The organism is Rhizobium sp. SG570 (genome assembly GCF_012275345.1).
Lineage (GTDB): Bacteria > Pseudomonadota > Alphaproteobacteria > Rhizobiales > Rhizobiaceae > Rhizobium > Rhizobium lusitanum.
Map to the genome: position 1 here is coordinate 170,078 of NZ_JAAZQI010000003.1, position 57,474 is coordinate 227,551.

At 58.8% G+C, this 57,474-nt stretch carries 52 protein-coding genes and 5 pseudogenes (2 of these 57 only partly in view); 37 read left to right on the top strand and 20 right to left on the bottom strand.

The genetic code is table 11. The features are described from left to right. From FHT28_RS08105 to copC, 4 genes are all read right to left on the bottom strand, one after another. A protein-coding gene (locus tag FHT28_RS08105; RefSeq protein ID WP_246704811.1) for a YncE family protein crosses the window boundary here: on the bottom strand, positions 1-1,282 show its 5' portion. The gene continues 188 nt to the left of window position 1, outside the view; the window shows 1,282 of its 1,470 coding nt (coding positions 1-1,282); its start codon is at positions 1,280-1,282; its stop codon lies off the left edge, out of view. After that, complete coding sequence (locus FHT28_RS08110; RefSeq protein ID WP_246704827.1) at positions 1,282-1,668, bottom strand: DUF305 domain-containing protein; 387 nt, start codon at positions 1,666-1,668, stop codon at positions 1,282-1,284. The genes FHT28_RS08105 and FHT28_RS08110 overlap by 1 nt, the downstream gene beginning before the upstream one ends. Positions 1,669-1,817: 149 nt before the next feature. Then, positions 1,818-2,672: a copper homeostasis membrane protein CopD gene (gene copD / locus FHT28_RS08115; protein ID WP_168595952.1), complete on the bottom strand. Its 855-nt coding sequence runs from the start codon at positions 2,670-2,672 to the stop codon at positions 1,818-1,820. 14 nt (positions 2,673-2,686) lie between these two features. Then, on the bottom strand, positions 2,687-3,082 hold the full coding sequence (gene copC, locus FHT28_RS08120) for a copper homeostasis periplasmic binding protein CopC (RefSeq protein ID WP_168595953.1): 396 nt from the start codon (positions 3,080-3,082) through the stop codon (positions 2,687-2,689). A 451-nt stretch (positions 3,083-3,533) separates the two neighbouring features. On the opposite strand from copC, the pseudogene FHT28_RS08125 reads away from it, so the two are divergent. The 3 genes and pseudogenes from FHT28_RS08125 to FHT28_RS08135 all read left to right on the top strand — a co-directional run. Next, positions 3,534-3,815 (top strand): annotated as a pseudogene (locus tag FHT28_RS08125) (transposase); the annotation flags it as partial. A gap of 383 nt (positions 3,816-4,198) precedes the next feature. After that, positions 4,199-6,013, top strand: coding sequence for a methyl-accepting chemotaxis protein (locus FHT28_RS08130; protein WP_168595954.1), 1,815 nt, complete (start codon positions 4,199-4,201; stop codon positions 6,011-6,013). A gap of 237 nt (positions 6,014-6,250) precedes the next feature. Then, positions 6,251-6,985: a LuxR family transcriptional regulator gene (locus FHT28_RS08135; RefSeq protein ID WP_037191306.1), complete on the top strand. Its 735-nt coding sequence runs from the start codon at positions 6,251-6,253 to the stop codon at positions 6,983-6,985. A gap of 196 nt (positions 6,986-7,181) precedes the next feature. Here FHT28_RS08135 and FHT28_RS08140 read toward each other — a convergent pair whose 3' ends face one another. Beyond that, positions 7,182-8,672 (bottom strand): tetratricopeptide repeat protein, encoded by a 1,491-nt coding sequence (locus tag FHT28_RS08140; protein ID WP_168595955.1) that lies wholly within the window; start codon positions 8,670-8,672, stop codon positions 7,182-7,184. A 996-nt stretch (positions 8,673-9,668) separates the two neighbouring features. After that, complete coding sequence (locus tag FHT28_RS08145) at positions 9,669-9,947, bottom strand: Asd/ArgC dimerization domain-containing protein (RefSeq protein WP_348644973.1); 279 nt, start codon at positions 9,945-9,947, stop codon at positions 9,669-9,671. Positions 9,948-10,388: 441 nt separating this feature from the next. On the opposite strand from FHT28_RS08145, the gene FHT28_RS08150 reads away from it, so the two are divergent. Next, on the top strand, positions 10,389-10,883 hold the full coding sequence (locus tag FHT28_RS08150; RefSeq protein WP_037191304.1) for a hypothetical protein: 495 nt from the start codon (positions 10,389-10,391) through the stop codon (positions 10,881-10,883). Positions 10,884-11,275: 392 nt separating this feature from the next. Here FHT28_RS08150 and FHT28_RS08155 read toward each other — a convergent pair whose 3' ends face one another. After that, the gene (locus tag FHT28_RS08155) at positions 11,276-11,728 is read right to left on the bottom strand and encodes a GNAT family N-acetyltransferase (RefSeq protein WP_168595957.1); all 453 of its coding nucleotides are present in this window, start codon (positions 11,726-11,728) and stop codon (positions 11,276-11,278) included. Between the two features lie 139 nt (positions 11,729-11,867). On the opposite strand from FHT28_RS08155, the gene FHT28_RS08160 reads away from it, so the two are divergent. The 3 genes from FHT28_RS08160 to FHT28_RS08170 all read left to right on the top strand — a co-directional run bounded on the left by FHT28_RS08160 (position 11,868) and on the right by FHT28_RS08170 (position 13,673). After that, positions 11,868-12,308, top strand: coding sequence for a SyrB-like regulator (locus tag FHT28_RS08160; protein WP_168595958.1), 441 nt, complete (start codon positions 11,868-11,870; stop codon positions 12,306-12,308). Positions 12,309-12,450: 142 nt separating this feature from the next. Continuing rightward, entirely contained in the window at positions 12,451-13,056 is a 606-nt protein-coding gene (locus FHT28_RS08165; RefSeq protein ID WP_168595959.1) for a hypothetical protein, read from the top strand. 32 nt (positions 13,057-13,088) lie between these two features. After that, positions 13,089-13,673 carry a hypothetical protein gene (locus tag FHT28_RS08170; protein WP_168595960.1) on the top strand — a complete coding sequence of 195 codons (585 nt, stop codon included), beginning with the start codon at positions 13,089-13,091 and terminating at the stop codon, positions 13,671-13,673. Positions 13,674-13,965: 292 nt separating this feature from the next. Here the strand turns inward: FHT28_RS08170 and FHT28_RS08175 are convergent, their stop codons facing one another. Next, a complete protein-coding gene (locus FHT28_RS08175; protein ID WP_168595961.1) occupies positions 13,966-14,700 on the bottom strand; it encodes a YoaK family protein in 735 nt (244 codons plus the stop codon). 378 nt (positions 14,701-15,078) lie between these two features. Between FHT28_RS08175 and FHT28_RS08180 the strand changes: the two genes are divergently transcribed. From FHT28_RS08180 to FHT28_RS08210, 7 genes are read left to right on the top strand one after another with little or no spacing between them, the layout of a single operon-like run. After that, on the top strand, positions 15,079-15,393 hold the full coding sequence (locus tag FHT28_RS08180; protein WP_245297670.1) for a helix-turn-helix transcriptional regulator: 315 nt from the start codon (positions 15,079-15,081) through the stop codon (positions 15,391-15,393). Next, on the top strand, positions 15,390-17,411 hold the full coding sequence (gene hyfB / locus FHT28_RS08185) for a hydrogenase 4 subunit B (RefSeq protein ID WP_168595962.1): 2,022 nt from the start codon (positions 15,390-15,392) through the stop codon (positions 17,409-17,411). Before FHT28_RS08180 ends, hyfB begins: the two co-directional genes overlap by 4 nt. Next, positions 17,402-18,358, top strand: coding sequence for an NADH-quinone oxidoreductase subunit H (locus FHT28_RS08190; protein ID WP_168595963.1), 957 nt, complete (start codon positions 17,402-17,404; stop codon positions 18,356-18,358). Before hyfB ends, FHT28_RS08190 begins: the two co-directional genes overlap by 10 nt. Further along, complete coding sequence (locus tag FHT28_RS08195; RefSeq protein ID WP_047555566.1) at positions 18,358-19,023, top strand: hydrogenase-4 component E; 666 nt, start codon at positions 18,358-18,360, stop codon at positions 19,021-19,023. The genes FHT28_RS08190 and FHT28_RS08195 overlap by 1 nt, the downstream gene beginning before the upstream one ends. Continuing rightward, positions 19,020-20,483 (top strand): hydrogenase 4 subunit F, encoded by a 1,464-nt coding sequence (locus FHT28_RS08200; RefSeq protein WP_168595964.1) that lies wholly within the window; start codon positions 19,020-19,022, stop codon positions 20,481-20,483. The genes FHT28_RS08195 and FHT28_RS08200 overlap by 4 nt, the downstream gene beginning before the upstream one ends. A gap of 12 nt (positions 20,484-20,495) precedes the next feature. Then, positions 20,496-22,013 carry a hydrogenase expression protein HypE gene (locus tag FHT28_RS08205; protein WP_168595965.1) on the top strand — a complete coding sequence of 506 codons (1,518 nt, stop codon included), beginning with the start codon at positions 20,496-20,498 and terminating at the stop codon, positions 22,011-22,013. Between the two features lie 12 nt (positions 22,014-22,025). After that, complete coding sequence (locus FHT28_RS08210; protein ID WP_037191276.1) at positions 22,026-22,559, top strand: NADH-quinone oxidoreductase subunit B family protein; 534 nt, start codon at positions 22,026-22,028, stop codon at positions 22,557-22,559. 191 nt (positions 22,560-22,750) lie between these two features. On the opposite strand, the gene FHT28_RS08215 is transcribed toward FHT28_RS08210, so the two are convergent. Continuing rightward, complete coding sequence (locus FHT28_RS08215; RefSeq protein WP_168595966.1) at positions 22,751-23,077, bottom strand: hypothetical protein; 327 nt, start codon at positions 23,075-23,077, stop codon at positions 22,751-22,753. Between the two features lie 320 nt (positions 23,078-23,397). Between FHT28_RS08215 and FHT28_RS08220 the strand changes: the two genes are divergently transcribed. Beyond that, a complete protein-coding gene (locus FHT28_RS08220; RefSeq protein ID WP_168595967.1) occupies positions 23,398-23,544 on the top strand; it encodes a hypothetical protein in 147 nt (48 codons plus the stop codon). Here the strand turns inward: FHT28_RS08220 and FHT28_RS08225 are convergent. Then, positions 23,541-23,732, bottom strand: coding sequence for a hypothetical protein (locus tag FHT28_RS08225; RefSeq protein ID WP_037191273.1), 192 nt, complete (start codon positions 23,730-23,732; stop codon positions 23,541-23,543). The two genes, FHT28_RS08220 and FHT28_RS08225, sit on opposite strands and share 4 nt — an antisense overlap. Before the next feature lie 340 nt (positions 23,733-24,072). On the opposite strand from FHT28_RS08225, the pseudogene FHT28_RS08230 reads away from it, so the two are divergent. Beyond that, positions 24,073-24,237 (top strand): annotated as a pseudogene (locus tag FHT28_RS08230) (ornithine cyclodeaminase); the annotation flags it as partial. A gap of 23 nt (positions 24,238-24,260) precedes the next feature. On the opposite strand, the gene FHT28_RS08235 reads toward FHT28_RS08230, so the two are convergent. Both FHT28_RS08235 and FHT28_RS08240 read right to left on the bottom strand, forming a co-directional pair. Further along, complete coding sequence (locus FHT28_RS08235; protein ID WP_168595968.1) at positions 24,261-25,244, bottom strand: NAD(P)H-quinone oxidoreductase; 984 nt, start codon at positions 25,242-25,244, stop codon at positions 24,261-24,263. An 11-nt stretch (positions 25,245-25,255) separates the two neighbouring features. Beyond that, positions 25,256-25,792: a hypothetical protein gene (locus FHT28_RS08240; protein ID WP_092577700.1), complete on the bottom strand. Its 537-nt coding sequence runs from the start codon at positions 25,790-25,792 to the stop codon at positions 25,256-25,258. 116 nt (positions 25,793-25,908) lie between these two features. Here FHT28_RS08240 and FHT28_RS08245 point away from each other — a divergent pair, with 116 nt between their 5' ends. Continuing rightward, on the top strand, positions 25,909-26,823 hold the full coding sequence (locus FHT28_RS08245; RefSeq protein ID WP_112441912.1) for a LysR family transcriptional regulator: 915 nt from the start codon (positions 25,909-25,911) through the stop codon (positions 26,821-26,823). A 110-nt stretch (positions 26,824-26,933) separates the two neighbouring features. Here the strand turns inward: FHT28_RS08245 and FHT28_RS35865 are convergent, their stop codons facing one another. Then, positions 26,934-27,188 (bottom strand): hypothetical protein, encoded by a 255-nt coding sequence (locus tag FHT28_RS35865; protein ID WP_173411620.1) that lies wholly within the window; start codon positions 27,186-27,188, stop codon positions 26,934-26,936. A 369-nt stretch (positions 27,189-27,557) separates the two neighbouring features. Here FHT28_RS35865 and FHT28_RS08255 point away from each other — a divergent pair, with 369 nt between their 5' ends. The 9 genes from FHT28_RS08255 to FHT28_RS08295 all read left to right on the top strand — a co-directional run bounded on the left by FHT28_RS08255 (position 27,558) and on the right by FHT28_RS08295 (position 38,393). Beyond that, positions 27,558-28,709: an NAD(P) transhydrogenase subunit alpha gene (locus FHT28_RS08255; RefSeq protein WP_168595969.1), complete on the top strand. Its 1,152-nt coding sequence runs from the start codon at positions 27,558-27,560 to the stop codon at positions 28,707-28,709. Beyond that, a complete protein-coding gene (locus FHT28_RS08260) occupies positions 28,709-29,017 on the top strand; it encodes an NAD(P) transhydrogenase subunit alpha (RefSeq protein WP_047555866.1) in 309 nt (102 codons plus the stop codon). The genes FHT28_RS08255 and FHT28_RS08260 overlap by 1 nt, the downstream gene beginning before the upstream one ends. A 1-nt stretch (position 29,018) precedes the next feature. Continuing rightward, complete coding sequence (locus FHT28_RS08265) at positions 29,019-30,440, top strand: NAD(P)(+) transhydrogenase (Re/Si-specific) subunit beta (protein WP_168595970.1); 1,422 nt, start codon at positions 29,019-29,021, stop codon at positions 30,438-30,440. 39 nt (positions 30,441-30,479) lie between these two features. Beyond that, positions 30,480-31,871: an NAD-dependent succinate-semialdehyde dehydrogenase gene (locus FHT28_RS08270; RefSeq protein WP_113109139.1), complete on the top strand. Its 1,392-nt coding sequence runs from the start codon at positions 30,480-30,482 to the stop codon at positions 31,869-31,871. A 64-nt stretch (positions 31,872-31,935) separates the two neighbouring features. Next, positions 31,936-32,964 (top strand): alcohol dehydrogenase AdhP, encoded by a 1,029-nt coding sequence (gene adhP / locus FHT28_RS08275; protein WP_168595971.1) that lies wholly within the window; start codon positions 31,936-31,938, stop codon positions 32,962-32,964. A gap of 27 nt (positions 32,965-32,991) precedes the next feature. Further along, a complete protein-coding gene (locus tag FHT28_RS08280; RefSeq protein ID WP_168595972.1) occupies positions 32,992-33,180 on the top strand; it encodes a hypothetical protein in 189 nt (62 codons plus the stop codon). Positions 33,181-33,422: 242 nt separating this feature from the next. Next, positions 33,423-34,493, top strand: a complete 1,071-nt coding sequence (locus FHT28_RS08285) for an HlyD family efflux transporter periplasmic adaptor subunit (protein ID WP_168595973.1) — start codon at positions 33,423-33,425, stop codon at positions 34,491-34,493. A gap of 11 nt (positions 34,494-34,504) precedes the next feature. Then, positions 34,505-37,279, top strand: coding sequence for a ribosome-associated ATPase/putative transporter RbbA (gene rbbA / locus FHT28_RS08290; protein WP_168595974.1), 2,775 nt, complete (start codon positions 34,505-34,507; stop codon positions 37,277-37,279). A gap of 1 nt (position 37,280) precedes the next feature. Next, complete coding sequence (locus tag FHT28_RS08295; RefSeq protein WP_113109142.1) at positions 37,281-38,393, top strand: ABC transporter permease; 1,113 nt, start codon at positions 37,281-37,283, stop codon at positions 38,391-38,393. 184 nt (positions 38,394-38,577) lie between these two features. On the opposite strand, the pseudogene FHT28_RS08300 reads toward FHT28_RS08295, so the two are convergent. The 6 genes and pseudogenes from FHT28_RS08300 to FHT28_RS08320 form a co-directional block, all read right to left on the bottom strand. Continuing rightward, a pseudogene (locus tag FHT28_RS08300) lies at positions 38,578-38,706 on the bottom strand (IS5/IS1182 family transposase); the annotation flags it as partial. 11 nt (positions 38,707-38,717) lie between these two features. Beyond that, entirely contained in the window at positions 38,718-39,791 is a 1,074-nt protein-coding gene (locus FHT28_RS08305; RefSeq protein ID WP_348644974.1) for an acyltransferase, read from the bottom strand. 409 nt (positions 39,792-40,200) lie between these two features. Further along, a complete protein-coding gene (locus tag FHT28_RS08310; protein WP_168595975.1) occupies positions 40,201-40,386 on the bottom strand; it encodes a hypothetical protein in 186 nt (61 codons plus the stop codon). Further along, positions 40,383-40,525: pseudogene (locus FHT28_RS36060) on the bottom strand (IS5/IS1182 family transposase); the annotation flags it as partial. The pseudogene FHT28_RS36060 and the gene FHT28_RS08310, both read right to left, overlap by 4 nt. 814 nt (positions 40,526-41,339) lie before the next feature. Continuing rightward, entirely contained in the window at positions 41,340-41,876 is a 537-nt protein-coding gene (locus tag FHT28_RS36065; RefSeq protein ID WP_246704813.1) for a hypothetical protein, read from the bottom strand. 378 nt (positions 41,877-42,254) lie between these two features. Next, on the bottom strand, positions 42,255-43,286 hold the full coding sequence (locus FHT28_RS08320; protein ID WP_037191244.1) for an IS110 family transposase: 1,032 nt from the start codon (positions 43,284-43,286) through the stop codon (positions 42,255-42,257). Positions 43,287-43,823: 537 nt separating this feature from the next. Between FHT28_RS08320 and FHT28_RS08325 the strand changes: the two genes are divergently transcribed. The 9 genes from FHT28_RS08325 to FHT28_RS08365 all read left to right on the top strand — a co-directional run bounded on the left by FHT28_RS08325 (position 43,824) and on the right by FHT28_RS08365 (position 51,921). Further along, entirely contained in the window at positions 43,824-43,988 is a 165-nt protein-coding gene (locus FHT28_RS08325) for a hypothetical protein (RefSeq protein WP_167669632.1), read from the top strand. Between the two features lie 21 nt (positions 43,989-44,009). Beyond that, positions 44,010-44,387 (top strand): hypothetical protein, encoded by a 378-nt coding sequence (locus tag FHT28_RS08330; protein ID WP_168595976.1) that lies wholly within the window; start codon positions 44,010-44,012, stop codon positions 44,385-44,387. 108 nt (positions 44,388-44,495) lie between these two features. After that, a complete protein-coding gene (locus FHT28_RS08335; RefSeq protein ID WP_168595977.1) occupies positions 44,496-45,974 on the top strand; it encodes a multicopper oxidase family protein in 1,479 nt (492 codons plus the stop codon). 56 nt (positions 45,975-46,030) lie between these two features. Further along, a complete protein-coding gene (locus FHT28_RS08340; RefSeq protein ID WP_168595978.1) occupies positions 46,031-46,288 on the top strand; it encodes a DUF2933 domain-containing protein in 258 nt (85 codons plus the stop codon). Beyond that, entirely contained in the window at positions 46,281-46,958 is a 678-nt protein-coding gene (locus FHT28_RS08345; protein ID WP_168595979.1) for an isoprenylcysteine carboxylmethyltransferase family protein, read from the top strand. The genes FHT28_RS08340 and FHT28_RS08345 overlap by 8 nt, the downstream gene beginning before the upstream one ends. Next, positions 46,951-49,167 (top strand): copper-translocating P-type ATPase, encoded by a 2,217-nt coding sequence (locus tag FHT28_RS08350; RefSeq protein WP_168595980.1) that lies wholly within the window; start codon positions 46,951-46,953, stop codon positions 49,165-49,167. The genes FHT28_RS08345 and FHT28_RS08350 overlap by 8 nt, the downstream gene beginning before the upstream one ends. Before the next feature lie 98 nt (positions 49,168-49,265). After that, the gene (locus tag FHT28_RS08355) at positions 49,266-49,682 is read left to right on the top strand and encodes an EF-hand domain-containing protein (protein WP_168595981.1); all 417 of its coding nucleotides are present in this window, start codon (positions 49,266-49,268) and stop codon (positions 49,680-49,682) included. A 10-nt stretch (positions 49,683-49,692) separates the two neighbouring features. Then, positions 49,693-50,082, top strand: a complete 390-nt coding sequence (locus FHT28_RS08360) for an MFS transporter (RefSeq protein WP_168595982.1) — start codon at positions 49,693-49,695, stop codon at positions 50,080-50,082. An 84-nt stretch (positions 50,083-50,166) separates the two neighbouring features. Next, entirely contained in the window at positions 50,167-51,921 is a 1,755-nt protein-coding gene (locus FHT28_RS08365) for an ABC transporter ATP-binding protein/permease (RefSeq protein WP_168595983.1), read from the top strand. Positions 51,922-51,925: 4 nt separating this feature from the next. On the opposite strand, the pseudogene FHT28_RS36070 reads toward FHT28_RS08365, so the two are convergent. Continuing rightward, positions 51,926-52,129: pseudogene (locus FHT28_RS36070) on the bottom strand (nucleotidyltransferase domain-containing protein); the annotation flags it as partial. 1,032 nt (positions 52,130-53,161) lie between these two features. Between FHT28_RS36070 and FHT28_RS08370 the strand changes: the two are divergent. Continuing rightward, positions 53,162-57,301, top strand: coding sequence for a Pls/PosA family non-ribosomal peptide synthetase (locus FHT28_RS08370; RefSeq protein WP_168595984.1), 4,140 nt, complete (start codon positions 53,162-53,164; stop codon positions 57,299-57,301). Between the two features lie 129 nt (positions 57,302-57,430). Next, a protein-coding gene (locus FHT28_RS08375; protein WP_037191226.1) for a GNAT family N-acetyltransferase crosses the window boundary here: on the top strand, positions 57,431-57,474 show its 5' end (the start). Its footprint extends 394 nt past the window's final position; the window shows 44 of its 438 coding nt (coding positions 1-44); it begins with the start codon at positions 57,431-57,433; its stop codon lies off the right edge, out of view.

Sequence of the window (57,474 nt, forward strand, 5' to 3'; positions counted from 1 at the left end):
TGGCATTGTCAGACAGGGCGAGTACATACGGTTTTTTGGGATCCAGGCCAGTGACGGACGCCTGCAGAACCTGTGTCAGCCCCTGATTGAACAGCGTAACGCTCGTCGACTGCTTCTTGTCCTTGTCTCCCTTGGTTGCAAGCTTCAGATGGGCAGCATCACCCGCAGTACCGAGCGGCACGAGATTCTGCATGCCATCGCCTTGAGGTACCGCGTTCGGGACGTAGGCGACAGCCTGCGGCGCCTGGCCAATCGGGATGTTGGCGATAACCTTGTTAGTCAGGGTATCGATGACAGCGAACTGGTCGGCATTTTCAAGGCCGACATAGACACGGGTGCCATCGCCTGACGGCCAGACGCCATGTGGCAGATTGCCGACCGGGATCGTCGCAACCTGCTCGAAATTGTCGGTGCGGAAAACCTTCACCTCATTAAGACCGCCAACGGTAATATAGGCGAAGCTGCCATTCTTGTTGGTGACGAGGTTGACGTGATTGGTAATCGGGCCGGTATCGATCGTCTTGATCAGATCGAAAGGCGGCTGGGCGTTGAAGACCTGAGTCTTGCCGACATCCTTCAGGGTGAACCAAACCTGCTTGCCATCGGCGGAAGCGGCAATGTTCGGGCAGAAGGGGCTTGCCTGCTTCACATGGCCGACAATCTGATGGTCTGCGACGGTGACGACGGCGACATCCGGGTTGAAGGATGAGCAGATATAGCCGTACTTGCCATCCGGCGAGAAGATCTGCATGCCGGGGCCAGGAGCAACCTTGATGCGGGTCTTTTCTTCGAAAGTGCTCGCATCGATGACGGAGATATAGTCTTCGCCCCGCACCGTCACCCAGACTTCCTTGCCGTCGGGCGTAAAGAAGGCCTCATGCGGGGAGCGGCCGACATAGGTCGTGTGCTTCACGGCATTGGTTGCTGTATCGATAAAGGTCACCGAATTAGAGCCGATCGAGACGACGGCGAGCGTCTTGTGATCCGGGGAAAACCCCATGCCGTGGACGAGGACCTGGCCCTTATAAAGGGGGCTCAGGTTGCCGGGCTGCGGATCGCCGAGCTTGATGACGCCAAGCAGTTTGTTGTCAACCGGATCGGAGACCGACACCGTATTGGAGAACTGCTCGGCCGCATAGACGCGGTCCTTGTGGCTGATCGGAATGTCCGGTGTGGATGCGGCGAATGGTGCCTGGCCCGCGAGGGCGGCAAGCGGAGATAGCATGCTGCCGGCAAGCAGGATGGCGGCAAATGATGTGCGTAGCATTGGAAGACCTTTCATTACATTTTCATGCCCGGAGCCATGCCTTGCATAGTCCCGGAGGGCGCAGTCTGGGTGGGTGCGGAAGTCGGAGGCGGCAGGGGATCGCCGATCGCGAGCTTCATCGCGATGATTTCCTGCTGCTGTTCGACGATGATTTCCTGGGCGATCCTGCGGAGCTGCTCGTTTTTGCCGTATTTCAAAGCCGCGACCGCCATGTCGATTGCGCCTTGGTGGTGGGGCGTCATCATGGCTACGAAGTCGCGGTCGACGTCGCCGCTGGGCTTGACGGACATACCGTCCATCATTTTTGTCATAGCGGCGTCGTTTTCAGTGAGATAGGCGGCTTCAGCCGCATTTTGTGCTGACGCTACGACGGCGATGTTGCTGCCGTTGTCCTGCGCCATCGCCTTGTAAGCTGAGAATGCCGCAGCAGAAGCAAGGCATAGGGTCATCAGGTATCGGGAAGAACCGTGCATGTTCATCTTCTTCTCTGTTGTTACGTTGGGGTAGACAGCGTGGCGCGGGGTTTATTCCATCAGGCACGAAATTAATGTCAGGCGGGATCCTGCAGGCCAAATGAAGCGACCAAACCGAGGGCTGCGGCCCCAAGCACGAGCTCGGCCGCGCAGCCGCACGCGAGCAGCAATCGGGCAAACGATCCGTCTCCCCGGATCATCGGCACGAAGGCATAACGGTTCACGATCGCAATCGCCGTCATAAGGCCGACGGCCAGAATTTTCAGACAAAGCTTTTGATCGTAGGGGGAAGAGAAATGAATCGGAAGTCGTCCAACCGTGAACCAGAGGTTGACGATCCCGCTGGTCAGGACGAGAGCGACCGCCACATGTCCGGCCGTTGAAAAGCGCCGCATGGCCTTGATCGAAACCGATCGGAGCTCCGATATAGCTGCCATGCGCAAGATCAACATGAATGGGATGAGACCTCCCAACCAAGCGCAGCCCGACAGGACATGGACAGCGTCAACTGCCTGATGAGCAACACCGCCAAGGCCGCTGTCTTCGGCAGCATGTCCACTCAGGGCAAGTTCGCACAGCATCAATCCTGCGATCAAGACGGATGTTCGATACGCGCGCAGAAGATTTGCCAAAAGCAGCATGATGGCAGTCGCAACCTGAAGTGCCAACGCCTCGCCCACGGCTGTTTCTGCAACGAGATGCAACGTGCTGACATCGTACCCCGAGGCCCAATGTCCGGTGATGTCGGCAGTTTGCACAGGGAGTGCAGACACGCTCGTTGCGACCACAACACCGACAGCGACGCTAACCGCAGTCTCCAGAAGCCGCACGAGCGGCGTCACCAAAGTCCGACCGGCGAGGAAACAGGCAAAACCCAGACCGCCCCACAGCAGACAAAGGGCACCGTCGTGTAAGAAACGAAGGCACGTCACAGCGCTTTCCGGCGTCATGGTGCGACAGAAAAGTCATATTTTCCCTCGGTCTTATGACCATCTTTCGAAAGCGCGTGCCATGCAACACTATAGCGGCCCGGCATGAGGGGTTTAATGAACGCGGCGGAGAGCTCGGTATCGTCTGGAGCGCCAAGCACTGGATCACTGAGCGAAACCGGTGCGCCCCTGTTGTCGGTGATGGAGACACCGGAAAATGCAAGCTCCAATCCCTCGGTGAAATCCATCGATATCCTGGTGGGAGATGCCTGGACTGTCGAGCCGGTCGTCGGCATCGACGTTTTCAGATGGGCATGGGCCCAGGCGGGCGCGGCAAGACCGACGATGCAGGTGCCGGCCACGAGAATGCGTGCGAAGTAGGTTTTCATTTCGGAGCTGATTGCAATATTCATCGGAGCACCCTTCGAGTGGCTTTGATCTCGTTACGAATGGGTAGACATCCCGAAAGCCGACTTATTCCGTCGTGCCGCGAAATTCCTGAAACCTGCGGGAAACACCGGAAAAGGTCGGGTTTTCACCGATAACGGCAGCTCCAGTCGTAAGAATGGAATCGCGGTTTCACCGGACCTTGCGAAGCGGCAACCTACGAAGAATCGGAGGGAGCCGACGCGTTACATCCGTCACGAAGAGGGCGATTTTGACACCGCCGCAAAACCAAACCGGTCTCTAATGACGATGGCGCCGGTCGTTGGGCGGACGACGACAGTCTGTCCGCCTGACAGTGCCAATGCCGCAAAGGACCTCATTATGACCAATACAGCCATTTCGACCACGTCCTCCACAGGCAAATGGATGGAGGCGCGCCAAGGAGAACACTCGTTTATCCGAGTTCCGGCAGGCGACATGGCGATCGTGCAACGACCGACAGATATCATCCTTGGTTCAAGTGCCGGCGATGCCCGAGCGACTGTTGTCACCGGCCTTTCGTTGCGTGCTGCCGTAGGACCAGTTGCAACTCAAGTGGGACTTCGAGCGCATTTGATGAGTGACGAAGCAAAGGCATTCGTTGCCGCAGGCGAAAGCTTTGTGGCACACGAGACACTCAACCACTCCAGCCGCGAATATGTCCGAGATGCCGTCCAAGTCAATTCAGCCGAGGGGTTCAATGCACGGGTCCGGCGGTCGGAATTATACCTAAGTATCCATAAATATTAGTCTTCAGTAAAAATTAAGCTTTATGCCCTATTAATAGGGTGTCCGGACATTAAGTCGAGACCGACATGAGGTCGGTACTTCCAGGAACTTCGACGTTGCTTTAGCGAGAGGTTTCTGGCATCGGGGCATCTGTTCAACTCTCCAAACTTTTTACAGCCCCTTGCCGGATTACATCCTGCCACGGAAGTCTGGAGAAATCGCCATGCTTGCAGATAGCGCGAGCAGAAGTGATTGCAGTTGCTGCTATCAGCTGGCTATCCCGCTCAATCGGTCCGGCTTGAATTAGACTACAAATACGATGAGGGGCAGTGCGCTTGCCTCTTTTACAGGGTCGCCAGAGGAGAGATCTGAAGATGTTCGGCAGTTCCAAAGTGTATCGCATGCAGAAAAAGTCGTTGGATTCTATTACTGCCAACATCATGATCGCCGACGCCGATCTGAACATTCGATATATGAACCAGGCCGTCGCCGGGCTGCTCAAGGAAGCCGAAACGGAACTGAAGAAGGAACTCCCGCGGTTCGATTTCGACAGACTTGTCGGAAGCAACATCGACATCTTCCACAAAAACCCGTCGCATCAGCGAAACATGCTCGCGGCGCTAAAGACCCAGCACCGGGCCACGATCTGGGTCGGACATCGCGCCTTTGACTTGATTGTTACCCCGCTGCTCGAAGGAAACAAGACGACGGGCTTTGTCGTGGAGTGGGCAAACGCGAAAGAACGACTGCAAAATGTCGACTTCCAGGGCCAGATGGTGGCGATCAGCCGTGTTCAGGGGATCATCGAGTTCACGACCGAAGGCGAGATCGTCACGGCAAACGACAACTTCCTGAAGGCGATCGGTTATCGCCTGGACGAGATCAAGGGTCGCAGCCACAGTATGCTTGTCGATCCGGAATACGCCAAGACACCGGCTTACAAGGAATTTTGGGAGGCGCTGCGCCGGGGCGAGTTTCAAGCGGCTGAGTTTACCCGCTATGGCAAGAACGGCAAAGTCGTTGTCATTAATGCATCCTATAACCCAATCTTGGATTCCAAGGGCAAAGTCACCAAGGTCGTGAAATTTGCAACCGACGTGACCGAGCGAGTTCATGCGGTTACGACCATCGGTGCGGCGCTGACCAAGCTTGCAAAGGGAGATCTCTCCTTCAGTCTCGACGAGCCCTTCGCACCGGATTTCGAAGGACTGCGAAACACAATGAACGAGGCGCTGAGCCAGATGCGCAACGCGCTCGGTGATGTCGCGCATTCAACCGATCGGATTGATACGGGCACGCGCGAGATCAGTCAAAGTGCCGAAGATTTGTCCAGGCGCACCGAACAGCAGGCAGCGTCACTCGAAGAGACCGCCGCAGCCCTTGATCAGATCACGGTCAACGTCAACAACGCAGCAAAGCGCGCCGAAGAGGCCCGTCATGCCGCAGCCACGGCAAGTGAAAATGCCGAGCGCTCCGGCAAGGTGGTCGCCGATGCGGTTGGAGCGATGTCGCGGATCGAGAGTTCGTCCAACCAGATCTCCAATATCATTGGCGTCATCGATGAGATCGCCTTCCAGACCAATCTCTTGGCTCTCAATGCCGGAGTTGAAGCAGCGCGCGCCGGCGAAGCAGGTAAGGGTTTTGCGGTGGTGGCCCAAGAAGTGCGAGAACTTGCGCAACGCTCCGCGCAAGCTGCCAAAGAAATCAAAGAACTGATACGCAATTCGTCCGAGGAAGTCAGCACCGGCGTGAAACTGGTCAGCGAAACCGGAGAGGCCCTGCGGACCATCCAGCACAACATTGTGGCAGTCAATGACCACATGGAGGCGATCACCAATTCGGCAAAAGAGCAGGCGACCGGTCTATCGGAAGTCAATACTGCTGTTAACCAAATGGATCAGGTCACGCAGCAAAACGCCGCCATGGTTGAAGAAACCAATGCCGCTAGCGCCACGCTCGCCCAGGAGACGACGCGACTGCGTGAACTGATAGGAGAGTTCCAACTGGGTGGGCTAGGGCGGCCGAATTCAGCGGGCATCAGACAATCGGCAGATCATACATCAAACCGAAGGCTCGAGCTTGCGAAGCCAGGCCACCGACCGGTGCCCTCGCCGGCCAGGCACATGCTCACCAAAATAGCCGGTAAAGTCGATGGTGGAGCTGCTGCCGAAAGTTGGGAAGAGTTCTAAGACCGGCCTGATAGGCAGTTTGTTGTTCACCCTCAAAGCTGAAAGCACGCCTCATCACAAACGTTTTGTCTTTTCCAGTCGAATTAAGCAGCAAGGTCGCTCTGGCCGGCAGTCTCCACAAAACGATCATCGCTTTTGCTTGCTGAGGTCAATTGTTAATTCACAGGTCAATTGTTAATTCACGGTTAACCATTCGGCTACACAAATGGGGTACCTAATTCAACAATCGAGTCGAAGATGCCCGTTAGCGCTTTTTCCGTGCTCGCACCTGATGCGCTGGATCCTTACGTAGACCTTCGCTCGGTACCAAAATATCGGTATTTCGGTAAAAACAATCTCATTGATAGATTTCGCGAAGGTGTACCGTTCGACCACATCTCTATATCCGGGCTAGACGTCGATCACTATCGTTTTGGGGACGGGTTTTCGATCGACACAGACCTTCCTCCAGGATTTGTGGAGGCGTACATGGAAGACAAGCTTTTCAAGGTCGATCCGTTTATAGCAGCCACCAAGGCGTCGAAAACCGTAATGGTCGAAAGTGAAGTCTACCAGGACGTAGAAGTCCCGCAGCGGTTGCTGTATTTGCAGCGCATATTCGGGGTTCACAACAGAACCATGGTCCCGATCTTGCGTGAAAATACGGTTTACGGCGCGGTCGGCTTCACCCGCATGTCAGCGTTCACGGAAAGCGAGCTTACCTTTCTCACGCTCATCGCAGAACCCATCCATACCGCTGTAACCAAACCACTGATGGACCGCTTCGCCGTGCAACACCTACGTTTGTCAAAAGGCGAGATGGCGTGTCTTTCTCAGGCGAGCCTTGGGCTGACGAGTGAAGGGATTGGCAAAGCGATTGGTTACCAGGTTGACACCGTCAACAGCTACATCAAGTCTGCAGTGAAGAAGCTTGGGGCGTCGAACAGAACGCAAGCGATCGCAGAGGCGATACGCCGCCGACTGATTTCGTGACGGGGCGTTTTCATCCAAGTCATCAAATTGGGAACCTCAGGGACGATCGTTGATTACGGTCAAGCTCGCAATGTCGGATGCTAACGGCGCTTTTTGCCTCTTGCAAAGAACTGACCAGAGCGTCTTGTTTCTTTACGCATTCCAGATGGAAAACCGCTTCGCACTTTTCCTGGAAATGCTCTAATGATCAGCATCTTCAGCGCGAGAGCTTCGCGACGAGTTCTTCCTTCTTCTTGAAAGCATCGGGTATGCTGGCGTTGGCGAGCGATGCGTTGCAATCGTCCAGCGCCTTCTGATAGTCGCCAAGTTCCATGTAGGCGTAGCAGCGATTGTTGTAGGCGACCGCGACATCGTCCTTGCTGGTCAGCTTGCCGTCGTAGAGGTAGGCATATTTGTTGAGGACGCCGAGAGCAGCCTGGTTGTCCTTCCTGCCAAAATAAATCATCGTGAGACTGATCGCCGCGCTGGCACGAAAGCCGTTTTGGGACGAGGCTACCTCAACCAGATCCTTGATCGCGTTTTCGTCGTCATGCATTTCCTGATAGGAGAGCCCTCGCCAGTAATAGGCGTTCAGGCCGCTGTCCGGGTCAGAAACAATCTTAGAACATTCCCTGACGGCTTCGGTGTATTGGTTCATCTGATAGTGGCCGTAGCAAAGATTGAGGCGGTTCGAAGCCTTTCCATCGAGTGCCAAGGCTGCATTCGCAGCCTCGGCCATTTCCGCCGGATGATGGTCCTTGGAATATATCTGCGCCAAGGTTTCATAGATGGCCGCGCGCGCCAGATCCTTCTGTTCGGGCGATGGGAAGCGGGTTGGTTCTAGATGGTTTAGGGATTCTTTATATTTGGCGATCGCGTTGTCGTAGAAGCCTTTATGAAGCCATGATCGCCCGACGAGTTCATCGATCATGAAATTATTTGCCACCCCTTTGTCCTCTATAAGGCGTGGGTCGCTGTGGTAGCTGTTTGCTGTCGCCTGAAGAATTTGGCCGGAATAGGCTTCTGCGCCCGATTGCTCAATCATCGCATTGACAAGGGATGAAACCGCTTCGTTCGTCTCGTATGCATCTGTCTGTCCGAACTGATCCAGGGCGCCGGCGATATTCGCTTCGAGCCCTGGCCTGACGGACTGCTTCATGGTGGTTTGGAAGCAAGTCGCATAGGCATCCCCATGCTTATCGGTGCATGCGGTATCGGCCGATTCAAGCAGATACTTGTAAAGCTGGAGCGAAAGCAGTTTCAAAGGAGAACCGTCCGGGGCGCCGGCGCCATAGTGATCGACGAAGGCGTACATCTGATTGGTGCTGCCACCCCATTTGGGCTGAAGAGAAGACAATGCAACGCCATAAGAAGGCATGAAGTCCGGATAGACGGCGACCGCGTCTTGGAGAGCCTTGTCAAGTTCTTCCGTTGCTCCGTAACCACGGAGGATCATGAGGCGAAGGTAAAGACCGTAGGCTGATTGCGGGTCGAGTACTAGGGCAAATTGGATATCGTCGACGCCCTTACGCAAGATGGCTGAAAACGCGGCCTGGGCCGCTTTATCCGTTTCACGCGTAAACCGGTGGCCCCGTCTGTGCCAGGCGAGATCGAGATAGTATTGCGCGCGAATGAGACGAGGAAGCGGGTTCAGCGGCGCGTGATCGACCCAGCTGGAGAGGCTGCGTTCGAAGCCCGGATCGGTCAAATCGGAAACCTTCTCGATGAAGTCCTTAAAGGGATAGAGCGTCCAGATCTTGGGGCGGCTTTCGGCCAGGGTGTCGGCCGAAATCATCATCGCAATGTTGAAGTCATGATGCTTGATGGCATCCTGAACGCGCTTAGCACGCACGAGAGGTAGCTTATCTCGCTGGCCGCTTGGAGCTGCCGGGCTTGGCATGGCGTTTCTGTCAGGCACGACATCGCCCCTCAGCGGCCAGTTCGCCGCCTGAAGAGCATCGCGTGCTCCGGGAGACAGGTATCGCGCACCGACAAACATGCCGCCCAAGGCGAGGACTACGCCGGTCAACACCAAAAGTGCAGGGCTGATCGGGCCGCGTTTCACCTGGATAGTCGTCATTTCGCACCGTTCCAAAGCTTAGGGTGCCAGATCGCGCTTGCGCGGCAGGCCGTCGCCAACGGTGCTGCAAGCTGAGATTGTAGGCAAGATATTTGCGATGCAGAGACGGACTATTCTTCAAGTTGGGGCAAATATTTGGTTTACGCGCGTGTATACGAACATATTTTCGCACGTCGGATAGCACCGGGCTTCCCCGGCTTAGGTCCGATAGCCCTCCGATCAGCCGATAGCCCATAATTGGGGGAGTGTTCGAGGCCGCCGGCATGCGACGAAGAAGGCAGACACCACAGTACCGGTCCATGCCGACCCAGGAACCGGTCCAATCGAAGTTGGACATCTACAGCTTCGGCCCGGCTCAAATAAATCCACTTTTCGGCATGACCGAGACCGAGGCTCGAGGATGTAAGCGCCAACGCCTTGCGACCTTCAGACATATTCTCGATGTGGAGATGGCGAATTTGCAGCGAAATATCGAGCGTCAGACCGGCGGTGGTAGGCAGTCTACCGCACCCGCCGGGATGAAGTCTAGAGCGTTGGCGACAACCGCGAGCCGCTGGCCGCCACGCATTGGTGCGGAGAGTTTGTCGGCATGGTTGCCCAGCCGGTATGAGGAGAGGCAGAGCCTCATGGCTTCCGTCCAACATCATCAGGCAACCGCATGGCGATCTGCACCGCGTTGAGCGCAGCACCCTTCCGCAATTGATCCCCGGCAACGAAGATCGCCAGCGTCCTGACGGACGGGTCTCCAATATCGGTGCAGATGCAGCCAACCAGAACGTCATCCTCGCCGGACGCCTCCGACGGCATCGGAAAATGATTGTTCGTGCGATCGTCGGCCGGCCGCAGGCCGGGCGCGGCTGAGAGCGAGCCGCGGGCCTCTTTGGGCGATATCGGCTCTGTCACGAGGAAGCCTTGCTTTGAAAACGAAACGGCCACGCCGTCGCAGGAAGGCGAGCCACCGGAAGGACAAGGTTTTGCCAACCGGCGCCAATCAAACTTGGGCACTCGACTTCATCCACGACCAACGGATGAATAAGCCGAAGGAGCTATTCCGCTCTTGAAATAAAGCGACTTTGGACTCGCGGCCAATTACACAATAATCCTGAGGCTACCGAATAAACCCGCGGGAACTATTCCTGATGTCCGTTGCTATCGCGCTGTTCGGATGGAGTGACGCCTATGCTGGCTCGGGTAATCTCGAGGTCTCGTCCCGTGCGAACTTCCGTTCTTGGCGCATTTTTGTCGCGCTAGAGCTTCGGATCTAAGGGCATGATTTTAAGATATTACCTTTAGAAGTTTGGCCGTCATGCCGCTGCATTGCTCCCAACCTTTTAGGATTCTGTCATGAAGAAAATTATCGCTTTGGCCTTGCTTGTCTTAGCATCTCCCCTGGCCGCACACGCTGCGACCCTGAAGTTCCCCAGCGAAAAGCCCGTCGCAAGTATTACTATTCCGGATAGCTGGAAGCCGGAGGAAACAGAGAGCGGCGTCCAAGGAACATCGGCGGATTCGGCCATCTATCTTTCCGCCGACGTTGCCAGCAGCAAGTCAATGGACAAGGTCGTTACCGACGCAGTCGATTTTCTCGCGAAGAACAAAATCACGGTTGATCCCTCGACCCGGAAGGAGACACCCGTCACCGACGTCAACGGCATGCAGATGACGACCCTCGAGTGGGACGGCAACGATGAAGACGGCCCGGTCAGCGTTGGTCTGCTCTTCGTGCAGACATCCGGTGACAACGCTCTCGTCGTAACCTACTGGGGAACCAAGGGAGAGGAAGACAAGCACGGCGCCGAAGTTCAGGCAATCATCGCGTCGATCAAGCCGATTGAGTGATCGGTGAGGATGCTGTCGGTCCGGTCGCCACCGCCGCTGGCTGGAGGCCCGGATCGGCCGCGGGCTTGTCTCCAAGTTAGTTACTGTCGGAGCACGAAGTCGCAGGCCTCGGGAAACTGGCTCGGCATCGCATCGGGGCTCGGGATAAGTTCCGGACCTGCACATCGACACACTAAAGGTGAAATCCAGGAATTTTCATTGATCCGACTGCAATGTTCGCAACGATTCAACCTGGCAAAATAGCGTATCGATAGGCGGATCCGCACAGCAATGCCGGCTAAGTCAAATCGTTGGATACAGTTCTCATAGTTAACTGCAAGGCGACGATGCCTCTAAAAGGTCCGTGTCGAAAGTGATGATGCTGTCTTCGTCTCGGTCACGACTCTATGTTCCTATTCGCAAATCATCTTTTCCAACTGGACCGCTCCTTGAGCAAGACCCACTAATTCTGTTGGGTCCCAAGGCTTCTCAGACCACTCAGCCTTCAGATAAAAGCCTACCGCGTCAGGGGCAGCATTAACGCGGAGAATGCGGACCCCGCGTCTTTTGGCCTCTGCCTCAATGAAATTGTTTAGCCTGAGACCGTATCCCTTTCGCTGTTTGTGCTGAACGATAGCAACAAGTCTCACTATGCCAGTTTCGCCCCGTTCATCCAGCCGCGCCACCCCGAGCGGCTCTTCGTTCTCAAACAGAAGGAAGGGTGTATTTCCATCGGCGCGATCATCCGGATGGTTCTCATTGTAAGAGATCGAATGCCGACCCGACGCAAACAGCACCTTTTGCCGAATGTCGTGCATCGCGCGCCAGTCGTCCGGTGTCATAACGGCTCTCAATTCATACGACATCGATCGTGCATCTCCTTCTTATATTTCTCAGAATATGGTGGTGCTTTGTTTCAAAAGGGCGCGCTATCTATGGCGTTCATGTTGACTCCCTATTGCGCTCAGCCCAAAAGAATTTTTTTGGCTACAGAAGGAGATAGTGATGGCTGACGAGAATAGCATGGCGCCCGTTACGGAGGCTGCGGATACGGTTGCGATAGCGGAAGTGCCGGCTGAGAAGAAGCAGCGCGCACCACGACGTCAAAAGGCAGCCGTCGAGGCGACGGTAGCAGCATCGACTGCGGAGGCTGTTAAGTCGGCGAAGGGTCGCAAGAAGCGTGACGAACAAGCCGGTGAACCGAAGCTGACGCCCGTCGAAACGCCAGTCGCCAAGCAGCGCAAGACAAGGGGCCCCAACAAGGCGGCCACAAAAAGCGGGACGGCAAAGCAAACCCGGCAAGCGGCTGGCACGTCTGCTCCGGCAATCGATGAGATCGCGGATCTCATTCAGCTCGAAGAAGAGAATAAGAGGCTTCGCAAGACCTTGGCAGATAAGCTGCGCGCGGAAAATGCCGACCTGCGCAAGCGGCTCGGGCTCGCTTGATCACCCGGAACAGTAGAGCGGTTGCGGGATCGACCGTGGCCGCTACTGTCTCATTGGAAAAGAAATTCCGGGGCTCGCGTCGTTGTTCCGGATCTAAAGCTGCGGCAACGTCGTGGTGCGGTTTGCTCGAGGTTGAAGCGCTATGAAATCACCATGGAAATTTCTTGTTCAATTGACGTCGCGGGCACGACCGGCGGAAACGCCAGCGGCTTCGATTGAGCATGATGCTAAAGCCGCGGCAATCGAAAGCGAAGCGCAACGGACGTCGGCGCTTCCGTCAAGCTCGACGGAAGCACCCGATGGGCCTCACCACCATAAGGCCCCAGCTATTGGTCCCGTGGCGACAACGACATCAATCGAAACTGGACACGATCTCGATGCCACGCCGGCAGCCTCGCCGCCAGTCGATATTGACGAGGGCCAGGCAGAGACGCCAGCTAAGGCCAGCAAGTCGGGTGCTGAAGCGCCTGCATTGGTGCGGCAAAACGCGACAAGCAAAAAATCTCCACGAGCACCGCAGGCGAAGCGGGCGGCACGCGGCGGGAGAACCCGCATCGATAGTGATGCCGAGCGCACTGATCCTGCGAATGAGGATCAAACTGCACAATCCCCGTCGCCGCCAACCTTCCTTGATGAAGTGGGGAGCTTGGACGACGAAGTCAGGCAGCTGAGACGCCAATTGGCACACAAGCTGCATTTGCAGAATATTCAGCTCAAGAAGATGCTTGAGCGCTTCGACATCTCGTGAGCGAGCCTCACCTTCTCAAGGATTGGACACATATGAAGCCACAGCAACGAACCTTCGTTGTCGAATTCAAATCGGCGCGCCGACGGTCATCGATGCGGCAAGACTCCATTTGGAGCGGCACCGATCTCAAGACCCTTGCGCGTGAGGCAGAAGCTGAAGCGCCGCATCTGTTCGACCCCAACACGGTGGCAACGACTCCGAGCCAAGATGGCGTGATGCCAGCGGAGTCAGAACCGGCAGTTCATCTCGACAACAAGATCGAGACCGTCGACGACAAACAGATTTCGGCGTCATTGACCGAGGCGGAGCAAAGCTCTCCATCGCAGCAAGACAATGCTCCAACGTTCAGCGCGGTTCCAGACGTGAAAGAAGTCCGTGCCGGACGAGCATCTCCAAGAGTGTCGCGGCGCCGACGCCAAGCGAGTGTGGTTCATCATGCCCAGAATGCGAAAGGTGCGGTCACCGAGCGACTAACCACTGCTCAAGGTGAAATGCCTTCCGATGAGTTGGTCGTGCTTGATGAGGAGAATCGACGGCTGAAGGGATTGCTGGCAAACCATCTTCGTCAACAGAACAAGCAACTGCGAGAGATGCTTGCGCGACTTGTCGGCATCTGAGGCTTCTTGTGGATCGATCGCCCGGTTTGCAATGCTCCGCCACCACGGGATTTCGGGTAAAGGCCTGTAGATTGGCGTGAAAAGAGTTGGCTACTTCCGCGGACTGCTTCAAGGCGTCGTGCGATCAGCTCGGATGCGTTGTGCGCAAACGGTCGCGCCATGGCAGCTGTTCGTTTTAACCGGAAAGATCCCACGCCATTCGCCGATCGCACCGACTGGACGAATAGCCGCAAAAAGCGAACCCCGCAACAGAGCGCCCATTCCGCTTAGGCCTTTCCGTCGGCATTCTTGCCTACGCCTTTGTTCGAGCAGTCAGCATCGCTCGCGCGCGCCAAATTGCCTCCAACGCAATCACCATCAACACCACCGCCGCGAGAATGAGAAGGTAGCCGCCGACGGCGCGATAAACGATGACGCCCAGGACGCCGCCGATCAAGAAAGCGGCGATCGTGTAAAAATGCAAACGGAGCTTGATCAGATTGTGGCGCGCTTCCGCCAGCGACTCGCGGCCGCACAAAATATCGAAGGCAATGCCGAGTTCGATTCCAAGGTCGGTGGCCATACCGGACACATGCGTGGTGCGCACTCGAGCATCGGAGATGCGGGTAACAACGGCATTCTGTAGGCCCATCAGGAAAGCCAGGCCGAGAATGAGAACTGGCACACGCCACTCCGTCAGCAACCAAAGATCGGCGCAGCCGAGAATGGCAAGCAACAACGCTTCAGTCAGAATGCTATAGGCGTAAATGGCATGGACGTTGCGCCGCCGCCCTTCGTTGACAATCAGCGTCGACACTGCCGCGCCAAACACGAACGCCACCACGATCCCTCCATAGAACAGGGCAGACAGCCATTGGCCCACGGCGAGATGATCGGAGAGCGTGGAGACGTTGCCTGTCATGTTGGCAGAGAAGAAGCCTACAGCATAGAAGGCTGATGCGTTCAATGCGCCGGCGATCGCGGCAAGCGAAGCCGCCAAGCCACGGTCGATCTTTTCATTGCGGTGAGAACCCTGTCTTACGAGCATGTGCTGTGAGCTATTGGTGAGATGACATTAGGATTGGTGGGAAGGCTGGGCTGCAGGTGCTTTAGGGCTTCTTCTTATCTTGGGGGAATATCTCATTGTTCGACTAGGCGCCTTCGGTTCTCCTGCCGGGGTTCTTGGCCATGCCAGCTCGCCATCCAGAGCGGTAACCGCTGACTATACATATCGGCGCTCGCCTGCCATGGCCGGCTCCTTTTGGTACCTGAAACAAGATCAACTTACTCCGAGGCATCGTGTCGTAACAAGCAGCTGTTCATGTCAAAAAGATGCTGACGCATCAGAATATTGATTCCAGACATCAATAGGCATATTGTAGACATCAATTATCAGAGCCTGCGCAAGTTAACCCGATGGTGAATCGTGATTACTGCCGCTCAGATGCGGGCCGCCCGGGCCCTTCTCGGTATCGACCAGCGTGCGCTGGCCGAACTGGCGGGAATTTCGGTTCCGACAATCCAGCGAATGGAGGCGAGTGCCGATGTGGTGCGCGGCAATGTCGACACCCTGATGCGTCTTTTGGCCGCGCTAGATGCTGCAGGCATCGAGGTGATCAACCAGGGGGCCGCTAGCACGGATGGCGGGCGCGGCGTCAGGCTCAAGTCGAATGTCCAGCCTTCAGAGAGTGGGACGGCGGAACCATCCGCGACCTTACCTTCAGCGAGGACGCCGCCATGACCCCGCTTGCCGGCTTGGTCGCATGCGTGGCCGCATTGCTTGGGACAGCGATTTTGGCGGTACTGACAGCCCGTTCGGGCCGATCCACGCCGGTCGTCTACGGCGCAAGCCTGGTTTTTTCCGGCATTGCCTTGATAACCGCGCTTGCATCTCTTGCCGCTGGTCTTCCTTCCACAGGCGCGTCGGCGCTTGTCCTTCCTGTTGGCCTGCCGTGGCTGGGAAGCCATTTCCGGCTCGACCCGCTCGCCGCCTTTTTCCTGACGGTTATCAATCTTGGCGGCGTCCTTTCGTCTCTCTATGCGCTTGGTTACGGCCGTCACGAACGCGCACCACATCGGGTTCTGCCGTTCTTTCCGGCATTCCTCGGCGGTATGAACCTGGTGATCCTGGCGGACGATGCCTTCACCTTCCTGATTTCCTGGGAGTTCATGTCGCTTGCTTCCTGGGCACTGGTGATGGCCCACCATCACGACGCCAGCAACCGAAAGGCCGGCTATATCTATATCGTCATGGCAAGTTTTGGCACGTTGGCTTTGTTTGTCGCATTCGGCCTGCTTGCCGGTCCTGCTGGCGATTACGGCTTTGCGGCTATCCGGATATCAGAACATCCACCGCTGACAGCCGGTCTTGTGCTTGTCTTGCTCCTGCTCGGCGCTGGGTCCAAGGCTGGTCTCGCACCGCTGCATGTCTGGTTGCCGTTGGCGCATCCGGCTGCCCCAAGTCACGTCTCCGCCTTGATGAGCGGTGTCATGACCAAGGTCGCGGTTTACGCTTTCATCCGCGTGGTCTTCGACTTGCTCGGCATGCAGGTATGGTGGTCTGGCATCATCATCCTGATCATCGGAAGCGGCACCGCGGTTCTCGGCATATTGCAGGCGCTGATGGAGAGCGATCTCAAACGGCTCCTCGCCTACAGTACTATCGAAAATATCGGCCTTATCTTCGTCAGCCTCGGACTGGCACTTGCCTTCAAGGCGAACGGCATGGGGCTGGCGGCGGCGCTGGCAATGACGGCCGCGCTGTTTCATGTCCTCAACCATTCCTTCTTCAAGAGCCTGCTCTTCTTCGGCGCCGGCGCGGTGCTGACGGCGACAGGCGAGCGGGACATGGACAAGCTCGGCGGCCTCATCCATCGCATGCCTGTCACCAGCATCGTCTTCCTTGTCGGCAGCGTCGCGATCTCGGCCCTACCGCCGTTTAACGGCTTCGTGTCCGAGTGGCTGGCATTCCAGGCTATCCTGCAAAGCCCTGATTTGCCGCAATGGGGCTTGAAGATACTGGTGCCGGCCGTGGGCGGTTTACTCGCCTTGTCGGCGGCACTGGCGGCCGCCTGTTTCGTCAAGGCATTCGGCGTGACCTTCCTCGGTCGTCCTCGTACCATCGCAGCCGGACAAGCGCTGGAAGTCGACCGCCTCTCCCTCGCGGCAATGTCTATACTCGCGGCGCTGTGCCTTCTCGCCGGCATCCTGCCGGGAATCGTCATCGACGGGCTTGCGCCCGTAACGCTGTCGGTGATCGGGGACCGGATGCCGGTGCAGACGGATATTGCATGGCTGTCCATCGTGCCGATTGCCGAAAGCCGCAGTTCTTACAATGGCCTTCTGGTCTTCCTGTTCACCCTGTTCTCAGCGTCGCTGACGGCCTATCTCATCCGCCGCTTTGCGTCACGGGCGCTGCGCCGGGCACCCGCCTGGGATTGCGGCTTTCCGGAGATGAGCCCGGCGACGCAATATACGGCGGGCAGTTTCGCCCAGCCCATCCGGCGCGTTTTTGGAACGCTGGTTTTCCGCGTCCGAGAGAGCGTCGACATGCCCGCGCCCGGTGATCTCAGGCCCGCGCGTTTTGCCGTCGAGGCACATGATTTGATCTGGGAATGGCTTTATCTTCCGATCGCCGGCGCCGTCGGCTTTGCCGCCGAAAAGCTCAATTACCTGCAGTTTCTCACGATCCGGCGCTATCTGAGCCTGGTTTTCCTGGCGCTCGTCTTCCTGCTGTTGGTGCTGGCGCTATGGTCGTAATCTCGGCTCTGTTTGTTCAGTCCTTGCAGATGGCAGTCGTCGTGCTGCTCGCGCCGCTGCTGACCGGCTTCATTCGTCTGATCAAGGCGCGATTGCTGCGCCGGCGAGGGCCTTCCATGATCCAGCCCTACCGGGACATCTTGCGGCTTTTGCGCAAGGAAGTGGTGCTGGCTGAAAGTGCATCATGGCTGTTCAGGGTGACGCCCTATCTGATCTTCGCCATAACCTGGGTCGCGGCGGCGATCATTCCGACCTTCGCCACTGGCCTGATCTTCAGCTGGACGGCGGATCTGATTGCCATTACCGCGCTGCTTGGCAGTACGCGCTTCTTTCTGGCGCTTGCCGGTATGGACGTTGGTACCAGTTTCGGTGGTATCGGGTCGAGTAGAGAGGCGATGATCGCAACGCTCGCGGAACCGTCGATGCTGCTGGTCATCTTCACGCTTGCCCTGATCGCGGGCTCGACCCAGCTTTCGACCATCGCCGCCTTCATGACCTCTCCGCAGGTAGGACTGCGCGTTTCGCTGGCAATCGCCTTGATCGCCCTTATCATGGTCGCGGTCGCGGAAAATGGCCGTATCCCCATTGACAACCCCGCAACTCATCTGGAGTTGACGATGGTGCATGAAGCGATGGTGCTCGAATATTCCGGGCGGCATCTCGCGATGATTGAACTTGCGGCATCCCTCAAGCTCCTGCTCTACATTTCCCTGATCGCCTGCATCTTCGTTCCGTGGAAACTCGCCGCACTGGGGGAAGGGCCGTCGGCCTATCTGGTGGGTATGCTCGCCTATCTCATCAAGCTCGCGGCGGGCGGCGCCCTCCTTGCCCTGTTCGAGACCGCGACCGCCAAGATGCGGGTCTTCCGGGTGCCCGAATTCCTGGGCGCGGCCCTTATGCTCGGTCTGCTCGCCACTCTACTACGGTTCGTCTCGAGGAGCTTGTGATGAGCGGGCCGGTCTTGGATATAGCCCATATGCTCGCCGGCGGCCTCGTGCTGGTCAGCATGATGATGCTCTATCAAGACCGCCTCTATGCACTGCTCAACGTGTTCGCGCTGCACTCGCTGATATTGACCCTGTCGGTGGCCTGGCAAGCGTTCGTCCAGGACGCCCCACATCTCTATGTCACGGCGGCGATCGCACTGCTCTTCAAGGCCATCGTCATTCCCGTGGTGCTGCATCGCATGATCCGCCAGCTCGGCATCCATCGCGAGATCGAGACCGTCGTCGGTATTGGCCTCACAATGCTCGCTGGCATCGGTCTCGTCGCTCTCGCGACTGCGGTGATGTTGCGGGTGACGCCACAGGCGGATCCTCTGGCGCGGGAGGATCTCGCCTTCGCATTGTCGGTCCTGCTGCTCGGCCTGTTGATCATGGTCACGCGCCGTAACGCCGTCAGCCAGGTTGTCGGATTCATGTCGCTCGAGAACGGACTGGTGCTTGCCGCGACCGGCGCCAAGGGTATGCCGTTGGTCGTTGAGATCAGCGTCGCCTTCTCGATCCTGATCGCCTTCATCGTTATCGGTGTTTTTCTGTTTCGTATCCGCGAGAGGTTCGACACGGTCGACGTTCGGGCGCTCGATGATTTCAAAGGGAGGAGACGGAAATGAGCGTGTTCTCCTCTGTATTGACCTCGGATGCGGTGACAGCCGTTCTCGTGATACCGATCGTGGCCGCCGCCCTCCTAGCGCTTTTGCCTGGCTATCGAATGACGGCACGGCTGAACGTGTTCGCAAGCCTGCTGACCTTGCTCGCCGCTCTGTCCCTGTTCGTCACCGGGCAGCCGGCACCCGGGCAATATCTGCTCGTCGACGATCTCAATATCGCCTTCATAGTCCTCAATGCCTTCGTGGGCTTTACCACCAGCATATTCAGCGCCAGCTACATCGCCCATGAATTGGAGATCGGCCGGCTGACCCCTGCAAACCTCCGTTTCTACCACGCCATGTATCAGATCATGATGTTCGGCATGAATCTCGCATTTGTGTCCAACAACATTGGTCTGATGTGGGTCGCAGTCGAGCTCGCCACGCTCACCACCGTGCTGATGGTCGGCCTCTACCGCACCCACGAGGCGCTCGAAGCCGCCTGGAAATACTTCATTCTGGGAAGCGTCGGCATAGCCTTTGCGCTCTTTGGCACCATCCTCGTCTATCTGGCGGCGCAGCCGGTCGTCGGCGAAGGTTACGATGCCATGGTTTGGACCATCCTGATCGAGCACGCCGCCGCCTTCGATCCGGCGCTTCTGAACGTCGCTTTCGTCTTCCTGTTGCTTGGCTATGGCACCAAGGTCGGACTTGCGCCACTGCATGCCTGGCTACCGGACGCGCATGCCGAGGGACCGACGCCGATCTCGGCAGTTCTGTCCGGGCTGCTCCTGAATGTTGCACTCTATGCGGTCTTGCGTTTCAAGATGCTGCTGTCGGCCAATCCCGACGCACTTGCTCCTGGACCGCTGATGATGACAATGGGGCTAGTCTCGCTGATTTTCGCAGCTTTCATGCTCTATCGCCGCCGCGACATCAAGCGCCTGTTCGCCTATTCCTCGATCGAGCACATGGGCATCATCGTCTTTGCCTTCGGCCTGGGCGGCCCCATCGCCAATTTCGCCGGACTATTGCATATGGTCATGCACTCGCTGACCAAATCGGCGATTTTCTTCGCGGTCGGCCACATCGCCCGGATAAAAGGAACGCAAAGACTTTCTGCCATTCGCGGCTTGACCGAAACACATCCGGGGCTTGGCTGGGGCTTGGTCACCGGTGTCGTCGCCATCGCCGGCCTGCCACCGGCAGGAATCTTCATGAGCGAGTTCCTGATCGTCAGCTCGGCTTTTGCGAAGCAGCCGCTGCTCGCCATTCCGCTCGTCTTTGGATTGCTGATCGCTTTCGGCGCGCTGCTGCTACGACTGACAGGGGCCGCCTTCGGACAGCCGCGCGGCAGCGTGATGCCAGCAGACGCTTCCTATATACCGATGTATGCCCATCTCGCGCTGGTGCTCATCGCTGGCGTCTATCTACCGTCGCCGCTGGTCGCCTGGTTCCAGCATATTGCCAACCTTCTTCGATGATGGGGAGGGAAGATGTCGACGCTCAACGATATGATCGAGAAGGGGCGCCTCGTACCTCATCACGCACCCCGGCCGCGCGCGATCGTTGATCCGATTGTATGGACATCGGCGGCTCAAGCGTTGTCCGAGGGGCATCTGATCCTGCTTGGTCTGTGGGGCGAGGGGAATGCGGTTCACATGGCTCTGCTCGATGAACTGGCCGGCATGATCGGCGTTCTCAGTCTGGAAGGGCTGGAGGGCGGAGGGTATCCTTCCGTCGCGCGATTGCATCCACCGGCGCTCCGGCCGGAGCGGGCGCTTCGTGATTTGACCGGGCTCGAACCGTGGGATCTGCCGGACAACCGGTCGTGGCTCGATCACAACCGCTGGGATTTGCGCTATCCTCTCGGAAAGCGGGGCGTTTCATTTGAGGGGACCACGCCCTATACCTTTCTGCGTACCGAGGGCGAAAGCCTGCATCAGATCCCCGTTGGCCCGGTGCATGCCGGCATCATCGAGCCGGGGCATTTCCGCTTCACGGCTAACGGCGAAACGGTGGTGCGGCTCGAAGAGCGGCTGGGCTATACCCATAAAGGCATCGAGGCGTTGATGGCCGGCGCGGACTTGATCCGCGGAGCGCAACTGGCCGGGCGAACGTCCGGTGACAGCACCGTTGCTTATTCCTATGCTTTTTCGCAGGCCGTGGAAGCCGCACTAAGGCTCGTCGTTCCGCCCCGGGCGGTTTGGCTGCGCGCGCTGATGGCCGAACTGGAACGGCTCGCCAACCACCTCGGCGATATCGGCGCCATCTGCAACGACGCCGCCTTTTCGTTGATGCTGGCCCATTGCGGCGTGTTGCGTGAGCACGTGTTGCGCGCCGCCAATACCGCTTTCGGTCATCGCCTGATGCGCGACCGTATCATACCCGGCGGCGTCACCACCGATCTGAATAGTGACGGGGCAGCCGGCGTGCGAAGCCTGCTTGCCGAAATCCGCCGCCGATTTCCAGCCCTGGTGGAACTCTACGACAACACCGCCTCGCTGCAGGACCGCACGGTCGGCACGGGTAAGCTGCGCATCGATCTGGCGCGCGAATATGGAGCTGGCGGTTATATCGGGCGGGCGTCTGGGCGCGGTTTCGACGCCCGGAAGGTCTTGCGCTATCCGCCCTATGACAGCCTGGTCTTCGACGTTCCGGTGCTCAACGACGGTGATGTCAACGCCCGCGTCTGGATCCGCATTCGCGAGGTCGAACAGAGCCTACTACTCATCGAAGGTATCCTTGACGGCCTTCCGGAGGGTCCGGTCCTCGATGTGATTTCTCCGGTCAACGAAAGTCGGGAAGGTCTGGCGCTCGTTGAGGGCTTTCGCGGTGACGTGTTGGTCTGGCTGCGTCTCACACCGGAGGGCATGATCGAGCGCTGCCATCTGCGCGACCCGTCCTGGTTTCAGTGGCCGCTGCTGGAAGCGGCAATCGAAGGCAATATCGTCGCCGACTTTCCGCTCTGCAACAAGTCGTTCAACTGTTCCTATTCTGGCCACGATCTCTGAAGGCAAGGATCCATGCGAAAGCTGCTCTTCGAAAACCTGATCCACCTGCCGCTGACGGAACCGGCGCCAAGTCCCTCCGATGCGGCGATGGAGGAGCTCGCCACGTCTGTTGACGAAGCCGCTCGCCAGCGCCTCGGGCGCAGTTTGTCGATCCGCGCCGTCGATGCGGGATCCTGTAACGGTTGCGAGTTGGAGATGCATGCGCTGAGCAACCCTTTCTACGATATTGAGCGTTTCGGCATTCGTTTTGTCGCCTCGCCGCGCCATGCCGACGTGCTGCTCGTAACCGGCCCGGTAACCAAGAACATGCGCGAGGCTCTGGAGCGGACATACAACGCCATGCCGGCCCCGAAATGGGTGATCGCGCTCGGCGACTGCGCCCGCGACGGCGGGTGTTTTGCCGGCAGCTATGCCATTATCGGCGGGGTTTCGAAGGTCGTACCTGTCGATCTCCATATTCCGGGCTGCCCGCCGTCGCCGACGGACATTCTCCGCGGTCTTCTTGCTTTACTGGAACATGTGAGCACGGGAGGCCGCGCTTCTTGACGGCGAGCTTCAATGGAACCAAGATCGCTTCTCGCTCTGTGGCGAGGTCGCAGCGAAGTCTTCGCTCGAAAACTTCGGCGACAGCCATGCCATCAGCGGAACCGCTGGCCTCCAGGTCAAATGGTAGAGTCGGCTAGGGCACGAGCGATCCTTACGCAGCACTGCCCAGGCCAGCCGCCGCGGGGTAGGAATCAGGCGACCAGCATGGGATCTTGCAGGCTCTGGGCGCCAGCAAATTCGGCGCTCTCCAGGGTCGCATCCATCAGTTCCTTCACGTAGGCGAGAGCAGATTTTGAGTCGTCTGCGCTGAGATGAACGTCGTTGCATTTGGCACGCATCGCTTTGCGGATCGATGAGAGCGCATGTTTGGCGGCAATCTTGTCACCCTCCTTTAACAACAGTCGGAGAGATGTCGCAGCAAGGACTTCAAGAACCGTTATTCGGCCTTCTATAGCTCCCATGGATGGAATGGCATGTGAGGCTCCCCCACTTTCACTATCACGCTTCGCATTGTACATTCCGCATTCCTTTTCAAAGGCTCTGGTAGCGCCTGTCCGGTCAAGCTCGCACGCGACGATCACGGATCCGAAAGGTTCGAAGCGAAACGATGGCACGCAGCAAATTTCGGGTATCCCGGGTGTCCATCGAAAGGACCGTTGCAACAACTCCGGATCAGTCGATAAGTTCCATAGTAAGGCGTGGTGCCGGATGAGGATCGCGGGGTTCGCGGTTCAATACTCTCGAGACCATCAATATAGCCGATTTTTTGTTCGGGACAGCGGCTATCCAGTCTCTTTGCAATTGGACCTACCTCGGCTCAGAGGCCGGCAAGCCCGATATGAGCACGGTTCGCGTCCAGCAGGACACACTCTCCGGCGCGACCGTCGATGACCTAGTGCGGCGGGCTACGCCTGTCGTTTCCATCATCGAGAGGCTGCTCTGGCTCTTCCTTCGGCCATGCCTGCCCGGGATATTAGTCGTTTAATGAATGCGAGCAGGCTTAGCCGCGAGCTCGATCACGTATTCCTCCGCCGCATCCGCGAGTGCTAGCGCAACCGCCGCCTGGCTGAATCCTTTGGAGTGAAGTTGCTCAATCAGGTTGCGCATGGCTGCCTCGACGAGCTTACGGCAGTCGGCCTTTCGAGCCTCACGGCGGAGTTCTAATTCGCTCATAGTTTATGTGCCCCTCGGTAGAGAAGGTAGCATGACACCGCTGCCAAATTAGAAAATACGGCAAATGACTAGGGTCCTGTAGGAAAACGGCGATGGCAAACGCTCTCTACACGCGATTGCACGCCACGGCGAAGCGCCAGATTGAGATTTCTGGCCAAAGCGGCACGTAAAAAGCATCGAGGAACAACCCCGTCGAGAGGCGCTTAAGCTTTGAAATAGAATTATTTTTACAAACTAACGGGGGATGACCGACGCCGGTCATCCCCCCGCGGATGATCTGATCTTGCTATTAATTTCAAATCCTTGTCGAGCCTTTCAGCGGGGTGAGCGTTCCAAGCCAGTTTACAGCGTCGGATCTGCTACCGAGGATTTTTCCGCTCTCCGTTATCTCCGGCAAAAGCTCAGCGGGCTACCGCTTTACGAGAAGCTTGATCTGGTTGCTGATCCCGATGAGCCACGCGACCTCTTCGGAATGCTGCTCCGAGCAGGGTTGCAGGCCGCCTAAACCGGCTTCCGAGCCGACCACCATTACTGGAAATCACATAGAACGATCTTCCCAAACAGCCCGCCGGCTTCCATTCGGCGGTGGGCCTCGGCGGCTTCCTTGAGGGGGTAGACGGCGCCAATGACCGGCTTGAGCTCACGTCCCATCATCGGCAGCACCTGCTCCGTGAAGCGCCGGACCATTGCTCTCTTTTCCGTCCTCGACCTTGACTTCATGACCGTTCCGATTAACCGCAGATGGTTTTGAAGCACGAGATCAAGCGGAATGATGGCGTTGTCGTCGCGTCCCAGAAGGCCAACCTGGACGAGCCGTCCGCCGGGCGCCAGGCTGCGAATGTTGCGCGCGAGATAGGATCCGCCGACGAAGTCGATGATCAGATCGACCCCATGCGACGCCGTAGCATCGACGACCTCCGCCTCGAAGTCCGAACGCCGATAATCAAAGACGGCTTCGGCACCCAGCGAGAGCACATTCTCGATGTTCCCTGCCGAAGCGGTCGCCAGCACATGTGCTCCGGCCGCTTTTCCGAGCTGAACCGCAGCCGATCCGATGCCTCCGGCGGCAGCATGGACAAGGGCGGTTTCTCCTTTAGCAACCTGTCCGAGATGGGCGAGCGCTTCCCAGCCGGTGACGAAACTCTCCATGACCGCCGCCGCCTCGATGAAAGACATGCCATCCGGAATGATCGCTGCCATTTCGCTATCGAGACGGGCGTACTGAGCATAAGCACCACCGCCAACGATGCCCATGACACGGTCCCCAATCGCAAAACCGATGACCGCGGAGCCGGTCGCCACGACTTCGCCGGCGATTTCGAGGCCGAGGATCGGGCTGTCCCCGTAAGTTTGCGTGCCATAGACGCCTTCGCGCTGAAGAAGATCAGCGCGATTGACGCCTGCCGCCATGACCTTGACGAGAATATCGTCGGGGCGGATCTCAGGAAGCGGAGCTTCAGCGAGGTGCAGGACATCCGCGCTGCCGAAATCGGCGAACTTGATCGCTTTCATCAGAGCTATCCTCACTTGGAGAGTGCGCGGCGAGCGATGCTTGCCGCAAAGAGCGGTGTCTCGCGGCTGTTGTGATCGCCACCTGCGGCCTGCCGGGCAGCGGCGGCATCCTCGAACCTGGTGCCATGCTCTTCGAGAAATGCCATGAAGACATCAGTTGGATGCGCAGTGACCCGGTTCGTGTAGCGGGTCCTGTTTTCGTCGATCTTTTCGGCGATCAGTTCCCAGACGACATTGACCTTGGTGCGACCGCTGGACGTGAACACGTCGGAGATTGAGTTCATGCGGCAATAGGCGGCCTCTGCAACTTCGGCAACATAGTGTTGGACAACGAGACCGGAGCCGATCTGCTCGACATTGATTGACATCCGACGACCGTCGTCGGTCCACGTGACGCCGGCAGCGATGTGATCCGGTGGGCAGCAGCGCAGGTATTCGGCTTCAGGCAGGTTGAAGAGCCAGTCGGCGATATCGATCTTTTCAAACGGGACGTCTACCTCCGCCGAATATGCTGACTGCGAGAGAATTGTATCGAGGACCTTGACCATCATAGTATTCCTTCTGTTTGTTGGGCGACTGCCCGTTGACGAGAAGGAATGTGCGCCTGATGCCTGCTGATGATAACGAACTAATTGATCGAAACGGTTTTGCGTCGTAGGCAAAGATGAAGGATCCACGGTTTGCCGAACATCTCGCGGTCTATGTCGATGTCGTCCGCGCGGGAAGCTTCTCCGCGGCGTCACGGCGTCGTGCCGTAACCCCATCCGCCGTCGTCCGACAGATCGATGCGCTCGAACAGGACCTTGGCGTTCCGCTTCTGGTCCGCTCGACGCGTGCCCTGTCGCTGACGGACGCGGGTCGCCATCTCTTCGATAGGGCCCAGCGACTGCTGGATGACCTGGCCGACACCCATGCGGAAGTCGCGGCCTTCGACAGTGCGGTCAGCGGCACCCTTCGCATCGCTTGCTTCCCGACCTTCGGAAAACGCTATGTCATTCCTGTTCTTGCATCTCTTGCGCAGCAGCACCCGAGCTTGCATGTCGAATTGGATCTCACCGAACGGCTGGCCGACCCCGTCGCCGAACGGCTCGACCTCGTGGTCAGAATGGGTGACCTGGCGGACAGCTCCTTGATCGCCACGAAGCTCGCCCCGCTTGACCGCGTTCTCGTGGCAAGCTGTGCCTATGTCGAGCAGTACGGCGAGCCGAAAGACGAAGAGGCGCTCCGCCATCATCGCCTTCTCGACAAGCTTCATGGCAACGATCTGCTCGGCTGGTCCGATATTCTCGGATGCCCGGCCGGTGAGGCATGCAAACAGGTCTCTTTCCGCTCCGATGATTTTGAAGCGTTGAACAGCGCCGCGATCTCAGGCATGGGCGTGGCCTTCCTGCCAAGTTGGGTTTCGGGCGCCTCCATCCAAGCGGGCGATCTGCTGCGCCTAAAGCTTGACGGGGAGCGATGGAACGAGCGATCGTCCGGCATTTACCTACTGCGCGCCCTGCAGGTGCCACCCGCCAAGGTCAGGGCGTTTACAGAAGCGCTCAGGGCACATATCGGCACGCCGCCGCGCTGGAGTTGAGGCGCGGTATCAACGACAGTGATTATATCAACGGCTTAAGCCACCTGCTGTTCAACAAATGCCAAGTTCTCCGTAAGATCCCATCAAGAGCAGAGATCTCCGTTTCGCGGTCAGAACGCATGGATTCCCATCACCGCTAGGCCTCCGCAAAACTCTTGTCCCATGGTGTGGGCGAGGGAAAGACCTCGCCGAGGAACGATACCAGCGCCTTGACGTTCCGATTGCCGCCGACTTTCCGGCCAGTATGCGGGTATGTTGCTGCGGTCGACGGAGAATGCCTTCAAGACGGGCACCAGCGCGCGGCGATGCAGATAGGGAGCTGCGATATAGACCGTGCAGGCAGTAATCGCCTCGATCGAATTCACCTAAAAATCCTTCTCTGCGAGCCCAAACAGATCACCAGGCCAGTAAAACGCGACGACCTGCCGATCACCATGGTTCAGCATATGGCTCGCCACCAGAACCCGCCGGACAAGAGATACAGAAACCTCGCTGGCTCTCCTTGGGTGACGACATGTGATCCCTTCGTTTCAAAGGTAATGACGTCCGCAAGGCACGCGAGCTCGGATTGATCGGATGACGATAGAACAATGTGGTCGGGCTCTACTCCATGTTCACCTGGCCAGGGATTTGCTGCAAGCGATGTTTGATCAGGATCAATGCATCTCCAAAGCTGGCACCTCTATTAGGGGGCAGATTTCACGGAATTGATTGCTTTCGGAGTGTTTGAATCGATGGTTATTCACGTTGCTGTTTTGAAAGAGAAAGCTTTAGGCGAAAAGCGTGTAGCAATCGTGCCAGCCCTTACTACCCGTCTCGAGCGGCTGGGTGCAGCCCTGACTCTGGAGGCGAATGCTGGACTGGCGGCCACGTTTGCCGATACCGCCTATGGAGACGCCAGGATCGAAAACGACCCGAAAACCGTCGTGTCCGATGCTGATATCGTGCTCGCAGTTCAGCCGCCGCCAGCAGATCTAGTCAAGGCAATGAAGCCAGGAAGCGTGCTGATCTCACTCCTTTACGGCAACAGCAATCTCGACACTGTGGTAGCCCTCAAGGACCGAAAGGTGACAGCCTTTGCGATGGAGCAGATCCCGCGCATCAGCAGGGCCCAGTCGATGGATGTCCTATCCAGCCAGGCGGCTCTTGCTGGCTATTATGCGCCTCTGCTCGGTGCGGTTCACATGCCGCGCATCCTGCCGATGATGACAACTGCGGTAGGTTCGCTACGGGCCGCGAAGGTTCTGGTGATGGGACTTGGCGTCGCCGGGCTTTCGGCCCTCGCCACCGCCCACCGGCTGGGCGCAATCACGGAAGGCTATGATGTCCGTCCCGAGACACGCGAGCAGGCCGAGTCGCTGGGTGCCAAATTCGTCGATACCGGTGTCGACGCACGCGGCGAAGGCGGTTATGCGCGCGAACTGACGGCCGACGAAAAAGCCAAGGTCGAGCAGACACTCACCCGGCATATCGCCGAAGCGGACATGATCATTACGACTGCCTCCGTACCTGGCCGCCCAGCCCCGAAGCTGATCTCTTCAGCCCAAGTCGCGGCCATGAAACCCGGCGCCGTGATTGTGGATCTCGGGGCCGAAAGCGGCGGCAATTGTGAGATGACCAAGCCCGGTGACACGGTGAATGTCGGAGCGGTTACCATCCTTGGCCCGCTCAATGTACCTTCGGCACTCGCCCAGCACGCCAGCGACCTCTATGCAAAAAACATCCTCAATCTTCTTGACCTCCTCATCAAGGATGGCGCGATCCATCTCGATTTCGAGGACGAAGTCGTCGCCGGTACGGTGGCTACGCACGACGGAAAGATCCGAAACGAAGCGCTTCGCCAGATCATCGAGACCGCATTTCACTCAAACCATGAGGTCGCATGATGACGCTCGACACATCCATGACGTGGCTTATCGCCCTGTATATTTTCATGCTGGCAGCCTTTACCGGCTATGAGGTCATCAGTCGGGTGCCCTCGATCCTGCACACGCCACTGATGTCAGGCTCGAACTTCATCCACGGCATCGTGGTCGTCGGCGCTCTCCACACGCTGCTGAACGCCACCACACTGTTCGCCCAGATCGTCGGCTTCGTCGCCGTGGCACTCGGGGCCGCAAACGCCTCCGGGGGCTACGTGGTGACCGACCGGATGCTCGCAATGTTCAAGTCGAGCGGCGGTAAGGAGAAGTAGGATGATCGCACAGCATTTCGTCGGCCTGAGCGGTCTTTTCGCCGCCGCGCTCTTCATCTTCGGGTTGAAGCGGATGGCCTCGCCGGTTACGGCTCTGTCGGGCATCATGACTGCCGGTGCCGGTATGATCGTTGCCGTCATCGCGAGCTTCCTGGTGCTCTTCGAGCTTGATGGAACTGTCCGGTCTCACCTGACGACCAATCTCGGTCTTGCGATCGTCGCGCTGCTTGCCGGTGGCGGATGGGCTTGGTGGCGCGGCGCGAGGGTCGAGATGACTGCCATGCCGCAGATGGTCGCATTGTATAACGGTATGGGTGGCGGGGCTGCAGCCGCGATCGCTGCTGTCGAACTTTCTGGTGGAAGAGGCTCAGGCACGTTGCTGCTTGCCGTCACTATCATCGGTGCGCTGATCGGTTCGATTTCCCTGACGGGCTCCTTCATCGCGTGGGCGAAGCTCGACAGCAGGATCAAAAAACCGTGGCGTTTTTCCGGTCAGCGGCTCGTAAACGGTCTGATCTTTCTCGCAACGCTTTTCGTCGGATTGGGCGTCATTCTTCTCTATGGCTCTCCAGCGGACACCGTGCTGGCGGTTCTGTTCTTTGTCGGAGCTCTGGCCTTTGGCGTGTTGATGACGCTCCCGATCGGCGGGGCCGACATGCCCGTCGTCATCTCGCTCTACAATGCCTTCACCGGTCTTGCCGTCGGCTTGGAAGGGTTCGCGCTGCAAAACCCCGCCCTGATGATCGCGGGCATGGTCGTCGGCTCGGCGGGCACGCTTTTGACGTTGCTTATGGCGAAGGCGATGAACCGATCGCTGGCAAACGTGTTGTTTTCCAACTTTGGGGACACAACTGCTTCTGGCGGGGTCGAAGTCCACGGACAGATGAAATCCGCCGACGCGGCCGACGCGGCGATCAACATGCGCTACGCCTCAAGCGTCATCATTATCCCTGGCTACGGTCTCGCCGTCGCTCAAGCGCAACAGAAGCTCTACGAGTTCGTCAAAATCCTGCTGGCCGCCGGCGTCGAGGTCAAATTCGCCATCCATCCGGTGGCGGGCCGCATGCCAGGTCACATGAACGTGCTGCTCGCAGAAGCAGGCGTTCCCTACGACATCATCTTCGATATGGATGACATCAACGCAGACTTCCCAAACATCGATGTCGCCCTGGTAATCGGCGCCAATGACGTGGTGAACCCGGCGGCGCGCACCGATAAATCCTCGCCGATCTATGGCATGCCGATCCTGGACGCCGACAAAGCCCATCAAGTTTATGTGGTCAAGCGCGGACAGGGCAAAGGCTATTCCGGCGTCGAGAACCTGCTCTTCTTCGAAGACAACTGCTCGATGGTCTACGGCGACGCCCAAGCCGTGCTCAGCCAAATGGTTCAATCCGTGAAAGATCTGGCCGCCGCAGCCTGAGGTGGCCCAAGGCAATCTACATTCAAAGGAGAATGACAAATGGCTTACCAGACGATCAATCCCTATAGCAGCGAGACGCTCGCCAATTTTCCAGACGCGACTGACGCCGAAGTTCGTACGGCCATCGTCGGCGCACATGAGGCGTTTCTCGGGTGGCGCAACACTTCTTTCGCCGAACGTGGACGCGTCCTTCAGAAGGCGGCGGACATCCTGCGCCGTGATAGCGATGCCTATGCTAAGCTGCTGACGCTTGAAATGGGCAAGCTGTTCTCCGAGGCTAAGGCGGAAGTCGAGCTGTCGGCAAAAATCTTCGAATATTATGTCCGCCATGCCGAGGCGTTGCTCAAGCCCGAAAAGCTGCCGGTTCTGGATCCTGCCGAGGGCGACGCCGTGCTCGTTCACGAACCGCTCGGTGTCCTGCTGGCCATCGAACCTTGGAACTTCCCATACTACCAGATCGCACGTATCTTGGCGCCGCAGCTCGCTGCAGGCAATACGCTCCTCCTCAAACACGCATCGAACGTGCCGCAATGCGCTGCTGCGTTCGAGAAATTGATGGCCGAATCCGGCCTCCCCAAAGGGGCGTTCAAGAACCTCTACGCAACGCGTTCGCAAATCGAGCTGATCCTCAACGACGACCGGGTCCATGGTGTCGCCCTGACTGGCTCGGAAAGCGCTGGCGCGGTTGTTGCGGCTCAGGCTGGCAAAGCGCTTAAAAAGTCCACAATGGAGCTCGGCGGTGCGGATGCCTTCGTTGTGCTGGCTGATGCAGACCTTGAAAAGACCACCAAATGGGCCGTGTTCGGGCGCCATTGGAACGGCGGTCAGGTCTGCGTTTCGTCAAAGCGGATGATCATCGTCGACCCTGTCTATGACGCATTTCTTGATGGCTATCGCAAGGGCGTGGCTGGTCTAGTCGCGGGCGATCCCTTTGATCCGAAGACCACGCTGGCGCCATTGTCTTCGAAGGGTGCGGCCGACGAGGTGAAGGACAAGATTCGCGAGGCGGTCAAGCTTGGAGCCAAAGCCGAGGAAGTCGGGCCGCCGGTGCCCAATCGAGGCGCCTTCGTCCAGCCGACGATCCTGACTGACGTCGGAGAAGACAATCCGGCGCGCTATTGGGAATTCTTCGGTCCGGTTTCGATGCTCTTTAGAGCAAAGGACGAGGAAGATGCTGTGCGCATCGCTAATGATTCCCCGTTCGGCCTGGGAGGCTCTGTCTTCACGTCGAATCCGACGCATGGCGCGGAAGTCGCGAAGCGCATCTCCACTGGGATGGTCTTTGTCAATCATCCGACCAAAGTCGAGGCAGACTTGCCGTTCGGCGGCATCCGCCGTTCAGGCTACGGTCGCGAGCTTCTTGGTCTCGGTCTCAAGGAATTCGTCAATCACAAACTCATCGATGTCGTCGACATCGATGCGCATTTCTGAACGCACAAGGGGACGCTTTGTCGAGCGTCCCTCATGAACGAACATCAAGCCAAGGAGTCTCACAATGGCCAAGACTATGAAAGCCGCAGTCGTCCGCGAATTCGGAAAGCCGCTAATTATCGAGGAGGCCGCCGTCCCGACACCTGGCGCCGGTCAGATCCTCGTCAAGATCGCCGCGACCGGCGTCTGCCACACCGATCTCCACGCCGCAGAAGGCGATTGGCCCGTGAAGCCCAAGCCGCCCTTCATTCCGGGCCATGAAGGCGTTGGCCACGTCGTGGCTGTCGGCTCTGGCGTGAAACATGTCAAGGAAGGCGATCGCGTCGGAGTGCCATGGCTTTATACCGCCTGCGGACATTGCAAGCATTGCTTGGGTGGGTGGGAAACACTGTGCGAGGAGCAGCAGAATACCGGCTATTCGGTCAACGGCAGCTTTGCGGAATATGTCGTTGCCGATCCGAACTATGTCGGTCATTTGCCCGATAACGTGTCGTTTATCGATATTGCTCCTATCCTATGCGCGGGTGTCACCGTCTATAAGGGTTTGAAAGTCACCGACACGAAGCCCGACGACTGGGTGGTAATTTCCGGTATTGGCGGTTTGGGGCATTTGGCAGTCCAATATGCCAAGGCGATGGGGCTCAACGTTATCGCCGTCGATATCGATGATGAAAAACTCGATCTTGCGAAATCTCTCGGTGCTTCGCTTGCCGTGAATGCCCGTAAGGACGACCCGATCGCCTTTGTGAAGAAGGAGGTTGGCGGCGCCCAGGGCGTGCTGGTTACGGCTGTCTCACCCAAAGCCTTTGAACAGGCCCTCGGCATGGTCGGCCGCGGCGGCACAGTATCCCTCAATGGGCTACCTCCAGGTGATTTCCCCCTGTCGATCTTCGACACAGTCCTGAACGGGGTTACCGTGCGCGGCTCGATCGTCGGCACGCGCCTCGACCTTCAGGAGGCGCTGAACTTCGCTGGCGAAGGCAAGGTCAAGGCGACGATTGCGACCGACAGGCTCGAAAATATCAACGATATCTTTGCTCGCATGCACAAGGGAGATATCCAGGGCCGGATCGTCATCGACTTTGCAAAATAAAACCAAATCAATACCGTGATGCACGCGATGGTGCTTCACCAAATCGGCGAACCGCTTGTCTGGACCGAGCCGCCGCATCGAGAGCCAGATCCAGGCGAGCCGCGTCTGGGTTCCCGCCTTCTGCATCTGCCGGATGGATTTGCATCCGGTGGAGAGGGTGCCGACGCCGCGGCGACGCTACCTGACGCAGTCGCGGTCGCCAAAACGGTCGTCTAGGTTGAATGCGATTCGTCCCGGATGGATGCGTTTGCTGCAAGCGCATTCTGTCTGCCTGTTCCGCTTGCGCTCGTGGGTGATGTCTTCGTGTTCAAGACAAGTCTGACGATGAGCGGCTTGACGTGATATCCTTTTCGAAATAGCGACCAGTTAGCTGGTCGTCTGATTAGGTGATTGAAAGTTCTAAGTAATTTTCGTACGCGGCCCGATAGTACGCGGGTCGCCGGCTATGGAGAGACCGATTGGTTGTTTCACGAAAGACTTTGCTTGCGGGCGCAATCATTCTCGTTGTTGCAGCGGCTGGCTACTACGCATGGATCAAGATCCATGCTCCTAGCCTTCCCGACGGCTTTGCTGCAAGCAATGGTCGCATCGAGGCCGTTGAAATCGACATTTCGACCAAGACTGCCGGGCGACTACAGGACTTGCTGGTCCGTGAAGGCGATTTCGTCACCGCCGGCCAGACGCTCGCCCAAATGGATACGGTTCAGCTCGCGGCCCGCAAGCGACAGGCGGAAGCGCAGCTGCGTCGCGCCCAGATCTCGATCGACACGGCGCATAGCCTTGTTGCCCAACGCCAGGCCGAAAAGACCTCGGCGATGGCTGTGATCGAACAGCGCAAGGCCCAGCTCGATTCCGCAAGCAAGACCAATGCTCGCAACAGGCAGCTGCTGAGCAGCAACACGGTCTCACAGCAAATCGTCGATGACAGCGAAGCGAACGAGCAGGCAGCCAAGGCAACGCTTGCCTCGGCGCAGGCAGCTCTTGCAGCGTCGGATGCCGCCATCAATGCTGCCAAGGCGCAAGTGGTGGATGCGGAAGCGGCGGTCGATGCAGCAAAGGCCGAGATTGAGAGCATAGAAGCGGATATATCCGACAGCACGCTCAAGGCTCCGAGGGATGGCCGGATCCAGTATCGCATTGCCCAGCCTGGCGAAGTGTTGGCAGCCGGCGGCCGGGTGTTGAATCTCGTCGACCTCGGCGATGTCTACATGACCTTTTTCCTTCCGACGGAACAGGCGGGCCGGACCTCGATGGGGTCGGACGTCCGTCTCGTGCTCGATGCGGCGCCGCAATACACCATCCCCGCCAAGGTCTCGTTCGTTGCAGACGTTGCGCAATTCACGCCGAAAACAGTCGAAACCGAGGAAGAGCGGCAGAAGCTCACCTTCCGCGTTCGCGCCCAGATCCCTCAGGAGCTTCTGAAGAAATACATCCAATATGTCAAAACGGGCCTGCCAGGCATGGCCTATGTCCGCCTCGACCCGCAGGCGCAATGGCCTGACAATCTCGAACGCAACCTCGTCAAGTAGCGGTTGACGACATGGCGGAAACCATCGAGGGCACACCGAAAGACGACGAGAGCGGCGCCGCAGTTGCCAGGCTGAATGATGTCCGGCTCGTCTACAAGAATGCGATCGGGCTGGACAAGGTCACGCTTGAAATTCCATCGGGGCGAATGACCGGCTTGATCGGCCCCGACGGTGTCGGCAAGTCAAGCCTTCTATCGCTGATTTCCGGTGCCCACGCGGTGCAGACGGGACGCGTGGAGGTGTTCGGCGGAGACATGCGTGATGCCCGGCATCGCGAGCGAACCTGCCCAAGGATTGCCTATATGCCGCAGGGGCTCGGCAAGAACCTTTATCCAACCCTGTCCGTCTTCGAGAATGTCGACTTCTTCGGGCGCCTCTTTGGGCAGGACAAACATGAACGGACGGCCAGGATCGCCGAATTGCTCGACAGCACCGGCCTGGGTTCTTTTGCAGATCGCCCCGCGGCGAAACTGTCGGGTGGCATGAAGCAGAAACTCGGATTGTGCTGCGCTCTCATTCATGATCCCGACCTGCTCATTCTCGACGAGCCGACCACAGGCGTCGATCCGCTGTCGCGCCGGCAATTCTGGGAACTGATTGGCAGCATTCGGGCAAGCCGGCCCGGTATGAGCGTCATCGTCGCGACCGCTTACATGGAAGAGGCGGCCGGATTCGACTGGCTGATCGCGATGAATGCCGGCAAAGTCCTTGATACCGGCACTCCCAAGCAACTTCTCGAGCGCACGCAGACCAGCGATCTCGACGCTGCCTTCATCGCTCTGCTTCCCGAAGCCGATCGGCGCGATCATCACGAGATCATCATTCCGCCACGTCCGCAGACGGCTGATGGTGTCTACGCCATCGAGGCCAGTCATCTCAGCATGCGCTTCGGCGATTTCACCGCGGTCGACAATGTCAGCTTTCAGATCCCCAAGGGCGAGATATTTGGCTTTCTCGGTTCGAATGGATGCGGCAAGACCACGACGATGAAGATGCTGACGGGCCTGCTTGCCGCCAGCGAAGGCGAAGCCAAGCTTTTCGGCCGCAAGGTCGACGCCAGCGACATGGCGGTCAGGCGCCGCGTCGGCTACATGAGCCAGGCCTTCTCGCTCTATGGCGAGCTGACGGTCCGGCAAAACCTTGATCTCCATGCCCGTCTTTTCAAGCTGAAGGAAGACCGGATTCCCGCGCGCATCGCCGAAATGACCGATCGCTTCGGCCTGGGCGATGTGATGGATGCACTGCCGGACACACTGCCGCTCGGTATCCGCCAGCGGCTATCGCTTGCGGTTGCGATGATCCACGCGCCGGACATTCTCATTCTCGACGAGCCGACCTCGGGTGTCGATCCCGTTGCTCGCGATGCTTTCTGGCAGATCCTTGCCGACCTGTCGCGCAAAGACGATGTGACGATTTTCGTCTCGACCCATTTCATGAACGAGGCAGAGCGCTGCGATCGCATTTCGCTGATGCACGCAGGCAAGGTGTTGATAAGCGACACCCCTGCCGCCATTGCCAAAAGTCGCAATACGGAAACACTCGAGGACGCTTTTATCGCTTATCTCGAGGAGGCGTCCGGCATTGTGCGTGGCCAGGAGGCAAAGCCTGTCGTCATGGCAAACGCCCTTGAGGCAGCCGCATCGCCGACACGCCGCCGCTTCTTCGATTTTCGCCGCATGTTCAGCTACACGCGCCGCGAAGCCTTGGAGCTGCAACGCGATCCCGTTCGCGGCACGCTTGCCGTTCTTGGGAGCGTTATCCTGATGTTCGTGATCGGTTATGGCATCAACCTCGATGTCGAGGATCTGACCTTTGCCGTGCTCGACCGCGATAGCTCGACCATCAGCCGCGATTACGCACTCGATATTGCCGGATCGAGGTACTTTATCGAGAAGGCGCCAATCAAGGATTATGCCGATATGGATCGGCGCATGCGGGACGGCGAACTTAGCCTCGCCATCGAGATACCGCCTGGCTTCGGCCGAAACGTGCTGCGCGGCGATGTCGTCGAAATCGGCGCATGGATCGACGGGGCGATGCCGCAACGGGCCGAAACGGTCAGGAGTTACGTTCAGGGCATGCATGCCAATTGGCTGGCACGCAAGGCAAAGGAACTCTATGGGGCGGCGGCCACGCAAGGCTCGTTCACCATTGAAACGCGCTTTCGCTATAATCCCGACGTCAAAAGCCTGGTGGCGATGGTCCCTGCCGTCATCCCGCTGCTGCTGATGCTCATCCCGGCAATGCTCGCAGCCTTAAGTGTCGTGCGCGAGAAAGAGCTCGGCTCGATCATCAACCTTTACGTCACGCCGGTCAGCAAGCTGGAGTTCCTGATCGGCAAACAATTGCCCTATGTCGCGCTCGGGCTATTGAACTTTGTTCTGCTGACGGCCTTTGCCACGCTGGTCTTCCGCGTGCCGTTCACCGGCAGCTATCTGACCTATCTGACGGCGGCGCTGCTCTATGTGATCATCGCGACCTCGATCGGTATCGTCATCTCGTCCTTCATGAAAAGCCAGATCGCGGCCATCTTCGGCACCGCGCTCCTGACCTTGATACCGGCGACGCAATATTCCGGCATGATCGACCCGGTCTCATCGCTACGGGGCGCCGGCGCTCTCATCGGCGAGCTCTATCCGGCCACCTATTTCATGACGATTTCTCGCGGCACCTTCTCCAAGGCGCTCGACTTCGCAGGCCTCTACGGCTCCTTTATTCCGCTATTGATCGCGATCCCGATCCTTTCGATCCTGGGGACGCTGCTAATCAAGAAGCAGGAGGGATGACATGGCATTGTCCAATATCCTGCAGCTGGGGATCAAGGAGTTGCGTGGGCTTGCCCGCGATCCGATGCTCGTCCTGCTCGTCGTCTATGCGTTCACGCTGCAGATCTATACTGGCTCCAGTGCCTTGCCGGAAACCTTGAACAACGCGGCTGTCGCCATCGTCGACGAGGATCAGTCGCCGCTGTCGGGGCGGATCAGCACTGCCTTCTATCCCCCTTACTTCGTGCCACCCAAGCAGATTTCCATCGCCGAGATGGATCAGCGGATGGATGCGGGCCTCGACACATTTGCGCTCAACATCCCCCCGGACTTTCAACGCAAGGTCATGGCGGGGCAACATCCGGCGATTCAGCTCAATGTCGACGCCACGCGGATGAGCCAGGCCTTCTCCGGGAGCGGCTATATCCAGACCATCGTCACAAGCGAGGTCGATGAATTCATGAAGCGCTATCGCGCTGAAAGCAACGTGCCGGTAGATCTGACCTTGCGGGCCAGATTCAATCCGCAGCTTAACAAATCCTGGTTCGGCTCGATCAATAACATCATCACCTCGATCACCATGCTTTCGATCGTGCTGACGGGTGCCGCCCTGATCCGCGAAAAGGAGCACGGCACGATCGAGCATTTGCTCGTCATGCCCGTGACCCCACTGGAGATCATGCTGAGCAAGATCTGGTCGATGGGACTCGTGGTCCTGGTCGCCACGGCCGTCTCTGTCTTCATGGTGGTCAAAGGTCTGCTTGGCATACCGATCGAAGGCTCGATGGCGCTGTTTCTGCTTGGAACTGCGCTCCAGCTTTTTGCAACGACGGCGATGGGAATATTTTTGGCCACCGTCGCAGGCTCGATGCCGCAATTCGGCTTGCTCCTCATTCTTGTGCTTTTGCCGCTGCAGGTCCTGTCCGGCGCCATGACGCCACGCGAAAGCATGCCCGAAATCATTCAGAACATCATGCTTCTTGCGCCCAACACCCACTTCGTCATTCTGGCGCAAGCCGTGCTCTTTCGAGGCGCCGGCATAGATGTCGTCTGGCCGCAGCTTTTATCCTTGCTTGCTATCGGAATGGTCCTATTTTTCTTTGCTCTCGGGCGGTTTCGGAGGTTCTTGAGATGACGGCGCCCGATTATCGCGCCGGTTACGCGCCACTCCCCACCATCGAAGAAAGGAAATCAGCGAAGGAAGGACTTTCGCCTGGTTCGTCACGGCACAACTTCGCAGCTGCGCCATGCATCCTTTAATTGTAAATTGGGGTATGGGTAGATACGTTAATGGGCAACGAAGCAGCCGGAAACCGATCCTCATGGGCGCGAACGATCCTGCTGTCGATCATCAGATACTGGTTGTTGCGGTCTGCCGTCAGGGCCTCGAACACCCGCTCCCAGACGCCGGCATGGCACCAGCGGCTGAAACGCTTATACACCGTCTCGCTTACCTGCTTTACACATCGCGCGGTCGAACACCGGAAAGCCGCTTCTCCGTTTTTTGTTTGCGGCCGGATCCCAGCTCTCGCACATAGATCGTGAGGGGTCTTTCGACAACCCTGAAGAGCGCTAGCGCGAATATGATGGAACCGATGGTCGCATAGATGACGAACAGGCCAAGAGAGAGGTGGTCACCGATAGCCTTCGCCCAAATGGCCCGCATAGGCCGCACGATGAAGGGATGGGCGAGATAGAGGCTATAGGAAGCGTCTCCAACGGCGACGCCCCACAGCACGATCCGTTTGAGAGGAAGGGCAGGACCGATTGCGGCGGCTAGGACAAACACGGCAGCGGGCACACCTCTGCGCAGGAATTGCGGAAGAGCTGCATCGTCCCAGGGAGTGGAGAAACGAGCGAATCCGATGAGCCCGATCGCCATCAGAGCAAGTGCGACCCCAGGACCGATCCGCAGGCCGCTGCGGAAAATCAACGCTACATATACACCCAACAGAAATTCCAGGATGATGGGGTTCGTCCAGAAAGCAATCTGGACATTCCGGGGTTCAATCGTGGTGCCAACGAGGGCCAGCGCAGCCATCAGTGCCGACAGCCCAATAATGCCCGGCCGGATCGGCATCATTAGCGCCAGCGCGAAGAGCACATAGAACAGCATCTCATAGTTCAAGGTCCAGCCAAGGGCGAGCACCGGCCGGATCTCATTCGCGCCACGCATGTCAGGGATGAAGAGATAGGATGCGACGACATGAGAAATATCGCCAACTGGAACGTTGAGCAGTGAAGGCGCCACGGCCGCGCCGAGCAGCATGACGCTCGTTAGCAACCAGTAGAGCGGAACGACGCGTGCGCAGCGTCGCAAGAAGAAGCGCAAGGGAGCACCGCTTTTGCCGAACTCCGCCGCGGCGGTATGCATCATGATGAAGCCCGACAGGACGAAGAAGATATCGACACCGTAGCCGAGGTACCATGCCTTGGCGTCGACGGCTTGGCGTGCTGTCACGACAGCCAGATTTTCAGTTTCATGGATGGTATGTGCCACCACCACAGACAAGGCCGCGAGCGCTCGAAGCACTTGAAGATTTATGAGTTTGGCAGCGACATCCGCTTTAGTGGATTGCGGAATTCCAATCGATTGCCTCTGTTCTGCTCCGATCCGGTTCCAAGTCATGTCAGATTGTGCCTCAGTGGGCCTTGTTCATGCCGACGCCGAGGGAGGCAACGGTCGCCTGGGTTGAGTTGCCATAATCCGTGTTAGCCCCGCCGCCTGGGGCATAACGCTGGTGGCTGTTCCGTTAATCCGATCTTCAAGTACTTTCTGATAAAAAGTCACCAGAAGCTCCAATCCGAAATTCGATTAAGTTCTAACTGCAGCATTGGTCGATACAACAACGTATCACTGCGTAAGTTAATGAATTAATTCGCTGAACAGTTGATCCGCCGATACTTCCACTCAAGGGCGCCGCAGCCCCAGACGATGCCGATCAACATGTAAAGATGGCGCCAGTCGCGAGCGGCCGCTCCATGGACATCATGAAGCCGATGCCATGGCGTTCGAAACGGCCGAGCTTGTCGTCGCTGTCGATTTCGCCCCGGCAAACATTGTCCTCCCATCGGAAAGCGCCGCGTTCATGGCAGGCCATGCGGATGCCGAACACAGCATATTTCACGCGACGCGTTGGATCTCTGGACGACCGAGTTCAGTCATGCGGTTGAGAATATGGACGCCGATCTTGGCCTCTGCTTTCTGGTTGTCAAAGTTCCTCGCTTTGAGATTCGGTCCATCTGAGTCTCCACCAGGCTGCGCTGAACAGCCGGAAGCCGTGTTGTCGTGTCAAGCTGCCGACTGGCCGCGGCGACGAGTTCGCCCATGGTGCGCCCGGCAGTCCGGATTCGAGAGAGCGAGTGGCGATGGAGATCCGTGAGATCGATGTGCCTGATTTGCACATCGATACGCTCAAGGTGAGGAGCCGGAATTTTCACTGAGTTTGCCCGCATTCGGTCCGACGCCGCAATATAGTTTGTGACATGCGGCGGACGATAGGGCGGCGAGGATGAGGATAATGTGGGGCCGGAGCACCGGTCACTGCCATCACCCGGAAAACCGAATAGCCTCCAGTTTCCACGCGATGCGAAATCGAATAGCATCTCCCTTTATTTCAGATGGTCAAAGAGAGCATTGGGGATGTCTATGCAGCCGATCGACTACGGCGTCACGAGGGCGGTTGCCTTGGGTATTCTGATTATTTTTCCCGCCGTGTTCTTTGTTTCCTGCTCGACGATCGGCGGAACTCGCGGTCAACCTGGTCCCGTGACCGCGAGTTCCGCCAACGCCAAAGAAAAAGCGGCCGAGCGTCGGCGATGGTCTGAGCGAGTCGAACGAGATAATCAGCTAGATCCAAGCGGGTCGACACCGGGTTCCTATGGCTCTTTCGGTCCCCGTTTCACTTGGTGAGCGCTAGACTGCGTGGGCGATGATTTCGGCTGGAAAGTGTTGACGGCGGTGGATTGGGTCACGATCGGTCATGCCCCATCATCGCTCATCAAGTTCCAAACTCCGTTAAGTTGATGCCCTTTGAAGTCAGAACCAAAGGCCGATGCGACATTTCTCGCGGTGCGCAGCCTATTTCGGATCTTCATAAGTATAGAGTGCACACATCTCATTGCTGCTTCTCGGTGCCCTTTTGCCATTGAAGACGGCAATTGCCGTTGACTCCGATCCGTCGGCCCAAGACGCAACAAAGGTGACGTCGCCGGCACCGCAGAGTTGGTTGCCATTTTGCAGCTCTGGATCGCCAGGCTCTTTGACACGATAGACCGACGCCGGCACATTCCGACCATCTACGCTGAAGTGATCGGCAACGAGATCAGAGAATTCGAGCGACTCTCCGTTTTCAAACTTGATACTGAAATCGTCCAGCCAGACATCGCCGGTGACGCTCATGGCTGTATTGCTCATCGCTATATAGTGATCTGCCTGTTGGGCGAGCGCTCCAGACGTTGAGAGGATCGTCAGGAGGCTGGAAAGGATAAGGCTGCGCAATTTTAAATCTCGCGAAAATAACATGAGCGGGTTGGCCGACCCCATACATCGCATCTTTTCTCCGGAACGCACAGGCTCATTTTGAGGTGCTTTTAGCCATCGGTGCGCCATGTTCATGGCCCTGCGGCGGGTGTCTGAAGCGACTGTAGTATGAGGAGGCTGTGAGAGATTTCCAGATCGGATCGACTAAGATGCTATGTTTGTAGCGTCGAGAGTGAATTGACGCTTCCCCCTCCAGGCTACCTGCAATGGCTCTGATGGGGTTGTCTAATCGCGGCTGGGGCGTCAAGCGTTAAGTTGTTGAGGCGGTGCTGCCAGGTGCATGGTTGTCTTCGCGGTCGACATCAGTCGCCGCATGATGGAGCTTCGCGGGACGAGCCTTCAATGTGGACGACGCATTCGGCTGAGACAGCGATGCAACCCCATCAACGGAATGGCTCGGCTCACGTCCCGGCAGGGACGCTTCAAGTGCTCAGTATTGAGCCCTATTCGATACTATGCTGTCACTGCCACTCCTGTATTTGGATTGAAGAGCTCTCCGGTCTTGAGCATGGTGTGCATGATGACCGCAAGCTTTCGTGCGACGGCTACAGCAGCTCTTTTGAAGCCGATCCTCTCGCGGAGTTGAAGCCCCCATGTTTGCAAGGAACTCTGCACGGAGCTGCGCGTAAGAATGACCGACGCTGCTTCGTAGAGAAGCCCACGCAGATGGCGGTCGCCGCGTCGGGATATATGGCCGTCGTAATCGACTTCGCCGGATTGGTAGCGTCGCGTGGTGAGGCCGATCCACGCGCCCACGGACCGAGACTTCCTGAAGTTTCCCGGCTCTTCAATGGCAGTCGCGAAAGAGGTTGCAGTGATTGCTCCCACGCCGGGGATGGACATAAGGATACGGCAGGCTTGGCTTTGGCGGGCATCAGCGACCAACTTGCGCCCGAGGTCCGCGGCGCGGGCACGCAGGCCTTTCCAGGCGTCGAGAAGCGGTAGCACGATATGAGCGAGATCATGATCGCTGGAGACAAGATCTCGAACATTCTTCTCAAACACGCTTCCTTTGCCTGCTGGAACGACCAAGCCAAACGTTTTCATGATGCCGCGAATCTGATTGGAAAGTTCGGTCGTCATATGGACTAACCGGGTGCGCGCCGCGACAAGCGTGCGCGCTAACATGCTGTCGAACCCCTTCACGCGGACCTCTCGGAAGAATCCAACTTCGGCCAGGTGCGCCAATCCATCGGCGTCATTCGCGTCCGTTTTGTTCGTCGCCATGTCGAGCGCCGCTTTGGCGTGTCGTGCATCGATGCAGATGACAGGCAGGCCCTCTGCTCGAAGCGCATGATAAAACCACACCGAGAGCGGTCCCGTTTCAAACACCACGAGTTTCACCGTGGGTGCGCGTTTGCGGATAAGTTCGGCAATAACGTGAGGATCTGATATGCATTTCCCCCGCCAAACACGCACGCCTTCTCGGCGGATTGCAACTGCAGTCTCTTTCATTGATACATCGAGGCCGATATACTCTGTCATGGCTGTTCTCCGTTGATGCTGGGCCCGGCGTCCAGTCGAGAGCCCGTACTTCATCTTATCGGGGAACAGCCGCCATCCAAGATCATGATCGGATCGAGAGGGGCATCGCTCCCGCGATTACCCCATGTGGACGCCCCCCCGACGGCATCGATGTGCCAGAATAGAGACGTTGATCACCATTTAAAGGAGGCGTCCACCCCATCAGAGCCTAGTCAAAGAGCAAAATCCATTCACGCCGGGAGCCATGTACCGAAGCCACTATGCTGGCTGGTCTCAGTACAGACAGTGCAATAGTAGCGGTATCGACTTTCGACCTGATTGAAACCGGTTTCCGGTTATTGCTCGGCAGCGCCATCTAGGATGCGAAATTCCGCCATCGCCGGTGATCGAGTAGAGCGGGCCAGTTTGATGCGGCCCTCGGTCAGATGCTCAGCTTCTTTTCACATCTTTGACTTGCATCAAGGATAGAGGCGAAGGGCCGGTTCAACATCGATCCGTCATCCCGGCTGTATCGACAGCCCGGCAGAGGATCGTTCAATGGCGAATATAACCCTGCAAGCCCTTTCCGCGAGATGTTCGGCGGCGCCGACGCGCGTCTCCTTCCCGGTGCTCGGCGTGACCCTCACCGCCCTCGTCTTCGGCGGCTATGCGGGAGCGTTGACCGCTGCTATCTTCAACGTCGTCAGCCCACGTTTCGGCTGATCAGGGGACGGAGCCGCGCACATGGTCGCCGACCGCCGCAGGTTCGCATGGACGAACGCAGTGCTGACCATGCTGGTCGCGCTCGCGCTTCTCATTGCGCCCGCCGCAGGCGTGCAGGCGATGCAGTGCCATGAACACGAGGCCCACGGTCACTCCGGCTCGGCGCAGTTCTCTGTACTCGCGAAGGACGTCCGCGTCCCGCTCGAAGGCGGTCTTCGCACTTCTGATCACAAAGCCTGCTGCGCGGTGCAGTGCGGCTTCTGTATCGTGCTCGCCAGCGCGGACAGGATAGAGGCTCCCGCAGCCATAGGCTCCTTCCTTTGTTTTGCATGGGGCGACCAGACTGGTAGCGGTCTGGCCCTGCCACCCACGCTCGGTCCTCCTCGTCTTCCGGTCTGAGGATTCCGGAGGCCGCCTTATTGCTGCGTCCGGTCGATTCCACGGGCTTCTATCCAGATGCCCAAGATCAATGATCGGCTGAGCCGATCCGGAAACAGGACCAATACTATGAAACGCCGTGACTTTCTCAACGGCCTGATGGTGGGCGCAGCAGCGCTCGGCACATCGGCCGCCCTTCGTCCCATGCGCAGCTTGGCGCAGGATGCCGCTGTCAAAACATCTCCTGCGCCGCGCCGCTTATCTGTCGGCTACCGGACCATCGACATCAAGGGCAGATCCGCCCGCGTCTTTGGTCTCGTCCAACCCGACGGAACGTCGGGGCTGGCGTTGGATGCCGGCACCGAATTCGACGTCGCGCTGTCGAGCAGCATCGATGAACCGACTCTGATCCACTGGCATGGGCTGACGCCCCCCTGGGCGGCCGACGGCGTGCCGGACAATCCCGCAGCGCTCCTGCGACCGTCGGAAACCCGGCGCTACACCTTTCCGGTCGGCGCGGGCGGTACGCACTGGATGCATGCCCACACATTGCAGGAGCAGAACCTGCTCGCCGCCCCGCTGATCGTGCGAACCGCGGACGACCTGAAGCGGGACGAACAGGAGGTCGTCGTCCTGCTGCACGACTTTTCCTTCCTGCCGGCCGAGGAACTGCTCGGGAAGCTGAAGAGGAATGCCGCACCCGGAGCCATGCCGATGGACCACGGCGCGATGCGGGGCATGGGCGGCATGCAGCACATGATGTCCGGCAACGACATGGCGGGCATGGCCATGCCGGGAGTGGCCGCCATGGACCTCAACGACATTGACTACGACGCCTATCTCGCCAACGACCGTACGCTCGACGACCCCGAAGTCGTCAAGGTCGAAAAGGGTGGTCGCGTCCGCCTTCGGATCATCAACGGAGCGACGGCGACCGCCTTCACCATCGACATCGGCGGCCTTTCCGGCGAGTTGATCGCCGTCGACGGGCAGGGCATCGAACACATTGTAGGGACGTCGTTTCCGGTCGCCATGGGCCAGCGTCTCGACATCCGTGTGAGCCTACCTAGGGAAGGTGGCGCCTTTCCCATCCTCGCTCTTCGCGAAGGCGCCGTCGATCGTACGGGAATCGTCCTGGCCACGGCAGGTGCTGATGTCCGCAGGATTCCAGCCGCGGGTGATGCGAAGGGACCGGTCCTCGGTCTCGACCTTGAGCAGCGCCTGCGACCTATCGGCCCGTTTGCCTCCCGTGCGGCGGGCCGCCGCTTCGAGCTTTCGCTGACGGGCGACATGGCCGCCTATACCTGGGGTATCGATGGAGCGGATGGTCTCGTCGTCAAGCGCGGCGAGCGGATCGAGGTGACGATCGGCAACGCCTCGATGATGGCGCATCCGATGCACCTGCACGGGCATCATTTCCAGGTGGTCGCCATCAATGGGACGCCTATAGCCGGCGCGGTCAGGGACACGGTCCTGCTGCCGCCGATGGCGAGCGTCGTCCTGGCCTTCGATGCCGACAATCCCGGCCGCTGGCCGCTTCACTGCCACCACCTCTATCACATGGCGACGGGCATGATGGCCTACGTCACCTACGACGGCATCGGCTGACGCGGTCCATCGGTTCGCGAAGCCTTTCCCCGAACTCCTTTGAACGAGACATCGTCATGAACGACAATCATTCCTCATCGGCCTGGAGCACCTATAGCAGGACCGTCTTCATCGCCTTCGCCATGATCGCCCTGGGGCTCATCGCATACGAGCATCGCGTGCACGTCCTCGGCATCCTGCCCTGGCTCCTCATCCTCGCCTGCCCGCTGATGCATCTGGTCATGCATCACGGTCACGGCGGTCATTCCGGCCACGACCATGCCAGCCATCAGGCCGGCCTCGTCCAGCCGAAGAAGGAGGCAGACGATGTCTGACACCCCGGCCTACGGGCTCTGGAGCCTCGTGATCATCAATTCGGTGGTGTTCATCGTCTTCGCGGCGAGCTTCATCAAGCTCGAAACGGAGCAGGACTGGCGTTCGCTCGGCGCCTTCTCCGCCTTCATCGTCGCGCTCTTCACGGAGATGTATGGCTTCCCGCTGACCATATACCTGCTGTCCGGCTGGCTCGGGTGGGAGTTCCCCGGCGTCGACTTCTGGTCGCATGACGCCGGCCACCTGCTTGAGACAATGTTCGGCTGGAGGCTCGAGCCGCATTTCGGGCCGTTCCACCTCGCGAGCAACATGCTGATCATCGCCGGCTTCTGGCTGCTCGCCTCAAGCTGGCACGTGCTTTACGCCGCCCAGCGTGACCACCGTCTGGCGACCATCGGCCCCTATGCTCGCGTCCGCCATCCGCAATACGACGCCTTCGTCGTCATCATGTTCGGATTCCTGCTGCAATGGCCGACCTTGGTGACGCTCGCCATGTTCCCGGTTCTCGTCTGGATTTATGTGCGCCTTGCGAAGCGGGAGGAGGAGGCCTCGCGCGTCGAGTTCGGAACTGCGTGGGACGCCTATGCCAGGGCCGTTCCCCGCTTCATACCGCGGCTCGGCCGCGGAACAGAGGCCGCCGGAAGCCATCGTGGAGGAGCTTTCCGTGACTGATCATCACATGCACGAAGGCCATGACCACGGTCACCGCCACCACAATGAGAAGAAACCCGACGCCCAGGTGAGCGTCGGGCCGGCGGGTCAGGAGAGCGTGATCTATACCTGCCCGATGCATCCCCAGATTAGGCAGCTCGGTCCCGGTACCTGCCCGATCTGCGGCATGACGCTGGAGCCGGAGGTCGCGACTGCGGCGACGGGGCAGAGCGCCGAGGTCGTCGGCATGACCCGCCGGTTCTGGATCGGCCTGGTCCTGACGGTGCCTGTCCTCGCGCTGGAGATGGGTGGGCATCTCACCAACCTGCACATGCTGCTCGGCGCACAGGTCTCCAACTGGATTCAGCTCGTGCTGGCGACGCCGGTAGTGCTGTGGGCGGGATGGCCGTTCTTCGAGCGGGCCTGGGCTTCGCTCGTCAACCGAAGCCTCAACATGTTCACTCTAATCGCGATGGGAACGGGCGTCGCCTGGGTCTACAGCGTCGTCGCCACGGCCGCGCCTGACATCTTTCCGGACACCTTCCGGGCCGCCGATGGTTCCGTCGCCATCTACTTCGAGGCGGCCTCCGTCATCGCCGTCCTCGTGCTGCTGGGACAGATTCTGGAACTAAGGGCGCGGGAGCAGACGGGCGGCGCTATCCGGGCGTTGCTCGACCTCGCGCCGAAGACGGCGCGCCGCATCCGGGAGGACGGTTCGGACGAAGACGTCGGGCTGGACGTCGTCGTTGTTGGGGACCGCCTGCGCGTCCGGCCGGGTGAGAAGGTGCCCGTCGACGGCGAACTGGTCGAGGGACGCAGCTCCATCGATGAATCCATGATTACCGGCGAATCCATGCCGGTCACCAAGGAAGTCGGCGCCAAGCTGATCGGAGGCACGCTCAACCAGAGCGGCGGCTTCGTCATGACGGCCGGCAAGGTCGGGCGCGATACCATGCTGGCGCAGATCGTGCGGATGGTCGCGGACGCCCAGCGTTCCCGGGCGCCGATCCAGCGCCTGGCCGATCGGGTCTCCGGCTGGTTCGTTCCCGTGGTGATCCTCATCGCGATCATCGCCTTCGTCGTCTGGGGAATCTGGGGACCCGAGCCCCGCTTCGCCCATGGCCTCGTCGCCGCCGTCGCCGTGCTGATCATCGCCTGCCCCTGCGCCCTCGGGCTGGCGACGCCGATGTCGATCATGGTCGGCGTCGGACGGGGCGCCCGGATGGGCGTCCTCATCAAGAACGCCGAGGCGCTGGAACGCTTCGAGAAGATCGACACACTGGTCATCGACAAGACCGGCACGCTGACGGAAGGCCGGCCGAAGGTCACCGCACTGAAGGCCGTCAGCGGATTCGACGAGGCCGAACTTCTCAGGCTGGCAGCCACGCTCGAAAGGGCCAGCGAACATCCTCTGGCTGCCGCCATCGTCGCAGCAGCTCAGGAGAGGGGAATTGTCCTCGGCGAGGCCCGCGAGTTCGACAGTCCTGTCGGCAAGGGCGTCACCGGAACGGTCAACGACAGGAAGCTCGTGATCGGCAGCCATCGGATCATGGCGGAAGCAGGCGTCGACCTCTCGGCTCTCGTGGCCGAGTCCGAGGCGCTTCGCGGCGAGGGCGCGACGGTGATTTACGTCGCCGTCGACGGCAAGGTGGGCGGTCTTGTCGCCATCGCGGATCCGATCAAGGCGACGACGGCCGCGGCGCTGCGCTCGCTGAAGGAGGAGAACATCCGCGTCGTGATGCTGACCGGCGACAACAGGACGACGGCTGAGGCCGTGGCGCGCAGGCTCGGCATTGACGAGGTGGAAGCGGAGATCCTGCCGGAGGACAAGGGCAAGGTGGTCGCCAGGCTTCGGAGCGAAGGTCGCGTCGTCGCCATGGCCGGAGACGGGGTCAACGATGCTCCGGCGCTTGCCGCCGCCGACGTTGGCATCGCCATGGGCACGGGAACGGATGTAGCGATCGAAAGCGCCGGCGTCACGCTGCTGAAGGGCGACCTGCAGGGCATCGCGAGAGCCCGCAAGCTCAGCCATGCGACGATGAGCAACATCCGCCAGAACCTGTTCCTCGCCTTCGTCTACAACGCCGCAGGGATCCCCATTGCGGCGGGCGTGCTCTATCCGGCCTTCGGGCTGCTGCTCTCGCCGATCATCGCGGCCGCCGCAATGGCGCTGTCCTCTGTTAGCGTCATCGGCAACTCGCTGCGGCTTCGGCGCGCGACAATCGACTAGGTGTCCGGCGGCGCGGTCGCCGGACACGACAATCGGGTACCGGCCCGTGCGGAATGCACGGGGCGGAGGAACGGACACCAACCGAAAGGAGAAACGACATGATTACGAGAAAATTGCCATACGCGACAGGTCTGGCCGCCTTGATCGCCATCGGCAGCGCAGGCCTGGCTCTCGCACAGGAGGCCGGAACCGATCCGCATCATCCCGCGAACGCGGAGGCGGCCCCGCCGGCCGGGACCGACGACATGACGGGGCAAGGCCAGAATGGCAGGCCCGGCGCCGACGTGATGCAGGGTGGGATAATGGAACGGGGCATGATGCAGCCCGGCATGCCGATGATGGGCATGCGTGGACACATGATGAAGATCATGTTCGCGATCGCCGACACGGACGGGGACGGCGCGCTGTCCTTCGAGGAGGTGACGGCCATCCACAAGCGTATCTTCGACGCTGTGGACGCGAACAAGGACGGCAAGGTCACGCCTGACGAGATGCAGGCGTTCATGCAGCAGTAGGTTCCGGACGATGACAAGGACCGATAGCAATTCCCTTCGTCCGCTGCCACCATGGTCGTTGGCCGCCTTGCTGCTGGCTATGTTCGCCATCGCCCTCGGCTACGGATTCCTGCTGCCGATCCTTCCGTCCACGATTGCCAGGATTGCCGGGACGTCGGATCCGGCAATCCTGGCGCAGCATACCGGCGTCCTGACTGGAACCTACACCCTCGCGCTGTTCCTGTTCGCACCGCTGTGGGGGCGCTTCTCGGACCGATACGGGCGGCGTCCCGGGATCGTCGTTCTCGCCGCAGGCATCGGCCTCCCGCGCCTCCTGAAGCAGCCCGAGCGGGAGGGGCCGGACGCTCCGGCATCCACAGGAGCGTCCAGAACAGCCGCCGAAGAAGGACGCCGCTCGTGAGAGGCGTCCTTCCAAGAAAGTTTCCCCTCTTCTCCGCCTGCCAGGAATCGATGCCAGCATTTCCGGATCTCAAATCGAGGCGCCATGTCACAGGACCAATCCTTTTTCTCTTCGGCTGCGAGCACAGCCGGAACGGCTCGACAGCTCCGCACCTATGGGGACGCCGTTAGCGGATCGCCGGGCCGTTACAAGCTCCTTCTGCTCGTGGTTGGCCTAGCCGTCGTCATCGCCGCGACGACGATCGGCCAGCTTCGGCTGAACGCCTGGTACGAACCGTTCTTCGATGCTGTGAAGAACAAGGATCTGGCCTCGTTCCTCCGGCAGCTCGTCGTGTTCACCATCGTCGCCATCGTCCTCATCTTCCTGAACATCGCGCAGACATGGCTCGACCAATGGACGAAGATCGCCTTGCGCGACTGCGTCACCCGCGATCTCCTTGTCCAGTGGTTCGCACCCCGGAGGGCATTTCTTCTCGCCGGCGCAGGGCCGGTCGGCAGCAATCCCGACCAGCGTGTCCAGGAGGACGCGAGACGGCTGACCGAGCTTACCGTGTCGCTGGCGATCGGATTCTTCCAGTCCACACTGCTGCTATTTAGCTTTGTCGGAGTGCTGTGGCTGCTCTCCCGCGGCTTCGTGTTCGAATTCGACGGCCGCAGCTTTCAGATCCCAGGATTCATGGTCTGGGTCGCGTTGATCTACGCGGCGTCCGGCTCGTCGCTGAGCTGGCGTCTGGGCCGTCCTCTGATCGAGCTCAACGCGGCACGGTACGCTCGAGAGGCCGAATTCCGCTTCGGCCTCATGCAAGCGAACGAAGCCAGTGACGGCATCGCACTCTCTGGAGGCGAGGAGGGCGAGCAGGCGCGGCTCGAACGCGAATTCGACGGCGTGATCGGGCTCATGCGGCGGATTGCCAACGTTGCCACGAGGCTGACGGGCGTCACAGCAGGATACGGGTGGTTCGCGACCGTGGCCCCGATCGTCGCCGCAGCTCCGGGATATTTTGGCGGGCAGCTCACATTCGGCGAGTTGATGGTTGTCGTCGGTGCCTTCAACCAGGTCCAGCAGGCACTGCGATGGTATGTCGACAACGCCGGCAACATTGCCGACTGGCGGGCCACGCTCCAACGCGTCATGGACCTGCGCCAGGCGCTTCTCGCCATGGACCAGGCCGCGCCGTCGCAAAGCCGCATCGCCATTCTCGAGGGCGAGCCGGTGCTGGCCCTCGACGACCTGACTGTGCACGTTGCGGACCGGGCAGTCTCCATCGACGAGCCGCACGTCGCCGTTCTGCCGGGCGAACGTGTCCTCGTCATCGGCAAGCCGGGCACAGGCAAGAGCATGCTGTTTCGCGCGTTGGCCGGGCTCTGGCCCTGGGGAACCGGGCGGCTGCGCCTGCCGCCGAAAGCGGATACCATCTTCCTTCCGCAGCGGCCGTATGTCCCGAACGGTTCATTGCGCGAGGTGCTGTCCTACCCCTGCAAACCTTCCACCTTCCAGGAGGCGGCCTTCTCGCGCGCGCTGGAACGCACGGACCTCCGCCACCTGATCCCGTCGCTCGACCGCGTGGCCCGCTGGGACAAGGAATTGACGGTCGACGAGCAGCAGCATCTGGCCTTCGCCCGGCTCCTGGTCCACGGGCCCGCTTGGGTCGTCAGCGACGAGGCCCTGTGCCATCTGAACGAGGACGATCGCAAGATGCTGTTCTCGATCTTCGACGACGAACTGTCGAAGACCGCCGTCGTCAGCATCTCCAGCAACGACGCCCAGTACGGCTTCTATTCCAGAATACTTCATCTGAATGCACAGCCGCGTGCCGAAGCAAGCCCGGCGCCGTCGTGATCGGGGGATCTTGAACGAAAGTTTCGACAGGAAAACCCTCCATGTCGAACGACTCTCTCCATGCTTTCGGTAGGTTCGGGAATACGACCACGAGATCAATGTCGGAGTAATCATTGCCTTCGCCAAGGATAATTGATCCTGACGCAAAGGCGAAACTTGCCTCCGTAAAGCGGTTTGCTAGGCGGTCGTTCGCGACGTCAAGTGCCATTCAGCCCGATGTCGTTGATTCACGTCTCACTCCAAAGTTAACGATCAGAGCGAGTGCAAAAGAAAACCCCGCTCGCGCCCGGCGGGATTGATCCACTTTATCAAATGAACAGACTTAGTTCACGACAGGACCATCCACCGCACTCGGGCGGTCATGGTGGTCAATGAAGTGAGATGCATCTTGCTCATGTTTCCAGGCTACGCGCACCATATTCTCCGCTCAAGCCGCCACTATGAACGTGATCACCTCTCCAACGCAGGTTTAGCACGAGGTTCGTTGTGACAGTGATTCCGATCGGTTTCGCAGTTCGCCAGAACTGCGCACAACCGGAAAACCCGATGCGGTGGTCGCGCCAGCTTAACCCGGCTTGCTCACAGACTCTCACGGCGTGCGATGCGCGTTGATCAATGCTACGTGCCTCGTCGGGGCGGATATCGGCCACCCTCCGATCAGATCATTGATACGCATCAATGATCTGACAGCCCTTGCATGATCTTTAAGATCGAAATCGGGAGCAAGGTGATGAAAAGGAATATGCGAAGCCTATCCCAGGGGGTGTCGTACCGCCCTTCTAGCGTAGCCTCGGGCAATTTGATCTATTGGACGCGAGATTTCAGATTTACAACATAGTCCCAACTTGGGGTCTCTAATCCGTTCGCGAAAGGCCGTTTTCCGGTCAATCTCAAAAGTGGTCCAGCAACTGTCATCGAGAGTGAGTTTACGGACAAGGAGATGGCCGGGCTTTGTCGCGAGCTTTTGTCGAGGTCGCAGAAACGGCTATTGCTGGACACGATTCTGCCGCGAAGCCGCGAATTCCTGGAGTGAGGACCGCCTCAGACAAGCGAAAGACGGTATTGCCAGAAATTGCGGTTTTGAATTGCAGATTTTTCTTTTATGGAGGCTTCCACGAAACAGAGGTCAATTGCAACTGGGGATTGCAACCTGCAGCGGCGGGTAGTGCTTGCTGGAGAAGTGGCACGACGCCTCGTGTGATACAAGCGCCCGGCGATGCTAGGCTTTTGACTAGAGAGTATGAAAATGGATCAAGGTGTTGATGGTACCGAACTCGCCGGGGGCGCGGTGACCAATTCAAGTAACCAACCCGGAACAAAGGCTCGTTTCGGAAGCACAGATACGCTTGTAAAAATCCACCCTGATCTCAGAACGATCGCACGCTCTCAGATTCTGACGGGTGCCGACTTTTCCGAGGAAGGACGGCCCGTTGAGCGGCTCGATATCGTCTTCGAGCAGCTTGCCGAGAGGTTTGGTTCGTTGCCGGCCGTGATCTCCGATGGACGCGCCTGGACATATCAAGAGATAAACAAACGCGCGAATCAGTTTGCCCGCCTCCTCATGGACAAGGGCGTGCGGCCGGGCCAGCGGGTGGGTTTGCTTGTCGATCGATCCGCCGAGACCTACATTGCGCTGCTCGGTGTCATGAGGGCAGGGGCGGCGTTCGTTCCTCTCGCTGCCGCTTTTCCCGAAGAGCGGATGGCGCTCATCATCGAAGACGCCGATGTGGAGCTGGTCGTCACCATCGACGCCTATTCCTCTCGCGCCAAACAACTCTCCGTTCCCTTCGTCCTGATCGATGCCGCCGACGCCGAAATCACGGCTAGGTCCGATGCACCGCTGCAACCGAACGCTGTGCCTTCTGCATCCGACGACACCTGCTACATTCTCTATACATCCGGTACGACAGGCAAGCCTAAGGGCGTAGTCATAAAGCACCAAAGCATTTGCAACTTTGTGCGGGTCGCTGCCGCAGCCTATGGGTACCGGCCGGGTGATCGCGTCTATCAGGGCATGACCATCGCCTTTGACTTTTCTGCCGAAGAGATTTGGGTGCCATTTGCCGCTGGCGCCACAATCGTGCCAGCGCCGGGTCAGCTTACTCTGGTGGGCGAGGAGCTCGCTGATTTCCTGCGGATGAATGACGTTACTTGCATGGCCTGTAGCCCGACATTATTATCCTCCATAGAAAGTGACGTGCCTGGCCTCCGATTGCTGCTGGTCGGCGGCGAGGCTTGTCCTCATAATCTCGTCATGCGCTGGACGAAGCGAGGGCGGCAAATTCTCAACACATATGGCCCGACCGAGGCCACGGTGACCGCAACGATGGGTGTGCTGGTGCCTGAGAGGTCGGTGACCATCGGTGCACCACTGCCCACTTACTCCATCGTCATTCTCGATCCTTTGGTATCGGAACTTGCCGAGCCAGGTGAGTCGGGTGAAATCGGCATTGCCGGCATCGGACTGGCGGCAGGCTACCTCAATAGGCCGGATCTGACCGAACAGAAGTTTATTGCAGATTTCATCGGCCTGCCGAACAATCCGTCGAAGCGTATTTACCGGACGGGGGATCTCGGCCGGATCAACGACGACGGCGAGATCGAATATCAGGGTCGCATCGACACCCAGGTGAAAATCCGCGGATACCGCATCGAGCTCGGAGAGATCGAGGCGGTGCTTCTGGACCAGCCCGCGATCGCGCAGGCTGCCGTCACGACCTGGGAGATCGAGCCCGGCCGTATGGAACTCGTTGCCTATTACGCATCGAAGACCGGCCTGCCACCGATCTCGCGTGCCGATATTGCGCGCGCGCTGAAACAGCGCCTGCCGGACTACATGGTGCCTTCTTATCTGGAGGAATTGCCCGCGATCCCGATGACGGTCTCGAACAAGGCGGATCTTCGTCAGCTCCCGAAGCCGACAGGCGTTCGGCTCGCGGCAGAACGAACGGTGGTGCCACCCCGCAATGACGATGAACGCTTCCTGGCGGAGACGCTTTCGAACGTTCTGAAGTTTGATGATGTCTCTGTGGAAGACCATTTTTTCGACGATCTCGGTGCCAACTCCCTGCTCATGGCTCGCTTTTGCGCCCGCGTGCGCACCCGAAAGGAATGGGCGACGGCGTCCATTCGGGACATCTACCTGCACCCGACTGTGGCGCTTCTCGCACAGCACCTCCGTATCCCGGAGGAGAGGACGACGGCCATCAATGAGCCATGTCTAACCCACCGGGCATCCAATCTTGCCTACTGGACCTGTGGAGCAGCACAACTCCTATTTTATGGCCTCTACAGCTATTTTGGACTGCTGCTTTTCAACTACGGTCTTAACTGGGTATATGACAAGCTCGATGAGCCGCTGTCGCTCTATCTGCGCTGCGCGCTGCTGTCTGGCGGTGTTTTCTTCGGTATGTCGGGGGCCGCGATCATCGCGAAGTGGCTGCTGGTCGGCCGCTGGAAGCCAGAAGCGTTCCCCATCTGGGGCCTGCGCTACTATCGTTTCTGGGTAGTTCAGACCATGATCCGGACCGCACCCGTGGTGCTCTTCCGCGGCAGCCCGCTCTACAGTCTCTATCTGCGGCTTCTGGGTGCCAAGCTCGGACGGAATACCGTTATCGAATGCCGATCCGTGCCGGTCTGCACCGATCTTATATCGATCGGCGACAATACCATTCTGCGCAAAGAATCGATGATACTCGGCTATCGGGCGCAGTCCGGCTATATCCACACAGGTCAGCTGACCATTGGCCGCGATGCCTTCGTGGGTGTCGGTAGCACACTCGATATCGATACCCGGATCGGCGATGGCGCCCAGCTCGGCCACTCTTCGTCGCTCCAGCGCGGACAGAGCATTCCGGATGGTGAGCACTGGCATGGATCGCCGGCGGTGCCGACAACGGCGGACTACTGCAAGGTTCGCAATGTCAGCCTTTCCAAGGCCCGGCGCATCCTTTATGAAGCGGCTCAGCTCGTTGCCCTATTTACGGTCGTGACGCCTCTGCCACTTCTCTTCCACAGCTATTGGGAAAATGTGAGCGACGACTATCAGGAGACCATCGGCATTGTCGCGATCGGCACCACGGTCACGCTGTTCGGTTACATCGCTGTGTCCCTGCTTGCTGCGACATTGCTGCCACGTCTCTTCAGGTTCTTCTTAAAGCCGGGTCGTACTTATTCTCTCTACGGCTTTCACCACTGGCTGCAAGCTACGATCGAGCTTTCCAGCAACTCTCGTATCCTCAACCTGATATTCGGCGATAGCTCGGCGATTGTGCATTATATGCGCAGCATCGGCTGGAAGCTTAACAAGGTGACCCAGACAGGTTCCAATTTCGGAACGAATCAGCAGCACGACAACCCGCTTCTGTGCGAGATCGGCACCGACACCATGGTGTCGGACGGGCTTTTCATGATCAACATGCACAAGTCCGCCACCGCATTCAGGTTGGATCACACCAAGATCGGCGAGCGCAACTATCTGGGCAACAATATCTACTATCCGCCGGATGGGCGGACAGGTGAAAACTGCCTGCTCGGCACCAAGGTGATGGTTCCCATCGACGGGCCGATCCGGGAGAATGTTGGCCTGCTGGGCTCGCCGTCCTTCGAAATTCCGCGCATGGTGAATCGCGACAAGGAGCTTATCGCCGGCGTCGACGAAGATGCCCGACGTAGCCGCCTGAAGCGCAAGAATCTCTATAACACCATGACGGCGCTCCTCTTCCTGGCAACGCAGTGGGTCATGTTGTTCGCCACGCTGGCGATCTGGGATCGGGCGCTCAACTACTACACAGAATGGGCCGAGATCGCGCTCTTCGCCGCTGTGGTCCTGACATCGGCGATCACCATACCATTTTACATTTTTGTGGAGCGCGCCAGCCTGGGCTTTGGCAAGCTGAAGCCGCAGATGACGACGATCTATGATGTCACATTCTGGCACCATGAACTTCATTGGAAGCTGTCGGACTCGCCGATCACCGGCCTGTTCAGCGGCACGCCGTTCCGACCCATGATCCTGCGCATGCTCGGCGTGAAGGTTGGACGGCGCGTCTATGACGGCGGCAGCAATCTGACTGAGCGTTCCCTGGTGGAGATCGGCGACGATGCCACCCTGAACGAAGGATGCGTCATTCAGGCCCATTCGTTGGAAGAGGGCGTGTTCAAGTCCGATTTCATCCGGGTTGGCAAGGGCGTCACGCTTGGACCTGCTGCCTTTGTCCACTATGGCGTTGTGATGGGCGACGGGTCGGTGGTCGACGTCGACTCCTTCGTGATGAAGGGGGAAGTGCTGGAGCCAAACTCCATCTGGCGCGGCAACCCGGCCAAATTGCATCGCTTCGTGACGCCGGTTCTAAGGGACGGCGCCAGGAAATCCGCCTGAATATCCCGCTGCCATCCGGTGTGTCGAGCCCGAGAACGCAGTGGAGACAGCTGCTTTCTTGAAGATTGCCCAGGAGGTAACGCCTTGACTGATCGATCCCCGCAGACGGCGGAAATCCGTCTCGCTCCGATGACCGAGGCAAACCGGGCGTTGGTGATGTCCTTGGAGCTTGC

Excerpts from the sequence above, each read along its gene's own strand:
- FHT28_RS08155 (WP_168595957.1), bottom strand. The coding sequence starts at position 11,728 with ATGTCGTATGAATTGAGAGCCGTTATGACACCGGACGACTGGCGCGCG.
- FHT28_RS08340 (WP_168595978.1), top strand. The coding sequence starts at position 46,031 with ATGAACGACAATCATTCCTCATCGGCCTGGAGCACCTATAGCAGGACC.
- copC (WP_168595953.1), bottom strand. The coding sequence starts at position 3,082 with ATGAATATTGCAATCAGCTCCGAAATGAAAACCTACTTCGCACGCATT.
- FHT28_RS08205 (WP_168595965.1), top strand. The coding sequence starts at position 20,496 with ATGTCGACGCTCAACGATATGATCGAGAAGGGGCGCCTCGTACCTCAT.
- FHT28_RS08160 (WP_168595958.1), top strand. The coding sequence starts at position 11,868 with ATGGCTGACGAGAATAGCATGGCGCCCGTTACGGAGGCTGCGGATACG.
- hyfB (WP_168595962.1), top strand. The coding sequence starts at position 15,390 with ATGACCCCGCTTGCCGGCTTGGTCGCATGCGTGGCCGCATTGCTTGGG.
- FHT28_RS08130 (WP_168595954.1), top strand. The coding sequence starts at position 4,199 with ATGTTCGGCAGTTCCAAAGTGTATCGCATGCAGAAAAAGTCGTTGGAT.
- FHT28_RS08365 (WP_168595983.1), top strand. The coding sequence starts at position 50,167 with ATGTCACAGGACCAATCCTTTTTCTCTTCGGCTGCGAGCACAGCCGGA.
- adhP (WP_168595971.1), top strand. The coding sequence starts at position 31,936 with ATGGCCAAGACTATGAAAGCCGCAGTCGTCCGCGAATTCGGAAAGCCG.
- FHT28_RS08170 (WP_168595960.1), top strand. The coding sequence starts at position 13,089 with ATGAAGCCACAGCAACGAACCTTCGTTGTCGAATTCAAATCGGCGCGC.
- FHT28_RS08370 (WP_168595984.1), top strand. The coding sequence starts at position 53,162 with ATGAAAATGGATCAAGGTGTTGATGGTACCGAACTCGCCGGGGGCGCG.
- FHT28_RS08245 (WP_112441912.1), top strand. The coding sequence starts at position 25,909 with ATGAAGGATCCACGGTTTGCCGAACATCTCGCGGTCTATGTCGATGTC.
- FHT28_RS08265 (WP_168595970.1), top strand. The coding sequence starts at position 29,019 with ATGATCGCACAGCATTTCGTCGGCCTGAGCGGTCTTTTCGCCGCCGCG.
- FHT28_RS08195 (WP_047555566.1), top strand. The coding sequence starts at position 18,358 with ATGAGCGGGCCGGTCTTGGATATAGCCCATATGCTCGCCGGCGGCCTC.
- FHT28_RS08280 (WP_168595972.1), top strand. The coding sequence starts at position 32,992 with ATGGTGCTTCACCAAATCGGCGAACCGCTTGTCTGGACCGAGCCGCCG.
- FHT28_RS08225 (WP_037191273.1), bottom strand. The coding sequence starts at position 23,732 with ATGAGCGAATTAGAACTCCGCCGTGAGGCTCGAAAGGCCGACTGCCGT.
- FHT28_RS08200 (WP_168595964.1), top strand. The coding sequence starts at position 19,020 with ATGAGCGTGTTCTCCTCTGTATTGACCTCGGATGCGGTGACAGCCGTT.
- FHT28_RS08215 (WP_168595966.1), bottom strand. The coding sequence starts at position 23,077 with ATGTACAATGCGAAGCGTGATAGTGAAAGTGGGGGAGCCTCACATGCC.
- FHT28_RS08360 (WP_168595982.1), top strand. The coding sequence starts at position 49,693 with ATGACAAGGACCGATAGCAATTCCCTTCGTCCGCTGCCACCATGGTCG.
- FHT28_RS08325 (WP_167669632.1), top strand. The coding sequence starts at position 43,824 with ATGGCGAATATAACCCTGCAAGCCCTTTCCGCGAGATGTTCGGCGGCG.
- FHT28_RS08210 (WP_037191276.1), top strand. The coding sequence starts at position 22,026 with ATGCGAAAGCTGCTCTTCGAAAACCTGATCCACCTGCCGCTGACGGAA.
- FHT28_RS08330 (WP_168595976.1), top strand. The coding sequence starts at position 44,010 with ATGGTCGCCGACCGCCGCAGGTTCGCATGGACGAACGCAGTGCTGACC.
- FHT28_RS08240 (WP_092577700.1), bottom strand. The coding sequence starts at position 25,792 with ATGGTCAAGGTCCTCGATACAATTCTCTCGCAGTCAGCATATTCGGCG.
- FHT28_RS08320 (WP_037191244.1), bottom strand. The coding sequence starts at position 43,286 with ATGACAGAGTATATCGGCCTCGATGTATCAATGAAAGAGACTGCAGTT.
- FHT28_RS08295 (WP_113109142.1), top strand. The coding sequence starts at position 37,281 with ATGGCATTGTCCAATATCCTGCAGCTGGGGATCAAGGAGTTGCGTGGG.
- FHT28_RS08255 (WP_168595969.1), top strand. The coding sequence starts at position 27,558 with ATGGTTATTCACGTTGCTGTTTTGAAAGAGAAAGCTTTAGGCGAAAAG.
- FHT28_RS08260 (WP_047555866.1), top strand. The coding sequence starts at position 28,709 with ATGACGCTCGACACATCCATGACGTGGCTTATCGCCCTGTATATTTTC.
- FHT28_RS08220 (WP_168595967.1), top strand. The coding sequence starts at position 23,398 with ATGAGCACGGTTCGCGTCCAGCAGGACACACTCTCCGGCGCGACCGTC.
- FHT28_RS08135 (WP_037191306.1), top strand. The coding sequence starts at position 6,251 with ATGCCCGTTAGCGCTTTTTCCGTGCTCGCACCTGATGCGCTGGATCCT.
- rbbA (WP_168595974.1), top strand. The coding sequence starts at position 34,505 with ATGGCGGAAACCATCGAGGGCACACCGAAAGACGACGAGAGCGGCGCC.
- FHT28_RS08175 (WP_168595961.1), bottom strand. The coding sequence starts at position 14,700 with ATGCTCGTAAGACAGGGTTCTCACCGCAATGAAAAGATCGACCGTGGC.
- FHT28_RS08150 (WP_037191304.1), top strand. The coding sequence starts at position 10,389 with ATGAAGAAAATTATCGCTTTGGCCTTGCTTGTCTTAGCATCTCCCCTG.
- FHT28_RS08335 (WP_168595977.1), top strand. The coding sequence starts at position 44,496 with ATGAAACGCCGTGACTTTCTCAACGGCCTGATGGTGGGCGCAGCAGCG.
- FHT28_RS08355 (WP_168595981.1), top strand. The coding sequence starts at position 49,266 with ATGATTACGAGAAAATTGCCATACGCGACAGGTCTGGCCGCCTTGATC.
- FHT28_RS08110 (WP_246704827.1), bottom strand. The coding sequence starts at position 1,668 with ATGGCGCAGGACAACGGCAGCAACATCGCCGTCGTAGCGTCAGCACAA.
- FHT28_RS08345 (WP_168595979.1), top strand. The coding sequence starts at position 46,281 with ATGTCTGACACCCCGGCCTACGGGCTCTGGAGCCTCGTGATCATCAAT.
- FHT28_RS08165 (WP_168595959.1), top strand. The coding sequence starts at position 12,451 with ATGAAATCACCATGGAAATTTCTTGTTCAATTGACGTCGCGGGCACGA.
- FHT28_RS08270 (WP_113109139.1), top strand. The coding sequence starts at position 30,480 with ATGGCTTACCAGACGATCAATCCCTATAGCAGCGAGACGCTCGCCAAT.
- FHT28_RS08190 (WP_168595963.1), top strand. The coding sequence starts at position 17,402 with ATGGTCGTAATCTCGGCTCTGTTTGTTCAGTCCTTGCAGATGGCAGTC.
- FHT28_RS08235 (WP_168595968.1), bottom strand. The coding sequence starts at position 25,244 with ATGAAAGCGATCAAGTTCGCCGATTTCGGCAGCGCGGATGTCCTGCAC.
- FHT28_RS36065 (WP_246704813.1), bottom strand. The coding sequence starts at position 41,876 with ATGAACATGGCGCACCGATGGCTAAAAGCACCTCAAAATGAGCCTGTG.